General features: G+C 47.3%; 60 protein-coding genes and 1 pseudogene (1 of these 61 only partly in view). 9 read left to right on the top strand and 52 right to left on the bottom strand.

Features of this window, described 5'->3' with window-relative positions; translation table 11 throughout:
• Nucleotides 1-54: 54 nt before the first annotated feature.
• The 6 genes from AC1RRX_RS00615 to AC1RRX_RS00590 all read right to left on the bottom strand — a co-directional run bounded on the left by AC1RRX_RS00615 (nt 55) and on the right by AC1RRX_RS00590 (nt 5682).
• On the bottom strand, nt 55-735 hold the full coding sequence (locus AC1RRX_RS00615) for a VWA domain-containing protein (protein WP_012118657.1): 681 nt from the start codon (nt 733-735) through the stop codon (nt 55-57).
• A gap of 308 nt (nt 736-1043) precedes the next feature.
• Entirely contained in the window at nt 1044-1730 is a 687-nt protein-coding gene (locus tag AC1RRX_RS00610) for a VWA domain-containing protein (protein ID WP_015418411.1), read from the bottom strand.
• 264 nt (nt 1731-1994) lie between these two features.
• Complete coding sequence (gene spoIID, locus AC1RRX_RS00605; RefSeq protein ID WP_144463851.1) at nt 1995-3026, bottom strand: stage II sporulation protein D; 1032 nt, start codon at nt 3024-3026, stop codon at nt 1995-1997.
• Nucleotides 3027-3225: 199 nt separating this feature from the next.
• Entirely contained in the window at nt 3226-4536 is a 1311-nt protein-coding gene (gene murA, locus AC1RRX_RS00600; RefSeq protein WP_007407592.1) for a UDP-N-acetylglucosamine 1-carboxyvinyltransferase, read from the bottom strand.
• Nucleotides 4537-4569: 33 nt separating this feature from the next.
• Complete coding sequence (locus AC1RRX_RS00595) at nt 4570-5310, bottom strand: YwmB family TATA-box binding protein (RefSeq protein WP_144463850.1); 741 nt, start codon at nt 5308-5310, stop codon at nt 4570-4572.
• Between the two features lie 141 nt (nt 5311-5451).
• Entirely contained in the window at nt 5452-5682 is a 231-nt protein-coding gene (locus AC1RRX_RS00590) for a DUF1146 family protein (protein WP_007614366.1), read from the bottom strand.
• A 172-nt stretch (nt 5683-5854) separates the two neighbouring features.
• Between AC1RRX_RS00590 and AC1RRX_RS00585 the strand changes: the two genes are divergently transcribed.
• Nucleotides 5855-6325 (top strand): hypothetical protein, encoded by a 471-nt coding sequence (locus tag AC1RRX_RS00585; RefSeq protein WP_007407595.1) that lies wholly within the window; start codon nt 5855-5857, stop codon nt 6323-6325.
• A gap of 44 nt (nt 6326-6369) precedes the next feature.
• Here AC1RRX_RS00585 and AC1RRX_RS00580 read toward each other — a convergent pair whose 3' ends face one another.
• The 18 genes from AC1RRX_RS00580 to spoIIR form a co-directional block, all read right to left on the bottom strand.
• On the bottom strand, nt 6370-6768 hold the full coding sequence (locus AC1RRX_RS00580) for a F0F1 ATP synthase subunit epsilon (RefSeq protein ID WP_003151176.1): 399 nt from the start codon (nt 6766-6768) through the stop codon (nt 6370-6372).
• A 23-nt stretch (nt 6769-6791) separates the two neighbouring features.
• Nucleotides 6792-8213, bottom strand: coding sequence for a F0F1 ATP synthase subunit beta (gene atpD, locus AC1RRX_RS00575; RefSeq protein ID WP_003151173.1), 1422 nt, complete (start codon nt 8211-8213; stop codon nt 6792-6794).
• Between the two features lie 25 nt (nt 8214-8238).
• The gene (gene atpG, locus AC1RRX_RS00570) at nt 8239-9102 is read right to left on the bottom strand and encodes an ATP synthase F1 subunit gamma (RefSeq protein ID WP_003151172.1); all 864 of its coding nucleotides are present in this window, start codon (nt 9100-9102) and stop codon (nt 8239-8241) included.
• 75 nt (nt 9103-9177) lie between these two features.
• Complete coding sequence (gene atpA, locus AC1RRX_RS00565) at nt 9178-10686, bottom strand: F0F1 ATP synthase subunit alpha (RefSeq protein WP_003151170.1); 1509 nt, start codon at nt 10684-10686, stop codon at nt 9178-9180.
• Between the two features lie 16 nt (nt 10687-10702).
• Nucleotides 10703-11248 (bottom strand): F0F1 ATP synthase subunit delta, encoded by a 546-nt coding sequence (locus tag AC1RRX_RS00560; protein WP_003151169.1) that lies wholly within the window; start codon nt 11246-11248, stop codon nt 10703-10705.
• Nucleotides 11245-11757 carry a F0F1 ATP synthase subunit B gene (gene atpF, locus AC1RRX_RS00555; RefSeq protein WP_003151168.1) on the bottom strand — a complete coding sequence of 171 codons (513 nt, stop codon included), beginning with the start codon at nt 11755-11757 and terminating at the stop codon, nt 11245-11247. The genes AC1RRX_RS00560 and atpF overlap by 4 nt, the downstream gene beginning before the upstream one ends.
• A gap of 142 nt (nt 11758-11899) precedes the next feature.
• Nucleotides 11900-12112, bottom strand: coding sequence for a F0F1 ATP synthase subunit C (gene atpE, locus AC1RRX_RS00550; protein ID WP_003151167.1), 213 nt, complete (start codon nt 12110-12112; stop codon nt 11900-11902).
• Nucleotides 12113-12157: 45 nt separating this feature from the next.
• Nucleotides 12158-12892 carry a F0F1 ATP synthase subunit A gene (atpB, locus tag AC1RRX_RS00545; protein WP_003151158.1) on the bottom strand — a complete coding sequence of 245 codons (735 nt, stop codon included), beginning with the start codon at nt 12890-12892 and terminating at the stop codon, nt 12158-12160.
• Nucleotides 12893-12899: 7 nt separating this feature from the next.
• Entirely contained in the window at nt 12900-13283 is a 384-nt protein-coding gene (gene atpI, locus AC1RRX_RS00540; protein WP_003151155.1) for an ATP synthase subunit I, read from the bottom strand.
• 417 nt (nt 13284-13700) lie between these two features.
• Nucleotides 13701-14330, bottom strand: coding sequence for a uracil phosphoribosyltransferase (gene upp / locus AC1RRX_RS00535; RefSeq protein WP_003151154.1), 630 nt, complete (start codon nt 14328-14330; stop codon nt 13701-13703).
• A gap of 134 nt (nt 14331-14464) precedes the next feature.
• A complete protein-coding gene (glyA, locus tag AC1RRX_RS00530) occupies nt 14465-15712 on the bottom strand; it encodes a serine hydroxymethyltransferase (RefSeq protein ID WP_033574392.1) in 1248 nt (415 codons plus the stop codon).
• A gap of 147 nt (nt 15713-15859) precedes the next feature.
• Entirely contained in the window at nt 15860-16402 is a 543-nt protein-coding gene (locus AC1RRX_RS00525; RefSeq protein WP_144463849.1) for a TIGR01440 family protein, read from the bottom strand.
• A 13-nt stretch (nt 16403-16415) separates the two neighbouring features.
• Nucleotides 16416-16865, bottom strand: coding sequence for a ribose 5-phosphate isomerase B (rpiB, locus tag AC1RRX_RS00520; RefSeq protein WP_003151149.1), 450 nt, complete (start codon nt 16863-16865; stop codon nt 16416-16418).
• 133 nt (nt 16866-16998) lie between these two features.
• Nucleotides 16999-17454 (bottom strand): low molecular weight protein arginine phosphatase, encoded by a 456-nt coding sequence (locus AC1RRX_RS00515; protein ID WP_007407600.1) that lies wholly within the window; start codon nt 17452-17454, stop codon nt 16999-17001.
• A 73-nt stretch (nt 17455-17527) separates the two neighbouring features.
• A complete protein-coding gene (locus AC1RRX_RS00510; protein ID WP_007407601.1) occupies nt 17528-18085 on the bottom strand; it encodes a manganese efflux pump MntP in 558 nt (185 codons plus the stop codon).
• A gap of 68 nt (nt 18086-18153) precedes the next feature.
• Entirely contained in the window at nt 18154-19194 is a 1041-nt protein-coding gene (locus tag AC1RRX_RS00505; protein ID WP_007407602.1) for an L-threonylcarbamoyladenylate synthase, read from the bottom strand.
• 156 nt (nt 19195-19350) lie between these two features.
• Nucleotides 19351-19794, bottom strand: a complete 444-nt coding sequence (locus tag AC1RRX_RS00500; protein ID WP_032869470.1) for a GNAT family N-acetyltransferase — start codon at nt 19792-19794, stop codon at nt 19351-19353.
• Between the two features lie 70 nt (nt 19795-19864).
• Nucleotides 19865-20545 carry a stage II sporulation protein R gene (gene spoIIR / locus AC1RRX_RS00495; protein ID WP_007407604.1) on the bottom strand — a complete coding sequence of 227 codons (681 nt, stop codon included), beginning with the start codon at nt 20543-20545 and terminating at the stop codon, nt 19865-19867.
• A 160-nt stretch (nt 20546-20705) separates the two neighbouring features.
• Between spoIIR and AC1RRX_RS00490 the strand changes: the two genes are divergently transcribed.
• Entirely contained in the window at nt 20706-21080 is a 375-nt protein-coding gene (locus AC1RRX_RS00490) for a UPF0715 family protein (protein WP_003151143.1), read from the top strand.
• Here AC1RRX_RS00490 and AC1RRX_RS00485 read toward each other — a convergent pair.
• The 3 genes from AC1RRX_RS00485 to prfA all read right to left on the bottom strand — a co-directional run bounded on the left by AC1RRX_RS00485 (nt 21067) and on the right by prfA (nt 23348).
• On the bottom strand, nt 21067-21345 hold the full coding sequence (locus AC1RRX_RS00485; protein ID WP_144463848.1) for a DUF5316 family protein: 279 nt from the start codon (nt 21343-21345) through the stop codon (nt 21067-21069). The genes AC1RRX_RS00490 and AC1RRX_RS00485 overlap by 14 nt on opposite strands.
• Before the next feature lie 70 nt (nt 21346-21415).
• On the bottom strand, nt 21416-22276 hold the full coding sequence (prmC, locus tag AC1RRX_RS00480) for a peptide chain release factor N(5)-glutamine methyltransferase (RefSeq protein WP_020956471.1): 861 nt from the start codon (nt 22274-22276) through the stop codon (nt 21416-21418).
• Between the two features lies 1 nt (nt 22277).
• Complete coding sequence (gene prfA, locus AC1RRX_RS00475; RefSeq protein WP_003151139.1) at nt 22278-23348, bottom strand: peptide chain release factor 1; 1071 nt, start codon at nt 23346-23348, stop codon at nt 22278-22280.
• A gap of 111 nt (nt 23349-23459) precedes the next feature.
• Between prfA and gloA2 the strand changes: the two genes are divergently transcribed.
• Both gloA2 and racA read left to right on the top strand, forming a co-directional pair.
• Nucleotides 23460-23843, top strand: a complete 384-nt coding sequence (gloA2, locus tag AC1RRX_RS00470) for an SMU1112c/YaeR family gloxylase I-like metalloprotein (protein ID WP_003151138.1) — start codon at nt 23460-23462, stop codon at nt 23841-23843.
• A 109-nt stretch (nt 23844-23952) separates the two neighbouring features.
• Complete coding sequence (racA, locus tag AC1RRX_RS00465; protein WP_015418422.1) at nt 23953-24516, top strand: chromosome-anchoring protein RacA; 564 nt, start codon at nt 23953-23955, stop codon at nt 24514-24516.
• A gap of 33 nt (nt 24517-24549) precedes the next feature.
• Here racA and AC1RRX_RS00460 read toward each other — a convergent pair whose 3' ends face one another.
• From AC1RRX_RS00460 to spo0F, 11 genes and pseudogenes are all read right to left on the bottom strand, one after another.
• On the bottom strand, nt 24550-25506 hold the full coding sequence (locus AC1RRX_RS00460) for an AEC family transporter (protein ID WP_007407608.1): 957 nt from the start codon (nt 25504-25506) through the stop codon (nt 24550-24552).
• Between the two features lie 86 nt (nt 25507-25592).
• Nucleotides 25593-27290, bottom strand: a complete 1698-nt coding sequence (gene malS / locus AC1RRX_RS00455; protein WP_007407609.1) for an oxaloacetate-decarboxylating malate dehydrogenase — start codon at nt 27288-27290, stop codon at nt 25593-25595.
• 283 nt (nt 27291-27573) lie between these two features.
• Nucleotides 27574-28158: a thymidine kinase gene (locus AC1RRX_RS00450; protein WP_007614390.1), complete on the bottom strand. Its 585-nt coding sequence runs from the start codon at nt 28156-28158 to the stop codon at nt 27574-27576.
• Between the two features lie 84 nt (nt 28159-28242).
• Nucleotides 28243-28443, bottom strand: a complete 201-nt coding sequence (rpmE, locus tag AC1RRX_RS00445) for a 50S ribosomal protein L31 (protein WP_003151132.1) — start codon at nt 28441-28443, stop codon at nt 28243-28245.
• Between the two features lie 121 nt (nt 28444-28564).
• On the bottom strand, nt 28565-29851 hold the full coding sequence (gene rho, locus AC1RRX_RS00440; RefSeq protein WP_003151107.1) for a transcription termination factor Rho: 1287 nt from the start codon (nt 29849-29851) through the stop codon (nt 28565-28567).
• Nucleotides 29848-30056: pseudogene (locus AC1RRX_RS00435) on the bottom strand (hypothetical protein). Before AC1RRX_RS00435 ends, rho begins: the two are co-directional and overlap by 4 nt.
• A gap of 201 nt (nt 30057-30257) precedes the next feature.
• Nucleotides 30258-31223: a class II fructose-bisphosphatase gene (gene glpX / locus AC1RRX_RS00430; RefSeq protein WP_003151105.1), complete on the bottom strand. Its 966-nt coding sequence runs from the start codon at nt 31221-31223 to the stop codon at nt 30258-30260.
• 33 nt (nt 31224-31256) lie between these two features.
• Nucleotides 31257-32546, bottom strand: a complete 1290-nt coding sequence (gene murA, locus AC1RRX_RS00425) for a UDP-N-acetylglucosamine 1-carboxyvinyltransferase (RefSeq protein WP_144463847.1) — start codon at nt 32544-32546, stop codon at nt 31257-31259.
• Between the two features lie 309 nt (nt 32547-32855).
• The gene (gene fsa, locus AC1RRX_RS00420) at nt 32856-33494 is read right to left on the bottom strand and encodes a fructose-6-phosphate aldolase (protein ID WP_007407613.1); all 639 of its coding nucleotides are present in this window, start codon (nt 33492-33494) and stop codon (nt 32856-32858) included.
• A gap of 118 nt (nt 33495-33612) precedes the next feature.
• Nucleotides 33613-34470, bottom strand: coding sequence for a class II fructose-bisphosphate aldolase (locus AC1RRX_RS00415; protein ID WP_003151102.1), 858 nt, complete (start codon nt 34468-34470; stop codon nt 33613-33615).
• 175 nt (nt 34471-34645) lie between these two features.
• Entirely contained in the window at nt 34646-35020 is a 375-nt protein-coding gene (gene spo0F / locus AC1RRX_RS00410) for a sporulation initiation phosphotransferase Spo0F (RefSeq protein WP_144463846.1), read from the bottom strand.
• A 164-nt stretch (nt 35021-35184) separates the two neighbouring features.
• Between spo0F and AC1RRX_RS00405 the strand changes: the two genes are divergently transcribed.
• Nucleotides 35185-35706 (top strand): DUF2529 domain-containing protein, encoded by a 522-nt coding sequence (locus AC1RRX_RS00405; protein ID WP_007407614.1) that lies wholly within the window; start codon nt 35185-35187, stop codon nt 35704-35706.
• 47 nt (nt 35707-35753) lie between these two features.
• Here the strand turns inward: AC1RRX_RS00405 and pyrG are convergent, their stop codons facing one another.
• The 3 genes from pyrG to AC1RRX_RS00390 all read right to left on the bottom strand — a co-directional run bounded on the left by pyrG (nt 35754) and on the right by AC1RRX_RS00390 (nt 40465).
• Entirely contained in the window at nt 35754-37361 is a 1608-nt protein-coding gene (pyrG, locus tag AC1RRX_RS00400) for a glutamine hydrolyzing CTP synthase (protein ID WP_007407615.1), read from the bottom strand.
• Between the two features lie 240 nt (nt 37362-37601).
• Nucleotides 37602-38129 (bottom strand): DNA-directed RNA polymerase subunit delta, encoded by a 528-nt coding sequence (rpoE, locus tag AC1RRX_RS00395; protein ID WP_007407616.1) that lies wholly within the window; start codon nt 38127-38129, stop codon nt 37602-37604.
• 227 nt (nt 38130-38356) lie between these two features.
• Nucleotides 38357-40465: a (Fe-S)-binding protein gene (locus tag AC1RRX_RS00390; RefSeq protein ID WP_144463845.1), complete on the bottom strand. Its 2109-nt coding sequence runs from the start codon at nt 40463-40465 to the stop codon at nt 38357-38359.
• Between the two features lie 138 nt (nt 40466-40603).
• Here AC1RRX_RS00390 and cls (AC1RRX_RS00385) point away from each other — a divergent pair, with 138 nt between their 5' ends.
• From cls (AC1RRX_RS00385) to AC1RRX_RS00375, 3 genes are all read left to right on the top strand, one after another.
• Nucleotides 40604-41803, top strand: a complete 1200-nt coding sequence (cls, locus tag AC1RRX_RS00385; protein ID WP_144463844.1) for a cardiolipin synthase — start codon at nt 40604-40606, stop codon at nt 41801-41803.
• Between the two features lie 12 nt (nt 41804-41815).
• Nucleotides 41816-42778 carry a UV DNA damage repair endonuclease UvsE gene (uvsE, locus tag AC1RRX_RS00380; RefSeq protein ID WP_032867400.1) on the top strand — a complete coding sequence of 321 codons (963 nt, stop codon included), beginning with the start codon at nt 41816-41818 and terminating at the stop codon, nt 42776-42778.
• Nucleotides 42779-42846: 68 nt separating this feature from the next.
• A complete protein-coding gene (locus tag AC1RRX_RS00375) occupies nt 42847-43119 on the top strand; it encodes a hypothetical protein (protein ID WP_007407620.1) in 273 nt (90 codons plus the stop codon).
• 69 nt (nt 43120-43188) lie between these two features.
• Here the strand turns inward: AC1RRX_RS00375 and AC1RRX_RS00370 are convergent, their stop codons facing one another.
• The 8 genes from AC1RRX_RS00370 to AC1RRX_RS00335 form a co-directional block, all read right to left on the bottom strand.
• Nucleotides 43189-44913 carry an ABC transporter ATP-binding protein gene (locus AC1RRX_RS00370; RefSeq protein ID WP_020956475.1) on the bottom strand — a complete coding sequence of 575 codons (1725 nt, stop codon included), beginning with the start codon at nt 44911-44913 and terminating at the stop codon, nt 43189-43191.
• An 80-nt stretch (nt 44914-44993) separates the two neighbouring features.
• A complete protein-coding gene (gene cls / locus AC1RRX_RS00365; protein WP_021494799.1) occupies nt 44994-46496 on the bottom strand; it encodes a cardiolipin synthase in 1503 nt (500 codons plus the stop codon).
• Between the two features lie 95 nt (nt 46497-46591).
• Entirely contained in the window at nt 46592-47221 is a 630-nt protein-coding gene (locus tag AC1RRX_RS00360; protein ID WP_122504243.1) for a YitT family protein, read from the bottom strand.
• A gap of 140 nt (nt 47222-47361) precedes the next feature.
• Nucleotides 47362-48033 carry a respiratory nitrate reductase subunit gamma gene (gene narI, locus AC1RRX_RS00355; RefSeq protein ID WP_136803240.1) on the bottom strand — a complete coding sequence of 224 codons (672 nt, stop codon included), beginning with the start codon at nt 48031-48033 and terminating at the stop codon, nt 47362-47364.
• Nucleotides 48030-48587 (bottom strand): nitrate reductase molybdenum cofactor assembly chaperone, encoded by a 558-nt coding sequence (gene narJ / locus AC1RRX_RS00350; protein ID WP_136803239.1) that lies wholly within the window; start codon nt 48585-48587, stop codon nt 48030-48032. Before narJ ends, narI begins: the two co-directional genes overlap by 4 nt.
• Nucleotides 48588-48612: 25 nt before the next feature.
• Nucleotides 48613-50076, bottom strand: a complete 1464-nt coding sequence (narH, locus tag AC1RRX_RS00345) for a nitrate reductase subunit beta (protein ID WP_136803238.1) — start codon at nt 50074-50076, stop codon at nt 48613-48615.
• Complete coding sequence (locus tag AC1RRX_RS00340; protein WP_144463843.1) at nt 50066-53752, bottom strand: nitrate reductase subunit alpha; 3687 nt, start codon at nt 53750-53752, stop codon at nt 50066-50068. Before AC1RRX_RS00340 ends, narH begins: the two co-directional genes overlap by 11 nt.
• A gap of 178 nt (nt 53753-53930) precedes the next feature.
• Nucleotides 53931-54407 (bottom strand): cyclic nucleotide-binding domain-containing protein, encoded by a 477-nt coding sequence (locus tag AC1RRX_RS00335; protein WP_007407629.1) that lies wholly within the window; start codon nt 54405-54407, stop codon nt 53931-53933.
• A 142-nt stretch (nt 54408-54549) separates the two neighbouring features.
• Here AC1RRX_RS00335 and AC1RRX_RS00330 point away from each other — a divergent pair, with 142 nt between their 5' ends.
• The gene (locus AC1RRX_RS00330; RefSeq protein WP_144463842.1) at nt 54550-55269 is read left to right on the top strand and encodes a YwiC-like family protein; all 720 of its coding nucleotides are present in this window, start codon (nt 54550-54552) and stop codon (nt 55267-55269) included.
• 31 nt (nt 55270-55300) lie between these two features.
• Here AC1RRX_RS00330 and fnr read toward each other — a convergent pair whose 3' ends face one another.
• From fnr to argS, 3 genes are all read right to left on the bottom strand, one after another.
• Nucleotides 55301-56017, bottom strand: a complete 717-nt coding sequence (gene fnr, locus AC1RRX_RS00325) for a fumarate/nitrate reduction transcriptional regulator Fnr (RefSeq protein WP_144463841.1) — start codon at nt 56015-56017, stop codon at nt 55301-55303.
• 97 nt (nt 56018-56114) lie between these two features.
• Nucleotides 56115-57305, bottom strand: a complete 1191-nt coding sequence (gene narK / locus AC1RRX_RS00320; RefSeq protein ID WP_007407632.1) for a nitrate transporter NarK — start codon at nt 57303-57305, stop codon at nt 56115-56117.
• A 132-nt stretch (nt 57306-57437) separates the two neighbouring features.
• Nucleotides 57438-57671 carry the end of an arginine--tRNA ligase gene (gene argS, locus AC1RRX_RS00315; RefSeq protein ID WP_094032563.1) on the bottom strand. It continues 1437 nt past the right edge of the window, so 234 of the gene's 1671 nt are visible here — the last part of the coding sequence; its start codon lies off the right edge, out of view; it ends in the stop codon at nt 57438-57440.

The following is a 57671-nucleotide window of genomic DNA, read 5'->3' as shown; positions in this document are numbered from 1 at the left end:
CCGCGGTTCCGTTTTCTAAACAAAAAAGACGCCGCGCGGGCGTCCTTTTTTAACCTATTCTTTTGCTAAATCCTTTGCAGCGTCTTCCCAAGCCTGTTTGAACTCGTCCGCGCTGTCAGCTGAGACATATGTGCCGCCTCCCGCTTCCGCCGCTTTTTCAAGGCTTTCGCTTCCTTTCATGCCGAAGTTGAAGCCGATGATATTGACGATCGTGTTGACGTTCGCTTTACGGAGCTTTTGAATTTCGGCCTGAGGATTACCGCCGCATGTTTCTTCACCGTCTGTGATCAGATATACGACGTTTTTCCCCGTGGCGCCGGCCCGCTCAAATTCTTCACGCGTATCAGAGAGCGCTTTCGCAATCGGTGTCCAGCCGGTCGGTTTAATCTTGCTGAGTGATTGCTCAAATGGAGTCACGGCGTACGGCTGAAGGCCGTATAACGTTTCTGTCGCATTACATGATACGGCTTTGCCTGAGTTTTTATTATTGCCCTTATGCCCGAATACCCGAAGCATCAGATTCGTGTCTTCAGGAAGAACTTCCGCAAAAGAAGTGACAGACTCTTTCGCAACATCTATTTTACGCTCTCCCCCTGTTTTTTGTATCATGCTTCCGCTTGCATCAAACAGCACGGCAACGTTTGTTTCTTCGTGCTTTTTCTCAGCTGCAAAAACAGGTGATCCGAGTGAAAGCGTCAAAAGTCCGACAATCCCCGCAGTGAACATTTTTTTCATTTCCTTCATTCCTCTCCGTTTGTTTTTGGCCGATGGGCCCCCGGCTCTTCTCTATGCTAGATGAGGAGTATGCAAAAAGATATAGGGCGGGATTCCTTTTGTATAAGCGTCTGTACACCGTTAAAAATGAACAGAATTATGCGCATCATCCTAAAAAGATTGGATAAATGATGACAGATTTAATGCCTTTTTCGCCCTTTTTGTAATATAAGTCCGAAAACTGATTCTTTTTACAGTTTTCTCTTCATCTTTTCTTGAAATTTTTGTTAAATAAAAATAAAAAAAAGGGCCGCTAAACGGCACCTTTCTTATTCCGCTAATGAACTCGCTTCCAGGGTAAAGATGCGGTTCATATCCTTTTGGCTGTGAGCTTCGTAATATTTTCCTCCGCCCGCACCGGCAATTGCGTGAAGCTGTCCGTTGAAGCCTTCTTTAAAGTCAAAGCCGATCACGTTGACTTTAATATGATGTTTGCGAAGTTCTTTCGCTGTCTTAATAGGATCTCCTCCGCATGTCTCCTCACCGTCTGTCAACAGGTAAACGGATTTAAAGCCGAATTTATGAACGCCGTTAAAAGAAGCTTTCGCATCCTCTAATGCTTTTGCAATCGGTGTCCACCCCGTAGGCCCGATTCCGTTCAGAGAGTTGAGGAAGCTCTGTCTGTCAAACCTTTGGAATCCGTATACACCGCGAATGGATTCGCAAGATTGAACTTTTCCGGAGTTTTTATTATTGCCTTCCGAACCGAAAACCGTCATTCTGACCTGTGATGTAGACTTAATTCGATCCGCAAAACGGACAATTTCATCTTTTGCCATATTGTATTTAGAAACGCCGTCAATCCGTTTCGCCATACTGCCGCTCGCATCAAGCAAAATAGCGATATTGTTTTTAAATAAAAATGTCTTCTCGTTTGCATTCTCGGCAGCAAAAGCAGGAGATGCAGCAGTCAGCATCAATCCGAGCATGAGTATGAGTGAAAATGTTTTTTTCATTGCTTTTTCCCCTTTTCAATAGATTTACGTTCAACGCCGAACAATATTTATCGTAAATGAGATGAAAAGGGAAATAAATAGGACGGCGTTCCTCATTATTTTTGCGTATATTCACATAGAAGCGGCATTTTTATCAGTGATTTACACCCGGCGCTCAGCCTTCAATCGACATTTGTCAGCCTTTAGGCTTTCGTTATATGAGTCTGTTGGTTGCTTTACCGTTTATGGAATAGTTTTCAAAAAAACAGACGCTCATGAAAGCGTCTATTTTTTCGCCATATATTTGTTTAAAAATGAATCTGCTTCGGAAATGTCCACTCCCTGATAATAATGCTTGACGATGTCCGCCACTGATTTTCCCTGCTCCGCCATGTAATTGGCCCCGTACTGGCTCATGCCGACGCCGTGGCCGAATCCTTTTGTCGTAATGGTGATGCTGCTGCCGTTTCGTTTCCATTCAAAGTCGGCAGAACGGAGTCCGAGTTTTTCCCGGATGTCTCTTCCCTTCAGCTTTTTGCCGTTGATGACGGCCGTTGCCACTTGATGGCCCGGCGTTCTGGCTGTAATCTGTCCCACCGTGTTTTGTCCTGAGAGCTGTACGCCGAGCTTTTGCTGAAACTCCGGCACACTGAAGGTCTGGGTGGCAAGATATTTCGGCGATTGCTTATCCCACGGACTTTTCACGCTTTTTAAATAAGGAATGGCGCTTGTCCAATAGGCTTCCGCATTTTCCGTATACCCGTTGCTCGTAGAGAAGAAAGATGCCTCAATCGGCTTGTTATCGTACGTTAAAATCTTTCCTTGCGTGCCGGCCACCGCGTTTGTGATTTTCTTGAGGTTGTGTGCGTACTTAGAACCCCATTCTTTTTTCAGCTGGCTTTTGCTTTGATAGACTTGGAACATTTGCGTATCATCCACCAGTGATCCTTTCGGCGCCTGGACGGCTGAGTCAGCGACCATCAGTCTGACGATGAATGTCCGGGCGGCGAGCGCCTGGGCTTTTAAGGCCTCCGGTTTAAAGTTTGCGGGCATTTCGGAAGCCACGACACCGATCACGTACTCTTCAAGCGGAATGTTTTCTACAGAATGATTGGATGTCCGATAAACCGGAATGGATACAGGTGATTCTTTCAATGTTTCTGCTCCTTTTGTTTCTCGTGTGGTGTGTGCTGTTTTGTGTCCGGGTTCTCTGTTTACGGCTGCTCCTTTTTCTGCCTGAAACGGAAGGACGAGAATGGTGGGGACTAGAAGAATAAGTATACACAGCCCGGATAGTAGAAATACAATCGGTTTCATATATCAGCTGCCTCCTGCTTGGGATTCGACTCTACTTCATCTTATGGGCAGGGACAAGCTAATATGACTTCCTTTTGGACAGAATCTTTATTCCATTTTTCACGCGAAAAACGTATTCTTTTTTGGAAATCAGAGCATAATAATGATGATAAACCATAAAAAAACAGTATGCCAGATTGACATACTGTTTTTACAGCCATTATGCGTTTAGGTCAGTTACGACTTCTTTGCTTTCTTGTTCAGCGGCCGTTTCATCAACGACACGCTCGATGTCAGCGCCGAGAGCCGCAAGTTTTTTATGGAAATTCACATAACCGCGATCCAAGTGCTTCAGTTCCGTGACGCGTGTATGACCTTCAGCCACTAATCCCGCAAGAATCAGCGCCGCGCCCGCACGCAGGTCCGTAGCGGCAACTTCTGCGCCTTGCAGCTGTACAGGACCGTTAATGATCACAGAACGTCCTTCAATTTTAATGTCGCCATTCATCCGGCGGAATTCTTCAGCATGCATAAAACGGTTTTCAAACACAGTTTCAGTAATCATGCTTGTTCCGCTCGCACGGAGAAGCAGCGCCATCATTTGCGACTGCATATCAGTCGGGAATCCTGGGTGAGGCATCGTTTTAATGTCGATCGGCTTCAGCTGGGCAGGACCGATGACACGAAGGCCTTCTCCTTCATCCGTAATTTTGACTCCCATTTCTTCCATCTTCGCAATTAAAGACGTAAGATGCTCAGGAACCGCACCTTTCACTAATACATTTCCTTCCGTGATAGCCGCAGCCACCATGAAAGTACCCGCCTCAATACGGTCAGGAATGATGTTGTGTCTTACGCCGTGAAGCTTCTCGACACCTTCAATTTTAATGGTGCCTGTGCCGGCTCCGCGGATTTTTCCGCCCATCGCATTGATATAGTTCGCTAAGTCAACGATTTCAGGCTCTTTTGCCACGTTTTCAAGCGTTGTTGTTCCTTCAGCTAAAGCAGCTGCCATAATCAAGTTTTCTGTCGCACCCACACTTGGGAAATCTAAATAGATTTTTGCGCCCTGCAGACGGCCTTCTACTTCTGCTTCAATAAAGCCGTTGCCTACTTTGATTTTTGCACCCATTGCTTCAAAGCCTTTTAAATGCTGATCAATCGGTCTTGAGCCGATTGCGCAGCCGCCCGGAAGCGCTACTCTTGAATGACCCGTACGGGCTAACAGAGGGCCCATAACAAGCACTGACGCGCGCATTTTGCGCACATATTCAAAAGGTGCTTCTGTTTCTAAAGCGTAAGAAGCGTTTACGGTAACTTCATTATTCTCAAAATGCACATCTGCTCCTAAATGACGCAACACTTCATTAATTGTATATACATCGGAGAGCGTAGGTACATCACATATTACGCTTTTTTCTTCACTTGCTAATAAAGATGCAGCGATAACTGGTAAAACGGCATTTTTTGCTCCTTCAACTTTCACTGTGCCGTTTAACTTCTGACCGCCGCGGACGATGATTTTTTCCAAGGTATTCCCCTCCGCGTCCCTATATTCTCTATATTAATATTCAGTCGTCACGATTGGTGTGCCAACCGTAACGGTATGTTTTTCGCCCATTCCCGCACTTCTAAGCGCAACTTGCACATTCATCTTATGTTTCGATGTCATGATGTAATCTGTCCACTTATATGTAAATGCAGAAACAGAAACGAAATGAGGCTCAACTACATGTTCAACTGGACTTGCTTCAAATTCTTTCATGAGCTGTTCTGCTTTTTTTTGCAAAACAATACTCATATTATCATTTAAATGACCCTTTAGACAAGTAAAAATAAATACTTTATTTTGAAATATGTCATGTGCCTGCCGTTCAAACTGTTCATATGTATCATTCCAGTTTTCCGGTTGCTCCGGGCTCATTTGCTCATATAATAAATACGAAGTTGGGTTCTGGTTTTTGAGGGTAGTGACGAGCTGCAGTTTAAAAGTTGTGTGATTTTTTTTGTCAGAATACGTGCCGACGGTCTTTACGATTTTATCTTCCCGCGCGGATTCCCAATGATATTGCGGATACTGCGTCTTCAGTTCTTTTACCTTGTCATCAAATTCACTCAGTGACAGGTTCAGATTTTCTTTCGCATGAAGCGTCCATTCATCTACAGTGACCTGCTGCCGCTCCATTCCTTCGGCAATCTGGGCAAGCGGAGACAGCTCACTTGCATGAATGGAATGAAATACCGCTATTAAGGCGCTTAAAAAAACAAAAAGTAAGATGATGCGGCCTGCTCTTTTTTTCTTCATATCGATCTCTCCCCCTTACTCCCATTTTTGCCGGAGCCGGGGAAAGCAATACATGGAAAACTTCGTCAAAACTCGCCAAGCGGGTGAAGAAAAATTGGTTTCTCACCCAGCGATTCCCTTCATTTCAACAGACGAAACATCTTAAAATAAGTATGGAAGCTGTTTCGAATAGGTAAGATAATCTAAAAAGAAGTCAGCGACTGCCGTACCGATCGCAATGGTAAGAAGAATGATCAGCAGCCTCGCCTGCACTATTTTTCCTTTTCGGATCAGCGGATCAAAGTTGACGGCCTGAAGCGCCCACCATGTCACCGCAATGCATACCAGGTGAACCAGGATGCTGATTGCGGCCTGCTGCCCCAATACATTCACAAATCCCATCTCCTTTCATTTTTTCCGCCCCTCATATCCTCTCTTATTATATAAGAAGAAGAGAGAAAGATGATCATTTTTACATCAGAATTTTTATCCAAAATTAGGGGCAATCCCCGCTTAAATGTCCGTTCTCCGGCATGATATACTTTTTTGGAAAGGAGATGGGAATATGAATCATTCCTTTTTTCATCCGGAAAAGCAGTATGGAGAAACACTTCCCGTATTTGACCACGAGTGGGAAGCGATAGCATTCTACTATGATTATAGACAGTCTCAAACAGAGGAACTGAAAGAATTATGTCAGTTTTTCAACATTTCTCTTGATTATTCACGCGGCAGCCTGCTGGAAGTGGAAGCTCTTTACTTCCGCAGCATACAAGAGCTGCTTTTGGCGGATTGGAACCTGCCGATTGACGAATTTGAGAAAATGCTCAGTGTGTATGTCATCGATTGCGCCATCAGACACCATGACGATGCCGAATGGGTCGTCAAACCTTATCCGTATACGGACGGCGCCTATACGACGGGTGTGCGGAGAGGAAACAAAACGTGGCACACCGACAACTGCTGCGAACATTTATATCTGCAAAAAGAAGAGGATCATCCGCTTATCGGCGTCTATGAATCTCTTATGCGTTAATATAGAAAAAGAATCCTTCTCAGACAGCCGAGAAGGATTCTTTTTTAGTTTCCTGCAACATCCAATCTGTTTACAGCCCGCTGTAGCGCAAGCTCAGCCCGACGAATGTCAGTATCATCTGATCGTTTGTTCAAACGGTCTTCCGCCCGCTTTTTCGCAGCAAGGGCGCGCTCTTTATCAATGCTTTCCGCTGTTTCAGCGGCTTGTGCAAGGATAGTGACCTGATCAGGACGGACTTCTAAAAATCCGCCGCTGACAGCCGCCAATTCGGTCTGCCCGTCTTTTTTAAGGCGGACAGCGCCGATTTTAAGCGGAGCCACGGTCGGAATATGGCCAGGCAAGATACCGAGATCACCGCTCTCGGCTCTTACACTTACCATTTCAATATCAGCATCATATACTGGGCCGTCGGGAGTAACGATATTGACTTTAACGGTCTTCATGCTTTTACCCTCCTAGGACCAGATTAAACTTCTACACCCATCTCTTTTGCATTCTCAATGACTTCTTCAATGCGTCCCACAAGACGGAATGCATCTTCCGGAAGATGGTCATATTTACCGGAAAGGATTTCTTTAAAGCCTCGTACCGTTTCTTTAACAGGCACGTAAGAACCCTTTTGTCCCGTAAACTGCTCAGCTACGTGGAAGTTTTGAGAAAGGAAGAACTGGATACGGCGTGCGCGGTGAACGACAAGCTTGTCTTCTTCACCTAATTCGTCCATACCGAGAATCGCGATAATATCCTGAAGTTCTTTGTAACGCTGAAGCGTTGACTGGACTTCACGCGCCACCGCATAATGCTCTTCTCCGACAATTTCCGGAGCAAGCGCGCGGGAAGTGGAAGCCAGCGGATCAACCGCAGGGTAGATACCCATTTCAGTTAATTTACGCTCAAGGTTAGTCGTCGCATCCAAGTGAGCGAACGTTGTCGCCGGAGCCGGGTCAGTATAGTCATCGGCAGGCACGTAGATCGCCTGGATAGATGTAACTGAACCAACGTTTGTAGACGTAATACGCTCTTGAAGCTGACCCATTTCTGTCGCAAGCGTCGGCTGATAACCAACCGCAGAAGGCATACGGCCGAGAAGCGCGGAAACCTCTGAACCCGCTTGTGTGAAACGGAAAATGTTATCGATAAAGAACAGTACGTCCTGTCCTTGTTTATCACGGAAATGCTCAGCCATTGTAAGACCCGTCAATGCTACACGCATACGTGCGCCCGGCGGCTCGTTCATTTGTCCGAAGACCATGGCTGTTTTCTTGATAACGCCTGAATCGCTCATTTCGTAGAAAAGGTCGTTCCCTTCACGAGTACGCTCTCCTACACCGGCGAATACGGAAATACCGCCGTGCTCTTGCGCGATGTTGTTGATTAATTCCTGGATTAATACGGTTTTACCTACGCCGGCGCCGCCGAACAATCCGATTTTACCGCCCTTGATGTAAGGAGCGAGCAGGTCAACAACCTTAATTCCCGTTTCAAGAATTTCAACCTCAGTTGAAAGCTCATCGAATGAAGGAGCTGATCTGTGGATCGGGTCCTTTTGAGCATCCGCAGGCAGCGGTTCATTTAAATCAATTTTATCTCCCAGTACGTTAAATACGCGTCCGAGAGTCACATCACCGACAGGAACGGAAATCGGCGCACCTGTATCAACAGCTTCCATTCCGCGCTGAATTCCGTCCGTAGATGCCATGGCAATTGTACGGACTGTATCATCGCCTAAATGAAGAGCAACCTCTAGCGTTAGGTCGATGCCTACTTCATTTTCGCCTGTAGCTGGCTGTGAAACTTTAATCGCATTATAAATCGCAGGCAAGTGGCCGTCCTCGAAACGTACGTCGACAACCGGTCCAAGCACCTGACTTACGCGTCCTTTCTTCATCGCTATCCCTCCTGACAAAATCTTTCTATTCTAAAGCGGCTGCACCGCCGACAATTTCGGTAATTTCTTGTGTAATCGCCGCTTGACGCGCGCGGTTATATGAAAGCGAAAGTGAATCAATGAGTTCTTTCGCATTATCAGTCGCATTTTTCATTGCTGTCATTCTCGCAGCGTGTTCACTTGCTTTACTGTCAAGAAGCGCGCCGTAAATTAAGCTTTCCGCATATTGAGGAAGCAGCACTTCGAGCACCTCTTCTTCATCCGGTTCGAACTCGTAAGAAGCCGTGCGCTTCCCGCCGCTCGTTCCGAAATCCGTTAAAGGCAGCACTTTTTTCTCCGTCACTTCCTGTGAAATCGCACTGACGAAATGGTTATACACCAAATGCAGTTCATCAAAAGCGCCGTCGATAAACATTTGAACCGTCTGACGGGTCAAATCTTTAATCTGAGCAAAAGTGACCTCGTCGCCAAGCCCCACTAACTCAGACAAAATCGGCATTTCCCGTTTTTTGAAGAAATCGCGGCCGACTCTGCCGATTGCAATCACCGTGTATTCATCTTTAGACTGATGGCGTTCTTGAATGGTGCGGTAAGCGTTTCGCAAAACCGAACTGTTAAACGCACCCGCAAGCCCGCGGTCAGACGTAATGACGAGATACGCCGTCTTTTTCACTTCTCTTGAGACAAGCATCGGGTGTTTCGCGTTTTTCGCGCCTTTTCCGACGTTAAACACAACCTCCTGGATCTTATCCATATACGGAGCAAATGACTTCGCGTTGGTTTCCGCACGGTTCAGCTTCGCAGCGGATACCATCTGCATGGCTTTTGTAATCTGGCTTGTTTTTTTCGTTGACGTGATCCTTGACTTAATATCGCGTAATGAGGCCAAAGATTTCACCACCTTTATTCTTCATTTGCGTAAAAAGAGAGAAAAAGAGAACCTTTTTCTCTCATCTTCTAAGGGTTAGTTGCTTGGTGCAAATGTGCGTTTGAAGCCTTCGATTGCAGCTTTGAAGTCTTCATCAGCAGGAAGGTTTCCTGTTTTCGCAATGCCGTCAAGCAGATCTTTATGGTTTTGATCAAGGTACATGTAGTACTCTTCTTCAAAACGTCTGATATCCGCAACCGGAATATCATCAAGATATCCTTTTGTCAGCGCATAAAGAATGGCTACCTGTTTTTCAACCGGAAGCGGTTTATTCAAGTCTTGCTTCAGCACTTCAACTGTACGCGCACCGCGGTTCAGTTTTGCCTGAGTCGCCTGATCAAGATCAGATCCGAATTGGGCGAACGCTTCAAGTTCACGGTATGAAGCCAGGTCAAGACGCAATGTTCCCGCTACCTTTTTCATCGCTTTGATTTGGGCTGATCCGCCGACACGGGATACGGATAATCCGGCATTGATCGCAGGACGCACGCCTGAGAAGAATAGGTCGGATTGAAGGAAAATCTGTCCGTCAGTAATGGAAATGACGTTTGTCGGGATATAAGCGGAGATATCTCCTGCTTGTGTTTCGACGAACGGCAGCGCCGTAATTGATCCTGCACCTTTTGCGTCACTCAGCTTGGCTGCGCGCTCAAGCAGACGGGAGTGAAGATAGAATACATCCCCAGGGAATGCTTCACGGCCCGGCGGACGGCGAAGAAGCAATGACAGCTCACGGTAAGCGGCCGCTTGTTTGGATAAATCATCATATACGACGAGAACGTGCTTGCCGTTGTACATGAATTCTTCACCCATTGTCACCCCTGCATACGGTGCAAGGTACAGAAGCGGAGCCGGCTGTGAAGCGGACGCCGTCACGACAATCGTGTAATCAAGCGCGCCATGCTTACGAAGTGTTTCCACTACGCCGCGCACTGTAGATTCTTTCTGGCCGATCGCTACGTACACACAGATCATGTCTTGATCTTTTTGGTTTAAGATTGTATCAATCGCAACAGATGTTTTACCTGTCTGACGGTCACCGATAATCAGCTCACGCTGTCCGCGGCCGATCGGAATTAACGCGTCGATCGCTTTGATACCCGTTTGCAGCGGCTCATGTACCGATTTACGGTCCATTACGCCTGGAGCCTGGCTTTCGATCGGACGTGTTTTGCTTGTCAGAATCGGACCCAGTCCGTCTACCGGCTGTCCGAGCGGGTTGACGATACGTCCGATTAATTCTTCACCTACAGGAACTTCCATGATGCGGCCCGTTCTTTTGACCTCATCACCTTCACGGATATCTCTGTAAGGTCCTAAGATAACGATACCTACGTTGGATTCTTCAAGGTTTTGAGCCATACCCAAAACGCCGTTTGAAAACTCAACAAGTTCACCGGCCATACAATTGTCAAGGCCGTGCACACGCGCAATACCGTCTCCGACTTGGATGACTGTACCTACGTCATGAACTTCAATTTCAGATTGGTAATTTTGAATTTGCTGCTTTATCAGCGTGCTAATCTCTTCAGCTTTGATGCTCACTTAGGTTTCACCCCTTCTATCGATTTCCTCCGGCAAGTTGACGTTCCATGCGCTCAAGCTTTCCGCTTACGCTTCCGTCATAAATCCGGTTTCCAATGCGGACTTTAATGCCGCCTATTAAATCCGTCTGCACTTCATTTCTGATTCTGAGCGAAGCGATTCCGGCTTTTTTTGCAAACACTTGAGACAATGATAACATTTCCGCTTCTGACAGCGGTTTTACTGAATAAACAACCGCGTCCTCTGTCTGACGGGCCTGATTGGCAAGTTTGATAAACTCGTCTGTGAGATCAGGCACAATCGAAGACCGGCGGCGGTCAATCAGAAGAAAAATCGTATGCAGCACAGACTCAGACAGTGCGCCGAACGATTGCTGAATCAGCTCTTTTTTCTTAGCGGCCGATACCTTCGGATGGCTTAACACTTCCTGTAATCCGGCTTCGTTCCGAAACACTTCTTTTAGCACGGTAAGCTCTTCTTCGATTTCATTGATTTGAGAAGTCTCAACGGCAATGTCGAAAAGCGCTGACGCGTATCGTTTAGAGACAGCAGATCCACTCATCGGCTTTCTCCTACCTCTTTAAGATAGTCCTGAATCAGTTGTTCCTGGGCTTGTTCATCAAGCTCTTTTTCAATCACTTTCGATGCGATTAAGACAGAAAGTGATGCGACTTGCTCGCGAAGTGCGGAAACCGCTTGTTCTTTTTCTTTGACAATTTCGGTTCTCGCCGCTTCTTTCAATCTTTCAGACTCGGCGCGTGCAGCCTGGATAATGTCTTCCTTCTGCTTTTCACCCAGTTTTTTCGCATTTTCAATGAGTGATTGTGATTCCTGTTTCGCTTCTTTTAAAAGAACGCGCTGCTCTTCAATCAGCTTCTGCGCTTCTTTATTTCTTTCTTCAGCGGACGTAATTTCGCCGGCGATATGATCTTCACGCTGTTTCATTATATTTAATAGCGGTCCAAGAGCGAATTTCTTGAGAAGCGCTAATAAAACTAGCATAGCTAACAATTGGAATAGGATATCTCCGCCGTTAAACGACAGTCCTAATTCAAGAGGTAATTGAGACATCTACTACGGCAACTCCCTTCTGCAGGTTTTCTCTGCTGATAAAAAGCCGTTTCGGGACGGCCTGCTTATCAGACATAAAGCAATGGCGAAGGTTCTCTTAGAGTGATCTTCGCCATTTTTAGTTCATATAAGGCTTTTTTGCTTAGCCAAAGAACGCTAAGAACGCGATAACGACAGCGATAATCGGAAGGGCCTCAACCAATGCGATACCCATGAACATAAGAGTTCTAAGTTCTTTTCCTGCTTCCGGCTGACGGGCAATTCCCTCTACCGTACGTGAAACGATCAGACCGTTACCAATACCTGCACCAAGTGCACCTAAACCGATTGCAATTGCAGCTGCTATTAAATTCATGAAAAAGTTCCTCCTTTAAAATGTTATCCGAATGGATATATGATTTTAATGATCATGACTGATTTTGTGTGACATGTACACCATCGTCAGCATCGTAAAGATAAATGCCTGGATGGTACCGATGAACAAGCTGAACGCCTGCCATGCAAGCATCGGAATAATGGCTCCGACTGTGCCGACCAAACCGAGAAAGAAACTGTTTGAGTAGAAATTCGTCGCCAGATTCGCAAGCAGGCCAAGAAGAATTTCCCCGGCGAAAATGTTACCGTAAAGACGAAGTCCGAGTGTCAGCGTATTCGCAAACTCCTCAATGATCTTCATCGGGAACATAAGCGGAACCGGTCTGAGGTAATCCTTAGAGTATTCCTTCAAACCTTTCATCTTCACGCCGTAATAGTGCGTTAACGACACAACCATAACGGCTAGAGTCAGAGTAATAGCCGGATCGGCCGTCGGTGATTTCCACCAAAGCTCGTGTCCGACCGTTACAGAAAACGGCAGCCCCAGCATATTTGATACAAATATGTACATCAGCAAGGTTACACCAAGCGCCAAGAAGTTAGCCCCTGTTTTTAAATCCATTGTACTGCCTATAATATTGCGGACAAAATCAACAATCCATTCCATGAAGTTCTGGGCTTTTCCCGGACGGATGGACAGCGTTCTCGTAGTGAGAATCGCAATCAGCAGCACAATCACACTTGCCACAGTAATCATCAGAATGTTTGTCAGATTAAAAGTAAGACCAAACAAATCAATAGTTCTGTAATCGTGATTCAATGGGTTTTCACCTCTCTTCCATTGATGAACGTTTGAGCTGAATAATGGAATCTATCATAATGACGGGATAAATTGTCATTAATCCAATAATCACACTTGCCACACTGACTTTATCGGGATATTTAAAGGCGACAGCCATCGCAAGTATCGCATTGCACCAACGCGCTGCGCTCCCGAGTGATCGTATGGACTTTCCTTTCGCCACGGCCTTGTCAAAAGCATTCATTCTTCTGGTCAAGAGCCACAAATTAAACAAACTGAAAACAGTTCCCAAAAAGAGGCCTAAAAAAACAGTTTTATACGCCGTAAGACCATATCCCAGCAAATAGATTGCTAAGATTACAAATACATATCTCCGTTGTCTGCTGAATGTAAGATTGGGATCGTCCATCAACTATCTGTCTCCTGATGAAAATGTAATATAATTCCTGGATACGGCAAAACATGCGGTTAACCCTTGCAGAAGGCCTTTTTTGTCCGCAAAACGGCCTGTTCGAAAAAACCACTCATCCTCCTGATGCCACGGGATGCTGTTTCATTCGCTTAGATAAATCCTCATATAACGGGTTTTTTGGAGGATTTAAAATGAGGATGGATACTAGAAATGAAAGGAATGAAAACCTTCTCATAATACCCTCGTTTAGCATACAATAGCCCCTAACATGTGTCAATCTGTTTAAAGTTAAAAAACTTTTTATACCGGAAGCATACACAGAATGTTCACAATTTCACCTATAAATGTATGAACTCTGCCCATTCAGCAAATATCTGGATAAAAAAAGAAAACCCCTGAATGAGGTTTTCCGATTTATTTGGTTCCGTACAGTCTGTCACCCGCGTCACCGAGGCCCGGAACGATATAGCCTTTTTCATTCAGTTTTTCATCAAGGGCGGCGATGTAAATATCAACGTCAGAATGATGTTTCTGCAGTTCTTCCACGCCTTCCGGAGCCGCTACAAGACACATAAAACGAATGTTTCTCGCGCCGCGCTTTTTCAGGCTGTTTATCGCTTCCACCGCAGAACCTCCCGTAGCAAGCATCGGATCCACGACAATAAATTCGCGTTCTTCTACATCAGAAGGAAGCTTGACATAGTATTCCACCGGTTTTAAGGTTTCCGGATCACGGTATAATCCGACATGTCCCACTTTAGCGGCCGGGATTAATTTCAGCATGCCGTCAACCATTCCGAGACCCGCTCTCAGGATCGGCACGATACCGAGTTTCTTCCCTGAAATCACTTTGGATGTCGCTGTTTGAACAGGTGTTTTCACTTCCACTTCTTTAAGAGGAAGATCACGTGTAATTTCAAACGCCATCAGAGACGCGACTTCGTCCACAAGGTCTCTGAAATCCTTTGTGCCTGTATTTTCATTCCGAATATATGTCAGCTTATGCTGGATTAAAGGATGATCAAATACGTAAACCTTTCCCATACTGTGTTCAGCTCCTTTTTTGTTGTCCGAGTGACTTTTTCACACTTCTATTGATTCTACAGAAAAAGACAAACAGTTTCAAGAAAATCATAAAAAAACCCGCCGGATTAAGGTTCCGGCGGGTTTCTTCCTTATTAATAGTCCAGTTCTTTATATAAAGGAAACTTTTCAGTCAAGACAGATACGCGCTGTCTCGCTTCTTCAAGTTTTGCTTCGTCTTCATGATGTTTCAGCGCGAGGCCGATGATGGCGCCGACTTCTTCAAGCGCGTCACCGTCAAAGCCGCGGCTTGTCACAGCTGCCGTACCGAGGCGGATTCCGCTTGTGACGAACGGTTTTTCCGGATCGTAAGGGATCGCGTTTTTATTAGATGTAATGCCGATTTCATCAAGAACGTGTTCAGCGACTTTTCCGGTCAGTCCGAGAGAACGGAGGTCGACAAGCACAAGGTGGTTATCCGTTCCGCCTGATACGAGCTGAATGCCCTCTTTGTTCAGAGACTCAGCCAGGCGCTTCGCGTTCGAGATGACGTTTTGCGCATATGTTTTGAAATCATCTTCAAGCACTTCTCCGAAAGAAACGGCTTTGGCCGCGATGACATGCATAAGCGGTCCGCCTTGGATTCCCGGGAAAATGGATTTATCAATCTTTTTGCCGAACTCTTCACGGCAAAGGATCATTCCTCCGCGGGGTCCGCGAAGTGTTTTGTGAGTCGTTGTCGTTACAAAGTCAGCGTAAGGAACCGGATTCGGATGAAGACCGGCTGCGACAAGACCCGCGATATGCGCCATGTCTACCATGAAGTAAGCGCCGACTTCATCAGCGATTTCGCGGAATTTTTTAAAGTCGATCGTGCGGGGGTACGCGCTCGCTCCGGCAACGATGAGTTTCGGCTTATGCGCCAGCGCTTTTTCACGCACATCTTCATAATCTATATATTGCGTGTCTTTATCGACACCGTATTCTACAAAGTTGTATTGAACGCCGCTGAAATTAACCGGGCTTCCGTGTGTTAAGTGGCCGCCGTGGGAGAGGTTCATCCCGAGCACCGTGTCGCCGTGCTCTAAAATCGTGAAGTAAACAGCCATGTTCGCTTGAGCGCCTGAGTGCGGCTGAACGTTTACATGCTCAGCTCCGAAAATCTCTTTCGCGCGGTCGCGGGCGATGTCCTCGACGACATCAACATGCTCACAGCCGCCGTAGTAGCGTTTGCCGGGGTAGCCTTCAGCATATTTGTTTGTTAAAACAGAGCCTTGCGCTTCCATTACCGCTTCCGTCACGAAGTTTTCAGAAGCAATTAATTCGATCTTAGTCTGTTGACGCTTACGCTCATCTTTGATGGCGTTAAACACTTGTTTGTCTTGTACAGGTAAATGTTTCATCAGCGAGATCCTCTCCTATCCGTTTCCTGTTCTTTATTTTTACCACCCTTATTGTACATGGTTTTTCAGGTGAATGTAACAGCTTATTTAAAAAAATCACAAAATTTAATTAGAAAACACGAACATTATACAGTAAAAGTATTTTCATCATTCGCATTCATAAACGGCGCGAATTCCGCCTATCAGCTTCAGCCTTGTCCGGGCCATCGTCACATGTGCTTCTCCAAGCTCACGGCTTGATATCCGGACAGGGACGGCAACGGGTTTCAGATGCATGCCGATGAACGTATCGCCGATGTCGATCCCGGCGTCAGCCTGAATCGATTCGGCGAGCACGGGAGAACGCATCTGCCGGTATGCATAAGAGGCCATCGCTCCGCCCGCTTTCGGGACGGGGACGGCTGAAACAATGGGGAGCCTGAACCGCTCGGCCGTTTCCGCTTCAATGACAAGCGCCCTGTTTAAATGCTCGCAGCATTGAAAAGCAAGATGCACACCCGTTTTTTCCTTAAACCGGTTAAGTCCGCCGTATATCAATTCAGCCCAATCCCCGCTTCCGGCGGTGCCGATCCGGCTTCCGGCGGCTTCACTTGTACTGCACCCGATCACCAGCAGACTGCCGTCCGTCAGTCCTGCCTGCTCTTGAAACTCAGTCAGCATGTCCGTCCATTTTTGCTTCATCTCTTCCATTGTCCAGCACCTCTTACAGATTTTTTTCTTCGTAATCTGCGATTTTGCCGATCCGCCGTTCGTGGCGGCCGCCCGTAAATTCAGTCGTCAGCCAGACTTTTGCGATTTCGCGCGCCAGCCCCGGGCCGATGACGCGTTCGCCCATTGCAAGAACATTCGTGTCATTGTGTTCACGCGTCGCTTTTGCGCTGAAGGTGTCATGGGCAAGCGCACAGCGTATGCCCTTTACCTTATTTGCGGAGATGCTCATGCCGATGCCTGTGCCGCAAATTAAAATTCCCCTGTCAGCTTCGCCGTTCACCACTTTTTCCGCTACCGGAAAAGCGTAGTCTGAATAATCGACAGAGCCGGCGCCGCATTCACAGCCCATATCAATGTATTCAATCTGCAGTTCATCCAAAAGACTTTTTATTTCTTCGCGGATATGGACGCCGCCGTGATCTGACGCAATAGCTACTTTCATTCATTTACCTCCTAGGTGTGGCTGGGCGAAGACAGCCCAGTGTGCTTGTCCTTTTTATTACGAAATCCGTTGATTTCATTCTACTCTTTCACATTCGTTTTGCAAATGACCTGTTTGCAGATTTTCTGACAGATTACTTGCTTTTTCCGTCAAGCAATTGATCAGCCAAAAGGGTCAGCAGCTCCTCCAGTTCGTCCCGCGTCTGTTTATAAACATCAAGCGGACCGCCGAACGGGTCAGAGATATCGCCGTTTTCCCCCGTTACGTATTCTTTAATGGTAAAGACTTTGCCCTGACTGTTTTGATATCGGCCTTCAATCAGCTGTTTGTGCTGTTCCGTCATCGCCAGCACCAGATCAGCCGTCTCGATATGTTCTTCCGATAAGGGAGATGAACTGTGATTGAGAGCGATCCGTTTTTCAAACAGCGCTTCCACGGCATGGGCTGACGCTTTTCCGTTCGGAGACGCGAATACGCCGGCCGAGCTTACGCTGACGTCCAGCCCTTTCGTTTCTGCAATGGATTTAAAAAGAGCCTCAGCCATAGGACTGCGGCACGTATTGCCTGTACATACAAAGATTATTTTCATGTCCGTCACCTCTTACTGCCTATTATAAATGAAGAAAAAAGAAACGGCATCTTCGTTTCTTTTTTTACGTATCTTATACCGGTAAAAGCAGTTTCAGCCCGAATCCGATCAAAATGGCTCCGCCGAGCGCTTCGCTGTACGAGCCGAGCCACGACTGCACCTTTCTTCCCGCCAAAAGGCCCGCCCATGTTAAAACGGTGCTGAAAACCCCGAACAGCGTAACGGCCAGAAACGGATTGGAACCGTTCATCCCGAGACTGAGCCCGACAGAAAAGCTGTCCAGACTGACACCGACCGCAAACAGCAACAGTCCCGAGCCTGCCGGAGATATGAGCGGCCCGTCTGATTGTTTAAACGCGGCGATGATCATCTGCACCCCTAAAATGAAAAGAAGAGATCCGCCGATGTAAACGGCGAGCATCCCCAGAAAACCGGACAGCAGATGCCCGGCCGCCATTCCCGCAAGCGGCATCATGACATGAAACAGCCCGATGACAACCCCTATATGAAAAATTTGTTTTTTCTTCAGCTGAATCATTCCCATTCCGAGCCCGACGGAAAAGGCATCCGTCCCTAAAGCAAATGCCATGATGCTTAAGGAGACAAGTTCCCCGATGAATAGATTCGACATGAAATAAAAACCCCCTTGGACGTGCCCGCTTGTTTAGCTTATGCATGTCCGATAGGGGGTAGAACAAGTTAATGGATAACGGTGCCGCCTGCGGCTTTCATCAGCCTGTTCATAATGGCAAGCCCCACTCCGGTATCCGGAAAGGACTCAGAAATAATCATGTCCACTTCCGCTTCATCAAAACTGCGGAGCGCATCGTATAAGGCGGACGCCACTGTTTCAAGGTCGGCGCGTCTGCCGCAGACCTTGATATAATCAGCCTGGTAACTATCGGCGTTCTCTTCTGTTGTCAGAATGCCGATTCGTTTCCCCCGGCTTTTATATGCGTCTGCCAGTTCTTGAATTCTCCGGGCGCCGCCGTCGGCAATAGCCATCGGCGCAGAAGGCGCGTAATGTGTATATTTCATACCGGGAGAAATAGGAACCTCATCTTCTTCGGTCAGCCCTTTATCCACAAGAACCGGACCGGCGGCGGATTCAATCTGCTCTTTTGTCACGCCGCCCGGACGAAGCAGCACGGGCTGTTTCCCCGTACAGGACAGAACGGTTGATTCCACTCCGATTCCCGTCGCGCCGCCGTCCACAATACCGGCAATGCGGCCGTTTAAATCATGGGCTACATGCTCGGCCTTCGTCGGGCTCGGTTTTCCTGATAAATTGGCGCTCGGCGCGGCGATCGGCAGTCCGGCCGAGCTGATGAGGGCTAATGCTACCGGATGATCAGGCATTCTGACCGCTACCGTCTCAAGTCCCGCGGTGACACGGGGTGACAGCACACCGGGCTTACACGGCAGAACAAGGGTCAGCGCCCCCGGCCAGAATAGCTTCATAAGCTTTTTCGCCGTCTCAGGAATATGGCTGATAAAACGATCAAGCTGGCTGATATGGGATATATGCACAATCAGCGGGTTATCGCTCGGCCTTCCTTTCGCCTCATATATTTTCGTTACGGCTTCCGTATTTTCAGCGTTAGCGCCCAGTCCGTAAACGGTTTCTGTCGGAAAAGCCACAACCTCATTCTGCCGCAGCAATTCCGCGGCTTGTGTAATCTGGGGATCGGTTGTGGATAATTCTGCGGAACAATCCACAAACCATCTTCTTGTTTTCATGTAGAACCAAACTCCTTATTTTAAAGCGGTAAAACTTTATTTTCTCTCGTGTATTCCTTTTGAAAGTATAAAAGATGTCCTTTAATAAAACAAGTGTTATCCACAAACTGTGGACAACACTTTTTAATAAGTGGATAACCTTGTGTATAAGTTAGATCAGGCAGAGGTTTTCACCATTAAAAACGAACCTTCTGTGCATAACGAGTTGCGGAAATGTTCGGACGTATACAGTTCATCAGGCGCATCGGCGCACGCTTCAAATCCCATCACATTCAGAAACTCAGCAGATGAGGGCTGATTGGCGACTAAGTAGACATCTTGAATCTCATGTTTTTTGCACAGCACATCCATACTTTGAAACAGTGTAACGATATGGCTTTGATTCAGCCTGTCCGACATGACGAGTGAACGGAGAAGCCCTTTTCCGCCGCTGAATTTTTCGATCCCGAGACAGGCGGCAATCATTTTTTCGCTGTCTTCCAGTACGATAAACCGGCTGATCTGCTGATCGATTTCCGCATGTGCCGTATCAGCCTTTTTCAAAAAGGCCTCCAGCGCCTCCGCATCTTGATCTCTTGCCACTCTCAGCTGATAAAACATATATTTCCCTCCGTTTCGATCAACTCTTTCTTCCAATCTATGAATCGAATCCGGATTTATGCCTTTTACTTCAGGAAAATAGATCTGAAATCCAATCGACGAGGAAAAACTTCACTTCGGTATCATCGTCATCTTTATTTTCTTTCTTCGCTTTATCAGCCTTTGCTTTTACGTCATCCAGCACTTTTTTAGTCTGTTTCTGCGTTTCTTCCTGCTTCTGTCCGCCGTCTTCCTGATCTTTCACCGCTTCGCCGTTTGAGAAATCAAGGAAGCACAGCGGCGGAAACAAGACGCACCACCAGTTGGCGCCCTCGCCATTGCCGAGTGTAATTAAAATCGCTTCATATTTTCCGGCCGGATAGACCATATTGCCGTAGAGCTTTGTCGGAAACGAGATTTTATTGAATTGAACTGAAACGGATTGATGCGCACCCTTTTCTTTCATCGTCTGTTTGGCGATTTCTTTAATTTCAGGAAGCTTCGAACGAATGAGCCGCCGCGCTTCTTCAATGGAAGTGATATCTTTCACCCAGTCCGTAATTTGCTTGTTTACAGCATCTCTGATCTGGCGCTTGAGCTTTTGATCCTCATCGTTATCACTGTTGGCCAAAATTCTGAGCCGGATCGCTTCATCCGGTATGACGACGGGCTCATCGGCTGATGCCCGCGCCGTTTCTTCTTTTGTCAAACCCGCAAGCGCTCCTGATAATAAAAGAAAAATATATATGCAGATCATCATTGTCTGTTTCATCGGTCCCCACCGTTCCTCTCCGTGCTTTTTTTATCTAGTCCCATTATGGACATGACGGAAAAGGTTTAAACCAGCGGGAAGAAAAAAATCTAGCAAGCTGATAATCTGCATTGACAGATTCAAAATATGGTACGATATTATTTTGATAGGAGGTTTTCAGATGAAATATAATTACACCGTGCTGCTGTCGGCGGCATGTATGTCTGTCATTTATTCTATTTTGTATGTTCATCAATTCATTATCGCGGCTTTCATTTCGATGGCGTTTTATTTTTTGTTTCCTTATTTGATTTTTGCGCTGCCGCTTCAATACTTTCTGAATAAAAAGCCGAAGAGATTTCATCCGCTGTATTTTCTTTATTATTTAGGGGTGTCATTCATTGCAAACGGGATCATCTTCGGTCTTTTGCAGCCGTCAGGCCAATCTCTGTTTTCTAATTCAGCCTTTTATATCTTTGCGGTTTTAACAGCCGTCGTCTATTGGGTATGGGATTCCGTATTGCTGCAAAGACAAAATCCGGCTACAGAAGCGTAATCAGCAGACAGCCGGCTGAAGGGAGAGCGGAGCAAAAGAAAACGGCGGCCATCTTTAAACGGGCGTGCCGTCCTTCTTCTGTTTCAGAATGATAATTGGCCCGCTGCTCCGCTCCGCTTACGGCCAACCCGGAAACGATGATCGCTGTGACGATAAGAACAGCCGTAACGGCGCCGAAAATGATATCAACGCCAAACGGCAGAACAACCCCCGCCGCATAAGCTGCGGCGGCGAGTATACATCCGAAGGCGAACGCTTTTTTCAAGGCGGATGCCCCTTTCATTTTCTTTCCATTGTAACAAAAGCCCGCCGTGTGCGTCACCGGCGGGCTTTTTTCATGATGTGATGACCGCGGATACGGTTCTGTCTTTTCCGTTGATGTCCTGTACGACTTCCACTTCCGCATTCGGAAAGGAATGACGGAACAGGTCTTTCACGGCTTTCCCCTGATTATATCCGATTTCAAAGACGACAAGCGCTTTATCTTTCATGACAAGAGGCAGCTCCTCCATAAACCGCTTGTAGAATTTCAAACCGTCACCGCCGTCCGTAAGAGCATGAAGCGGCTCATGGAAACGGACGATATCCGACAAATCCGCCATTTCTTCTTCAGAAATATACGGCGGATTGGAAACAATAATATCCGCTTTTTTCCCTGATGAAATAAAAGGAGTTAACAGATCTCCCTGCAAAAAACAGACGTCCGCTCCGAGGTTTTGCGCATTTCTTTCCGCCACCTGCAGCGCTTCTTTTGAAATATCCGAAGCCGATACTGAAAAATGTCCGCATTCAAGGGCGAGCGTCACCGCAATGGCACCGCTCCCCGTACCGATATCAATGACGTTCAGTCGTTCTGCCTCGGAAAATACCCGCTTTTGTCTGTCCAGCAGATGAAAGACGACTTCTTCCGTTTCCGGACGCGGAATGAGAACATCGTCATTCACAAAAAATTCCCTGCCGTAAAACTGTTCTTTCCCGATAATATATTGAATCGGAATACCTTCTTTATGCATCTCCACGTGCCGCCTGAATCGATAAAGCTCGTCCTCGCCGACGGCCTCCTGCAGACTTGCGAGAAGCTTGCTCCGGTCCATTCCGGTATCATTTAACAACAGCAGCTCGGCCGCGTTTTTTTCTCTTCCCGCTTCGGTTAAATAAGAAGAAGCCCAGCTTAGGGCTTCAAAAACGGTCTTCATCTTAATTTTCCGCCTGCTGGAGCTTGCTTGACTGGTCTTCTACGATTAACGCTTCAACCACTTCGTCAAGCTTGCCTTCCAGGATTTGATCCAGCTTTTGAATCGTCAGGCCGATGCGGTGATCCGTCACACGGTTTTGCGGGAAATTGTATGTGCGGATACGCTCGGAACGGTCGCCTGAACCGACGGCTGATTTACGGGTCTGATCATATTCAGCCTGAGCTTCCTGCTGGAATTTGTCATAGATTCTGGCGCGGAGCACCTTCATCGCTTTTTCTTTGTTTTTAATCTGAGATTTTTCATCCTGACAGGAAACGACAACACCAGTCGGTAAATGCGTCAGGCGTACGGCCGACATCGTCGTGTTTACGCTTTGTCCGCCCGGTCCGCTTGATGCGAATGTATCGACGCGGATGTCTTTTTCGTGAATGTCCACTTCTACTTCTTCCGCTTCAGGAAGACACGCCACCGTCGCCGTGGATGTATGAATACGGCCGCCTGATTCCGTTTCCGGAACACGCTGTACGCGGTGCGCGCCATTTTCATACTTCAGCTTAGAGTATGCGCCTTTTCCCGTAATCATAAAGATGATTTCTTTGTAACCGCCCGTTCCGGTAACGTTTGCTTCCATGACTTCAGTCTTCCAGCCTTGGATTTCGGCATAACGGGAGTACATTCTGTAGAGATTTCCCGCAAACAGCGCGGCTTCTTCTCCTCCCGCTGCTCCGCGGATCTCCATGATTACGTTTTTGTCATCGTTCGGGTCTTTCGGGATGAGGAGCACTTTCAAACGCTCTGATAAGGTTTCCGTCTCTCCCTGCAGTTCGGAGATTTCTTCCTTCACCATTTCTCTCATATCGGCATCAAGCTTTTCCTCAAGCATCGCTTTCGCATCGGCAAGCTGTTCTGATGCGTCTCTGTATTGTCTATAGACTTCAACGGTTTCTTGTATATCAGATTGCTCTTTCGAATATTCTCTAAGCTTTTTCGGATCGTTGACCACTTCCGGATCACTTAAAAGCTCATTTAATTTTTCGTATCGTTGTTCAATTGACTGTAAACGGTCTAACACGGTCTTCACCTCTGTTTTCCTGTGCGTAACATTCTCATTATAGTATAGGGCTTATCGCCAGTCAAAAGCAATTCGCCTCTGTTATACTGAAGCAAAAAAGGAGGGGCGGATATGCTGAAATCCATCCACCATATAGCAATCATATGCTCTGATTATGAAAAGTCGAAAGCTTTTTACACCGAGATTCTCGGCTTCGGCATTATAAAAGAAACATACCGAAAGGAACGGGAATCTTATAAACTTGATCTTGCGCTGGACGGCGCGTACGCGATTGAATTGTTTTCCTTTCCCGATCCGCCCGAACGGCCGACCAGACCGGAAGCCGCGGGTCTCCGGCATCTCGCTTTCACCGTAAACGATCTTGAAGCAGCCGTCAGAGAGTTAAAGGAAAAGGGCGTCGGCACAGAACCAATCAGAACCGATCCGCTGACGGGGAAACGGTTTACCTTTTTCTTTGATCCCGACAAGCTTCCGCTTGAATTGTATGAAGCGTAAGTTTTTTGAAGAAATGCCGCTTTCTTTGGCGAATTCCTTCTTGTTTTGTCTAACATGAAGGGAACGCCGCCTCATGGTCGAATACCTAGCAAAAAGGAGGTATGTGATCATGAATACAAACATGGCCGCGAAAGAGCTCGGCGTCTCCGCAAAAACGGTGCAAAGGTGGGTCAAGCAGCTGAATCTTCCGGCTGAACGGAATGAGCTCGGACATTATTCCTTTACACCTGAGGATCTTGATGTGCTGAAATCGGTCAAACGGCAAATTTCTGAAGGCACTGCCCTTCTGGACGTTCAAGTGCCCCGGCAGCCGAAAAAACGGACGGGCTTCATTTTGCAGCGTCCGAAAATCAATGGCGGCGCTGAACAAAGATTGGCAGAGCTGGAGCGCAAACTGGACATTCTCACGAAAGAGAAACAAGGTGAGAACCATCTGCTTTCAAGGATAGAGGAGCTTGAACGCCAGCTGAAACAAAAGGCGGATGAAGGGGTGTCTTATCAGCTTCTTCAGCACAGGCGGGAAATTGACGACCTCAATACCGAATTGCAGACATTGGCCTCCCGCATCCAGGAACTTGCCCAGACAGCTCCCCTCTCAGAAACAGCCGCTTCTTCAGAACATAAGAAACCCAGAAAAAAAACGAGATTTTCGCCTTTTAAATTTCAATTCTAACTAAAAAAGCTCCCTGAAACAGGGAGCTTTTGATTATGCAGTCAGCGCAATGATGATCGGCAGTGAGATGAGAGATAAAATCGCACTGATCACGAACGCGGACGCAGTTTCTTCCTCTTGTTTTTCGAAACGTGTGGCAATCATCGCCGCTACCGCAGATCCAGGGAATGCAACGAGCAATACCGCTTTAGTGATCTGGTCAGCCGGAAGTCCGACTGCAAGAGCGATCAAGTACATCAGCGCAGGCTGAACGGCAACTTTTAACAAAGCGATACCGAAAGCCGGCAGACTGAGCTTAATGTTGCGGATACCGACAGTTACACCGACGGCGAAGAGCGCAACACCTGATGTTGTGCTTCCGAGCTGATCAAGCATTTTTTCTCCCAAGCCAGGGAGTGTTACACCGCAGAGTACCAGAATGATACTGATAAGCGGTGCAGCCGCAAGCGGTTCGGAAAGACCGTGAAGAATAGACTTACCAGTCATTTTCCAGAAGTTCTCGTTTTCAGTGTCTTTTTTCTTAGATGACTCACCGACAGTAGCGATAATGATCGCAAGCGGGTCAAGGATGGCGTTAACCACGATACCCGTAACGGCGATAGGAATCGCTACTTCGCTTGCTCCGAATAAGCTTCCTAGTACGGGAATACCCATAAAAGCAAATGTCGGTTGTGCAGAGTTTAAAGAAAATACAGATGAATTCGTTAAATCATACTTGAAGATAAATTTGCAAACCAACAGAATGACGATAAAGAATCCGACAATCCCAATGATCAAAGCGACCATCAAAGGAACCTGTGATAAAAACGCACTTCTTGAAGTGGTTAAAATACTTGCGATAAAATGCGCCGGAAGCGCGTACTTCGTAACTAAGGTGCTTACCCCTTTTGCTGACTTCGCGTCATAACTTCCGAAGCGACCTGCGAACCATCCCAGCACGATCACGAAAAAGATCGGCGCCAGGAGGATTAAAATATCTAAGAAGCTCAAAATGTTCTCCTCCAAATCCTTAATGTCCGTATACTTTAGCCTTTACATAAAAGCTTTCCCTCGGACTGTAAAATTAATCGTAAAAATTATTTAGCGACAACTTGTTTATATTGCGGTTTCCACATTGCATCAAGAACGGCTTGTTCTACATTTTCAGGAATGCGGTTTGCCACGCCTTCTTTAATGGCAGTTTCCGCTACGGCGATCGCAACTTTAATTGAAACTTCTTGTAAGTCGCTCATGCTCGGCAGAAGGCCTGCACCCGGTGTTTCAAAATCAACGCTTTCTGCGATTGCGTCAGCAGTTGCCGCAAACATTGCAGGAGTAATCACTTTCGCTTCTACAACGATTGAACCGAGACCAAGTCCAGGGAACGCGAATGCGTTGTTAGATTGTCCGATTTCATGAGAAACGCCATTGTACTCTACATTGTCAAACGGGCTTCCTGTCGCCACAAGCACTTTGCCGTCAGTCCATTTGAAAAGATCGCTAGGAACGGCTTCAGCAAGCGGTGTCGGGTTAGACATCGGCATGATGACCGGACGCTCAACGTGTTTTGCCATTTCTTTGACGATTTCTTCACTGAACGCGCCGCTTTGGCCTGATGTACCGATTAAGATTGTCGGTTTCGCTTGACGGATCACTTCAATGAAAGGAATTTGTCCATTTTCATCGCGTTTCCAATCTTTAATTTCTTCAGCTGTGCGCAGGTACGGCTCTTGGAAATCAAGAATGTTTTCCATACCTTCAATTAACAAGCCTCTGTAATCCATTGTGTAGAACGCTTTGTTGGCTTCTTCTTCAGAAAGACCGGCAAGCACCATAGTGTCGCGGATTTGGTCAGCGATTCCGATTCCGGCAGATCCCGCACCGAAGACAACCACACGCTGGTCTTTAATAGACGCGCCTGTTTTCTTCATAGCCGCAAGCACACCTGCAAGCGTAATCGCGCCTGTTCCTTGAATGTCATCGTTGAATGTAAGAATTTCATGGTTGTATTTCTTCATGATATTGCGCGCGTTTTTGTTTCCAAGGTCTTCCCAGTGAAGAAGAGCTTTAGGGAAATATTTAAGCGCAGCTTTTACATAAGCGTCAACGAAAGCTTCGTAACGTTCGCCTTGGATACGTTCATGGCGGTTACCGATGTATAAAGGATCGTTCAGAAGTTTTTCATTGTTCGTACCGACGTCAAGAACGACAGGAATAACGCGGCTTGGGTCAATACCGGCAGCAGCTGTGTATACCGCTAATTTACCGATGGCGATGTTGATACCGCCTACACCCCAGTCACCGATTCCGAGGATGCTTTCTGAGTCTGTCGCAACGATCAGATCAATATCTCCGGCAGTGGCATGAAGGTTTTCAAATGCCTCTTCGATTCCTTCCACGTTATCGATAGAAAGGTAAATCCCTTGAGGTCTTCTGTACTCATGGCTGTATTCTTGAATCGCTTCACCGACAGTCGGTGTGTAAACAACCGGCAGCATTTCACGAAGATGGTTTTGAAGCAATTTAAAGAAAAGAACTTCGTTACGGTTTTGCAAATCATTCAAATACACGTTTTGGCGAAGGCGGTCCGGCTGAGCTTGAAACTGCTCGTATGCGCGTTTTGCCTGCTCATCAAGAGACAGAATTGTCGGAGGAAGCAGCCCGTCTAATCCAAGGCTTTTTCTTTCTTCTGCTGAAAACGCAACACCTTTATTTAAAGTAGGGATAGATAGAACTTCTTTTCCTCTTAAAGTAGTTTCTAAGTTGCCTTCCTTCGTTACTTTAATATTATTCAAGAAAATCTCCTTCTTTCTTCAAATAGTTAACAAAGTTAAGTAATTACCCATTTTGGCTAGTGTGATCGCGATCTGCTATATCTTTTTTTGACAATTATTCGAACAATGTCTCATAACTATTTACATTACTTAGTCATTTTATGCCTGTAAAAATGAAAATTCAAGAGATGAAAATTACTTAATTTTTTCATACTCTTTTTTAAGTTATTTAACTACAATTTTTGAAAAAACGTCAAAAAAACACCGGATTTTTTACCGATGTTTTCATGAAAAGGGTTATTTATCAGTCTGTTTTTTTCGGCACTTCGTGATGATGTCTGCATCTCGCTTCGTATGACTCCGATGCGCCGACTAAAATGACCGGATCATCATAGGAAGCGGGCTTCCCGTCAATCAAACGCTGCGTACGGCTTGCCGGCGACCCGCAAACGGAGCAGACCGCCTGCAGCTTCGTCACAGATTCGGCAACCGCCATCAGATTCGGCACCACGCCGAAAGGCTCTCCCCGGAAATCCATATCAAGTCCGGCCGCGATGACACGATAGCCTTTATCCGCAAGCGAGGATAAGTCGCCGATGATCGATTCGCCGAAAAACTGCACCTCATCTACCGCGATGACGTCCGTGCTTTCACTGATATGATCCCATATTTCAGCCGAAGACGAGATGACGTGGCTTGTCATGGATGTGCCGTTGTGAGAAACGACGGCCTCCTCACTGTAGCGATTATCAATGGCAGGTTTGAATACCTTGACCTCCTGCTTCGCATATGTCGCTCTTTTCACTCTGCGGATCAGCTCTTCTGATTTCCCAGAGAACATGCTGCCGCATATCAGCTCAAGCCATCCGCTTTGCTTCATTATGTACATAGGCTATCCGCTCCCCTTTTTTTCCTGTTTATGGACATAAAAAACAGGCAAGAAGCAATTCTTGCCTGCCTGTAAAATCTATTATTACTTAAGACCGTATTTTTTGTTAAAGCGATCAACACGACCATCAGCAGAAGCGAATTTTTGACGTCCAGTGTAGAATGGGTGGCATTCAGAGCAAATCTCAACGCGTACCTCTTCTTTTACTGAGCCTGTTTCAAATTCATTTCCGCAAGCGCATTTAACTGTTGCTTTTTTGAAATTAGGATGAATTCCTGCTTTCATTGTATCCATCTCCTTCCGCCCTGAATCCCGTGTGGAAACAGAGTTATTATTCCGGAGTAATCCGGAACGCATATGAGAGAATTATATCAGTCATTTACTGCATTTGCAAATACATTTTTTATCAGCGGCGGGCTGATGATGAAAGGTTTGCCTGCTTCCATTCTTGGTTGATCAGATCGAAGAATTCCTGATTCGTTTTTGTTTTTTTCATTTTTCTCATAAACTTCTCTGCGAAGTCCGGAGAATCAGACATCGATTTGCGGATCGCCCATAAACGGTCAAGATGCTCTTTCGGCACGAGCAGCTCTTCCTTCCGTGTGCCGGAGCGGCGGATATCGATCGCCGGGAAAATCCGTCTTTCCGCAAGAGAACGGTCAAGGTGAAGCTCCATGTTGCCCGTTCCTTTAAACTCTTCATAGATGACGTCATCCATCCGGGAGCCCGTGTCTACGAGCGCCGTCGCCAAAATGGTCAGACTGCCGCCCTCTTCAATGTTTCTCGCGGCACCGAAAAAGCGCTTGGGACGATGGAACGCAGCCGGGTCAATCCCGCCGGAAAGCGTACGTCCGCTTGGCGGGATAACGAGGTTGTAGGCCCGTGCCAGGCGGGTAATGCTGTCCATCAGAATGATAACGTCTTTTTTGTGTTCAACGAGACGCATCGCCCGTTCAAGCACAAGCTCCGCTACCTTAATGTGATTTTCCGGCACTTCATCGAACGTCGAGCTGACGACATCGCCCGCTACGGAACGTTCAATATCCGTTACTTCTTCCGGTCTTTCATCAATTAAGAGAACGATCAATTCAGCGTCAGGCTGATTTGTCGTAATGCTGTTAGCGATTTCTTTTAACAGCATGGTTTTACCGGCTTTCGGCGGCGCCACGATCAGACCGCGCTGGCCGAAACCGACGGGAGCCATCATATCGAGAATTCTTGTTGAGAGATAATTCGGTTTCGTCTCAAGCACCATTTGGCGGTCCGGATAAAGCGGAGTCAGCGCAGGAAAATGGACGCGCTCCTTCGCAGATTCCGGATCATCTCCATTTACCGCTTCAACGTGCAAAAGTCCGTAATAGCGTTCGTTTTCTTTCGGCGGACGCACCTTGCCGGATACTTTGTCACCGTTTCTTAAATCAAAGCGGCGGATCTGAGAAGCAGAAATGTAGATGTCTTCTGAGCTTGGCGAGTAATTAATCGGTCTGAGGAAGCCGAATCCTTCCGATTGGATGATTTCGAGCACGCCTTCCATAAACAGAAGATCCTCCTGCTCGGCGTTGGCTTTCAGAATGGCAAAGATTAATTCTTTTTTAGTCAGTTTGCTGTAGTAGGAGATTTTATAATGTCTGGCCAGTTCATATAGTTCTTTTAATTTCATATTTTCCAAAGAGGAAATAGATACGTCTTTCATAAAAACACCACGCTTTTCATAGTCAATGTATTGCTGTTTTCATTCAAATCGGCTGCTTCGCATGATTCCGCCAAAGCACATTCTTTTATAAAACGTTCAGGAACTTCTATCGGTAACACTTCCACCCATGATCGGCGCTTTTTTAAAAAAGGAATGTCTTAATGAGTTTTGAAGGAAGCGAGGACAAAAACTTGAGAAGATCAATATTTATATCGTCTGTATGCGGTAGAATTTGAAAATTTCCCAGTACTCAAAAGAAGGAATGATACAGAAAAATCGCAGCACTCTTTATTTTTACCTCATTTCAAAAAATTATTCAACTTAAATAATGCTTTGACATATAAATGATAGGGTTGACTCTTTATTGCAAAAGAAAAGCGGGACTTTCCGTCCCGCTTTTCTCTATTTATGGCCGGATCACAAGATTTGGTTTTTTCTTCAGGCTGTGTCTTCCGTCAACGAATCGGACCGTTCCTGATTTCGCCCGGATGACCAGACTTTCAGTCGTGCCGACGGAGCCTTTGAACTGAACGCCTTTCAGCAGCTCTCCGTCCGTGACGCCCGTTGCGGCAAAAATGGCGTCATCCCCTCTCACAAGGTCCTCCATCCGGAGCACTTTGGATACATCAAGGCCCATTCGCTCACAGCGGGCCTGCTCTTCCGCACTTTGCGGCAGAAGCCTGCCGATGATTTCGCCGCCGAGCGCTTTTAACGCAACGGCAGACAGCACGCCTTCAGGAGCCCCGCCTGAACCGAAGAGAATGTCTACTCCCGTATGGTCAAAGGCCGTATTGATGGCGCCCGCGACATCACCGTCGTTGATCAGTTTGATTCTGGCGCCCGCCTCACGCAATTCAGAGATGATTTTTTCGTGTCTGTCACGATTTAAAATGGTTGCCACGACATCTTCAATGTCTTTGTTTTTCGCTTTCGCAACGGCTTTTAAGTTATCAATGACAGGCGCTTCAATATCGATGCAGCCTACCGCTTCAGGACCGACCGCGATTTTTTCCATATACATATCCGGGGCGTTCAGCAGTGTTCCATGGTCGGCGACCGCGATCACCGTCAGCGCATTCCAGCCGCCGCTCGCTACGATGTTTGTGCCTTCAAGAGGATCGACGGCGACATCGACGCGAGGGCCGTATCCGTTTCCGAGCTTTTCGCCGATGTAAAGCATCGGCGCTTCATCCATCTCGCCTTCCCCGATCACGACCGTGCCTTTCATCGGCACCGTGTCAAACACGTCACGCATTGCGCTTGTCGCCGCATCATCAGCTTCATCTTTTTTCCCGCGGCCCATCCATCTGGCAGATGCTAAAGCCGCCGCTTCAGTGACTCGAACCAATTCCATCGATAAGCTTCTTTCCATTTCAACACGATCTCCTCTCAAAAGTCCGCATTTCTATGAATTTTGGAGCTGTTCTATCTCTTCGTCCGTCAGCCTTTGCCGCCAGATTGTGGCGCCCAGACCTTCGAGTTTTTTCTCAAGATTGCTGTAGCCGCGGTCTAAATGCTCGAGACCGGTAATTTCGGTTACGCCGTCAGCCATGAGTCCGGCGACGACCAGACAAGCGCCTGCACGCAGATCGCTCGCCTTTACTTTTGCGCCCTGAAGCTCGGCCGGACCGGTGATAATGGCCGACCTGCCTTCCACTTTCATGTTGGCCCCCATCCGTCTCAGCTCATCTATATGTTTAAATCGGGCCGAGTAGATGGTGTCGGTTACGACGCTCGTGCCGCTGGCTCTCGTTAACAGAGATGTCATCGGCTGCTGAAGATCAGTCGGGAATCCCGGGTAAACAAGCGTTTTTACGTCGACCGGTTTTATCTTCTTCTGCCCGCCGAGCATAAGAAGCTGATCGTCACTCGTCTCAATGTGAAAACCCATTTCCCTGAGCTTCGCCGTTAAAGACTCCAGGTGAGTCGGTATGACATTATCAATAATGACTTCTTTCCCCATCGCGGCGCCGGCGATCATAAAGGTGCCCGCCTCAATTCTGTCCGGAATGATCGTATGCCTGCATCCGTGCAGCTCTTTTACGCCGTCGATTCTGATTACATTGGTTCCCGCGCCTTTGATCTTTGCGCCCATGCTGGTGAGCAATGTGGCAACATCAATAATCTCAGGTTCCTTGGCGGCGTTTTCTATCACGGTTTTACCTTCAGCCAGTACAGCGGCAAGCATGATATTGATCGTCGCTCCGACGCTGACGACATCTAAATAAATCCGTGCGCCTCTCAGCCTTTCGGCGCGCAGATAAATCGCGCCTTGTTCATTGGTGACTTCCGCCCCAAGCGCTTCAAACCCTTTGATGTGCTGGTCAATCGGCCGCGGCCCGAGATGGCATCCGCCCGGCAGTCCGATGACAGCCTGTTTGAAGCGGCCCAGCATCGCGCCCATTAAGTAATAGGAAGCGCGGAGTTTTTTCACTTTGCCGTTGGGAAGCGGCATGCTGATCATCGGGGAAGGGTCGACGACCATTTCTCCTTTTTCAAAATGGACGTTTCCGCCGATTTCTTTCAGCAGGTCACGCAGCGTTTCAATATCTGAGATCTCCGGAAGCCCTTCGATCGTTACTTCGGAATTTGCCAGAATGGTTGCGGGTATCAATGCGACGGCGCTGTTTTTCGCGCCGCTGATATGTACGGTTCCGTTTAACGGATCGCCGCCGGCAATATTCAACTTTTCCATGATAGTCTCCTTCCATAAGAAGATAGCTGCGGAGCGTAAATAAAATGGCATTTTATTCTGTCTCTGCAAATAAAGCTCTTGTCCAAAATGTAGCCAATTCGAAGAGAAAGAATACAAGGACATTATAAAATAACAGGAAGAAAATAGCGAAGCTTTGCGGGGCATTTTTAACACAGGATGCACAGAGGCCCGCCGGGTTCACATTCCGGGGAAACACACTCTTCACTTTGATACTGAAGGCCCGCTGCCAAACAGGAAAACATAAGGGTGCGGCAAACGGATGCAACCGGTTTGCCGCCCTTTTCACCCTTATTTATTCCAGTCTGCCAAGAATTGCTCGATGCCTTTATCCGTTAACGGATGTTTCGCCAGCTGGTGAATGACTTTCAGCGGCATCGTACCGATATGCGCACCGCGTAAAGCGGCTTCAGTCACGTGCTGCGCATGACGGATGGAAGCTGCGATGATTTGTGTATCAATGTCATGAATGTCAAAAATCTGTCTTATTTCTGAAATCAGTTCAAGACCGTTATGGCCGATGTCATCCAGACGGCCTAAGAACGGAGATACATAAGTCGCCCCGGCTCTTGCCGCCAAAAGCGCTTGGTTGGCGCTGAAAATGAGCGTTACGTTTGTTTTAATGTTCAGGTCGCTCAGCGCTTTTACGGCTTTTAACCCTTCAGACGTCATCGGGATTTTCACCGTGATATTCGGTGCGATTTTCGCAAGTTCTTTACCTTCTTCAATCATCTCTTCAGCATTCAGGGAAATGACTTCCGCGCTTACTGATCCGCTCACGACTTCCGTAATCTCACGAAGTCTGTCATGGAAAGACACGTCAGCTTCTTTCGCCACTAAACTAGGGTTTGTCGTAACTCCGGCAAGAACGCCAAGTTCATAAGCTTCTTTAATCTCGTCAATGTTTGCTGTATCAATGAAAAATAACATAAGGAAAGCCTCCCCAGTAATAAATTTTCAGAACTGTAAAACATGATTGCGCTTTCTAAAGGTAAGACATAAAACCGCCTGTCAATCCTGTCAGGCGGTTTATGGATGTTACATTGGATTAAGCTTGGTTTGAAGAACCGAACTCACGCATTTTGCCGATAACCGTTTCTTTGATCGCTTCACGAGCAGGTCCAAGATATTTACGAGGATCGTATTCGTTCGGCTTAGCTGCCAATGTTTCGCGGACAGCTTTTGCAGAAGAAATTTGGTTTTCAGTGTTTACGTTGATTTTAGCCGTACCAAGTGAGATTGATTTTTTAATGTCGGCAGTCGGAATTCCTGTACCGCCGTGAAGTACTAACGGAAGGCCGGTTGATTTGCCGATATCTTCCATTTCTTTGAAACCGAGGTTCGGTTCGCCTTTGTAAGGGCCGTGAACAGAACCCAGTGCAGGTGCAAGGCAGTCGATGCCAGTGCGCTCTACAAGTTCTTGACACTCTTTAGGGTCAGCATAGATTACGCCTTCAGCAATCACGTCATCTTCCTGTCCGCCTACAGTTCCAAGCTCAGCTTCAACTGAAACGCCGTGGAAATGAGCAAGCTCAACCACTTTAGCTGTAGTTGCTACGTTTTCCTCAAACGGGTGGTGAGATGCGTCGATCATTACAGAAGTGAAGCCTGCATGAATCGCTTTCGCACAAGATTCAAAGCTTGAACCGTGGTCTAAGTGAATGGCGACAGGAACTGTCACTTTGTATTCTTCCATAAGAGCTTTAACCATGGCAACCACTGTTTTGAAGCCGCCCATGTAGCGTCCCGCGCCTTCTGAAACACCAAGAATAACCGGGGATTTTTCCTCTTCTGCTGCTTGTAAAATAGCTTGAGTGAACTCAAGGTTATTTAAGTTAAATTGTCCAACAGCATATCCTTTTTCTTTAGCTGTATTCAACATTTCCGTCATTGAAACTAAAGGCATGTCGAAAGTCCTCCTTATGTAGCCTGATTTGCTTCTTCTCGAAAAAAGCTTTCCACCTATAGCATGACCATAAAAACCTGTCATATGTAAAACAACAGATCGCTTTTTCTCCATCTCTAGGATACCAACTTTTCGACAAATCGGCAACACAATGACATAATTGTTTCTAATTTTATTAATTCGATTTTAGAGGTAAATATTTTTTCACCGCGTCTCTGATCTCATCAATGTCAAAAGGTTTCGCAAAATGGGTCAGCGCTCCGAGCTCTTTTGATTCCTTAATCATATCGAGTTCTCCGTAAGCGGTCATGATAATGACGCGTATTGATTCGTCGATCATCTTCATGCGCTTGAGAATTTCGATTCCGTCCATGCCGGGGATTTTCATATCTAAAAGCACGAGATCGGGCCGTTCTTTCGTTACGATGTCCAGCACCTGTATGCCGTTGGCGGCCTGAAACGTCTGGTACCCTTCTTTATGAAACACTTCATTGAGCAATATGCGTATACCGTATTGGTCATCTACGATTAAAATCTTTTCATTCATCATTTTACACCCCAATATTATCATTTTCGTCAAAAGGAAGCAGTTGTTTATGTATTCTGTTTGATTTTCACATTTCCTTTAATTATAATAGTCTACTTTCCGACATTTTCTGAGCATTTTCTCTTTTGTTGTATACTGTTCTTGTATGTGTAAAGGAGGTTTCACTCATGTTAAAGATATTTACGACGCAGCTTGCAGGCATTTTTTCCCGCATTCAGGATAAGGAATCCGAAGCAATAGAAGACGGCGCGCGCCTGCTGGCGCAGGCAGCCGTCAGCGGCCATACCATTTATTTATACGGCGCAAATGAGATGCAGGGCATTTTGTGCGAGGCGGAACTCGGCTCAGAACCGATGCCTTCCGTCAAAGCGTTTCCGGATACAGCCGATTCGATTACAGAAAGCGACAGGGTGCTGATGTTTTGTTCAGGTCCGGGCACGGCTGAAGAACAGGCGCTGGCTCAAAAGCTTTATGAAAAAGGGATCGGCCTCGTTGGCGTATCTCCTGTCATCAAAGATCAAACCGGGATTGAGGAATTTTGTGATGTTCATATTGACAGCAAATTAAAAATGCCGCTTCTGCCTGATGAAGACGGGACAAGATACGGCTTTCCTTCATTAATGACAGGCCTGTATGTCTATCACGCACTGTCCTTTACGTTAAAGGAAATGATGCAGGAATATGCCTGATGCAGAAAAAAGACTTGCCGCTTTTAAAGGAGGCAAGTCTTTTTTTATTACTTCTGTTCTGCAGCTTGTACGGAAGCGCCGATAAAGTCTTTGAATAAAGGCTGAGGTCTTGTCGGTCTTGATTTGAACTCAGGGTGGAACTGGCAAGCGACATACCAAGGATGATCTTTCAGCTCGATGATTTCCACAAGACGGCCGTCAGGGCTTGTTCCTGAGAACACAAATCCGTTCTCTTCCATTTGCTGTCTGTATTCGTTGTTGAATTCATAACGGTGGCGGTGGCGTTCGTATACCACTTCATCCGCATACGCTTCGAAGGCTTTCGTGTCTTCCTGAAGCTTACAAGGGTACAGTCCGAGACGAAGCGTTCCTCCGAGATCCTCGACATCTTTTTGTTCTGGCAGAAGGTCGATGATCGGATAAGGAGTGGACGGATCGATCTCCGCAGAGTGAGCCCCTTCCAGACCTAATACGTTTCGCGCATATTCAATGGATGCAATCTGCATACCGAGGCAGATGCCGAAGAACGGAATTTTATTCTCACGCGCATACTTGGCGGCGATGATTTTCCCTTCTACGCCGCGGTCTCCGAAACCGCCGGGCACGATGATTCCGTCTGTGCCGCTAGTCAGCTCTTGAATATTGCTTTCTGTCACTTCTTCGGCGTTAATCCATTTGATCTTCACATCAGCGTCAAACGCATAGCCGGCGTGGCGCAGTGATTCAACGACTGAAATGTAAGCGTCCTGAAGCTCGACGTATTTACCGACGAGGCTGATTGTAATGGTTTTAGACAAGTTTTTCACTTTCGTGACAAGGTCTTTCCATTCCGTCATATCCGGGTCTTTGCATTCTAATTTCATATGATCGCAGACAAGCTTATCGAGTCCCTGCTCCTGAAGGTTAAGCGGGATGGAGTAAAGGTTGTCCGCATCTTCGCACTCGATGACCGCTTTCGTGTCAATATCGCAGAAGAGCGCGATTTTATCTTTCATATCTTGAGAAATCGGCATTTCCGTGCGCACGACGATGATATTAGGCTGAATACCGAGGCTTCTCAGCTCTTTTACGCTGTGCTGCGTCGGTTTTGTTTTCAGCTCGCCCGCCGCTTTGATGTACGGAACAAGCGTACAGTGAATGTACATCACGTTTTCATGGCCGATGTCGCTTTTCATTTGACGGATGGCTTCAAGGAATGGAAGGGATTCGATATCTCCCACTGTTCCGCCGATCTCAGTAATGACTACATCTGCGTTTGTTTCTTTGCCTGCACGGTACACGCGGTCTTTCAGTTCATTTGTGATGTGCGGAATGACCTGAACCGTTCCGCCGAGGTAGTCCCCGCGGCGCTCTTTTTTCAATACGGCAGAATAGATTTTACCGGTCGTCACGTTGCTGAATCTGTTCAGATTAATGTCAATGAACCGCTCATAATGCCCTAAGTCAAGGTCAGTCTCAGCGCCGTCATCGGTAACGAATACCTCACCGTGCTGGTACGGGCTCATCGTTCCCGGGTCAACGTTGATATAAGGGTCAAATTTTTGGATGGTGACGCTCATGCCTCTGTTTTTCAAAAGGCGGCCAAGTGATGCAGCCACAATTCCTTTTCCGAGTGATGATACAACTCCCCCGGTTACAAAAATATATTTCGTCATTTCGTTTGCTCCTCTCTTCGGTCTGCGCTACATTCCTTAAAATGTGCCGTTTTATAGAAAATCATTTCACTAAAAACAAATGATGTGTAAAAGAATTTGGGAGATGAAAATAAGAAAGCTCCCTTTCAATTTCTTGAAAGGGAGCGTAGCACTCTTATGAATTCTCTTCTTTTTGAAGAGCCCAAAATACATACTACATAGTTCGACAATGAAAGTCAAGATCGTTTTGCTGATATAAAATCAGTCTTTGCGATCCTCTTCCTCATCATCATAATCTTCCTCATCTTCTTCAATCATCTCGTCTTCGATCTCAAGCTCGTCGTCATCTTCTTCATCGATATCTTCATCGTCAAAGCTGTCTGCTTCAAGGTCAATATCTTCTTCTATTTCATCGAGATCGATGTCATCTTCGTCAACTTCCTCGAATTCATCAAGGTCGAGATCTTCCTCAACGACTTTTTTCGCTTTTTTCTTTTTCGCTTTTACAGTCGGCTGTGTTTCTTCGTCCAGCTGATCGTACGGATACCAGCTGCGAAGCCCCCACGTCTGGTCTGACAGAGCAATAAAGCGGCCGTCAATGTTCAGGTCTGTATAAAATTGGGCGATACGGTCACCCAGTTCCTCTTTCGTAACACCGAGCAAGGAGATCATTTCATTCAGCAGCTCCTGGAACGGAACCGGTTTTTTATGTTCTGAGAAAATTTCGTGAGCGATTTCAACTAAAGCCATCTGCTTCAGCTGTTCCTGAGAATATTGTTTGATACTCAAGGTCGGACACTCCCTTTCTATTACTTATATGTATCTGTTTCTATCCTATAATAAGAACGAATTTGTATTGTTTTGTTCATAAACCATACCTCTCATTATAAACAAATTAAAACAGAATATGCTACCCTTAACAGCGTAATTTAAGAAATTTTAGAGCCGTCCCTTCATAAATCGGCTGATGTGCGAAAACAAAGCCGCCGGCATATGCGCCGGCGGCCCGCTTCTTTCTATAAAGACTCTTGTTTTTCGGCGCCGAATACAGACATGGCGAGCAATTCACTGACATCATAAGTGCCGATCGCGTCTTCGGCTTCTTTCGCTTTCGTACCGTCACCGAGCATGGTCAGACAGTAAGGACAGCCGGAGCTGATGACCGTCGGACTGACAGAAAGCGCCTGCTCAGTCCGGGCCGTGTTGATTCTCGCTCCCGTTTCTTCTTCCATCCACATGAGCCCTCCTCCGGCGCCGCAGCACATCCCGTTTTCGCGGCTGCGCTCCATTTCCTTCAATTGAACGCCCGGAATGGCTTTTAAGATCGCTCTCGGCGGCTCATACACTTCATTGTATCTTCCTAAATAGCACGAGTCATGGAAGGTAATCGTTTCATTCACCGGGTGAAGCGGTTTTAGTTTCCCCTGTGACACAAGCTCGGCTAATAATTCAGTATGATGATAGACTTCGGCCCGGAATCCGAAATCAGGATATTCATTTTTGAACATATTATAGGCGTGCGGATCAATCGTGACGATTTTTTTGATCCCGTGTTTTTCAAATTCGCCGATGTTGTGTTCCGCCAGCTCTTGGAACAGAAACTCGTTGCCCAAACGGCGCGGCGTATCGCCTGAGTTTTTTTCCTTATTGCCGAGAATCGCAAAGGATACGCCCGCTTCATTAAGCAGCTTTGCAAATGAGACGGCAATCTTTTGGCTCCTGTTATCGTAGGAACCCATTGATCCGACCCAAAACAAATAGTCGAACTCTTTGTCTTGTTTTTTCATTTCTTTCACTGTCGGAATTTCTGTATCAGCCTGCTCCCGCCAGTTCTCCCGCTCTTTCCGGTTTAAGCCCCACGGGTTTCCCTGTCTTTCAATGCTAGTCATGGCCCGCTGCGCGTCGCTGTCCATCTTCCCTTCCGTAAGCACAAGATAACGTCGCAGATCGATAATTTTATCAACGTGTTCATTCATGACCGGACATTGATCTTCACAGTTGCGGCAAGTGGTGCACGCCCAAATCTCCTCTTCCGTGATGACCTCGCCGATTAAGCTCGGGTTGTAATCGATGGCTGCCGCCGCTTCACGCGATCCTCCCCCTGAGGAAGCCGCGGCGAGCTGATTCGCCTTCGTGTGCTGAAAAACGGGCGCGGGCACCCACGGAGATTTTGACGTCACGGCAGCGCCTTTTTCCGTCAAATGGTCTCTGAGCTTTAAAATGAGGTCCATCGGCGAGAGCATCTTGCCCGTACCGGAGGCCGGACACATATTTGTACAGCGGCCGCATTCGACGCAGGCGTAAAGGTCGACAAGCTGAGAGCGGCGGAAGTCTTCAATCTTTCCGACGCCGTAGCTTTCTTTCGACTCATCGGTGAAATCGATTTTTTCCAGCTTTCCTTTTGAATCCAGCCTGCTGAGGAACACATTCGCCGGACCCGCAATTAAGTGCGCATGCTTTGATTGCGGCACGTACACTAAAAAGCTGAGCAAAAACAACAGATGAAGCCACCATGAAACATAAAACACGGCGGCGGCCGCCGGCGCTGAAAGACCGCCGAGCACAAACGCAATGGAGGAAGCGATCGGTTCCGTCCAAGACAGAGAATGATCGTGCCATAAAAGGTTCATGGCGTTCCCGAGAAGCACCGTCACCATCAGTCCGCCGATAAACAGCAGGACAAGCCCCGCTTTAAACCCGCGTTTCAGTCTGACGAGTTTTTCAATGTAGCGCCGGTAAAACGCCCAGACTACGGCGACTAAAATCAGAAACGTGACGATTTCCTGAAAAAAGGTAAACGCCGGATAAAGCGGACCGAACGGCAGATGGCGGTCAGGAAGCAGCCCTTTCAGAATAAAATCAATTGCGCCGAACTGAACGAGTATAAAACCGTAAAAAAACAGAACGTGGATGATGCCGCTCTTTTTATCTTTCAGCAGTTTTTTCTGTCCGAACACATTCACCCATATCTTCTGAAGACGTTCTTTCAGGCGTTTATCAAATTCTTCCCTTTGGCCGAGCTTAATATAAGCGATCCTCGTTCTGATCAGGTAAACGAATAAATAAACGGCGTAAGCGGTTACAGCTGAAAATAGCAGCGCGTTTACCATGAGAAATGCGTTCATCTTGTCTCCCCCTTTGTTCTGATACCCCTCTTCATTGTCATATCTTTACTTTATCATAAATAATGAATGAGTGTTCAGTCAATAATTAAATTCACATTCTCAGGGCACACTACGAATACTTCGGAAAGGAGCGTCGGTATGAAGGTCATTTTTGTGTTGCTTGTCATTTTTATCATATTGATCGCACTTATGCTGCTTGATATGCTGCTTGGCCGGGCGGCGTACAAAAAACAGGCGTATGAGCCCGTTTTTGACCCGAAAAAGAGTGATATCACACTCATTCACTGCGGCAGCGAGCTTGTGCGGCAGATGACGGCTGATATCCGCCAAGCCGTCTCTTCTATTCATATGATGTTTTTTATTATGAAGAACGACCAAGTCAGCCATGAGATGTTTCATTTATTGAAGGAAAAGGCCCAGGCCGGCGTCTCCGTATATCTGCTGCTCGATTGGGCGGGCAGCCGCCAAGTGAAAAAGCCTTCCATTCAAACGTTGAAAAAAGCCGGCGTTCACTTTCATTTTCTAAATAAACCGGCATTTCCGTTTCTATTTTTCAGGCTGCAAAAACGGAATCACCGGAAAGTGACTGTCATTGACGGCAAAATCGGCTATGTCGGCGGTTTTAATATCGCTGAAGAGTACCTCGGCAAAAAAGCGAAGTTCGGAAACTGGGAGGATTATCACCTGCGGATGACCGGAGAAGGCACGGCGGATCTTCAGACTCTTTTTGTAAGCGATCTGAAACGAAACACCGGAAAAGCACCCGGATCACCCGGGGTTTATCCGGCATTATCCGAAGGGAATATCTCTCATAGGACATATGCGTCTGACGGTTTTTCGCTTGAATCGCATTATGAAAACTGCATCCGTAAGGCGGAGAAAAAAATCATTATCGGCACGCCTTATTATGTACCGAGCAAAAAGCTTCAGGAAGCGCTTATTTCAGCCTGCCGAAAAGGCGTCAAAGTCATCTTGATCGTGCCGATGAAGTCAGACCACCCGTTCGTTCGGGAAACAGCTTTTACCTATTATCCCGAGCTTCTGAAGGCCGGCTGCCTCATCTATCGGTATTATCAAGGCTTTTATCATGTCAAAGCTTTCATTATTGATGACCGCATCAGCATTATCGGCACGCCGAATTTTGATAAACGGAGTCTGTTCTGGAATGAAGAGGTGAATGTCATCATTCATGATGAAGCCTTTACAAAGGAAGTGCTTTCAACCATAAAGCAGGACATCGAAAAATCCGAGCTTCTCACATTAGAAAAAGTGAAACAGCGCTCCGTCAGACAGCTTCCTGCAGAATGGCTGGGAAAGGCCATATCTTACTTTTTATAAAGGAGAAACCATATGCTGTTCAGATTCGGATTCGTCGCAAACGCCATGCGCCTTTGGGACGCGTCCCCCGCAAAAACCTTAACATATGCGCGCTATACCAAGCTTTCCCGCAGTGAGCGGAAAGACGCCCTGCTTTCTGTGACAAAAGCAAATCTTACCAATACGCTGCGCACCATCCACTATGTGATCAGCCACGGCATCCCGCTGTACAGGTTCTCAAGCTCGATTGTGCCGCTCGCCACCCATCCGGATGTGCTGTGGGATTTTGTCACGCCGTTTCGCCAGGAGTTTCGTGAGATCGGCGGGCTGGTCAGAAAATATGATCTCAGAACGAGCTTTCATCCGAACCAATTCACGCTTTTTACAAGCCCGAAACAGGAGATTACCGCAAATGCGGTCAAGGATATGGCCTATCATTATGACATGCTGGACGCAATGGGCATCGCGGACCGTTCCGTCATCAACATCCATGTCGGAGGCGCTTACGGTGACAAACAAAGCGCGCTTGGCCGTTTCCGCGTGAATCTGAAAGAACTTCCCGATGTCATCAAACAGCGGATGACTTTAGAAAACGATGATAAAACGTATACGTCCGAGGAAACACTCAGTGTATGTGAACAAGAAGGCATTCCGTTTGTGTTTGATTATCACCATTTTTACGCCAATCCGACCGATGACGCTGATTTAGATGACATTCTTCCGCGGATGATCAAAACATGGCAGCGGATCGGCTTAAAGCCGAAGGTCCATCTCTCCTCGCCAAAATCAGAATCAGCCATACGCAGTCATGCGGACTATGTGGATGCGAATTTTATTCTGCCGGTGCTGGAGCGGTTTCGACAATGGGATACGGACATCGATTTTATGATTGAGGCGAAAGAGAAAGACCGGGCGCTGCTCCGGCTCGTCGAAGAATTAAGCGCCATCCGGGGAGTCAAACGCCTGGCGGGCGGAGTGCTGAGGTGGAAGGCATAACCAGGTTTATCACCCGTTTATATGGGGAATTTCCGAAATAACAGACCATCAGACGGAGGAGAAAACATATGAAAAACATTACATCTTTGAAAATAGCCGCTAAGAAGTTCACTTTAAGAAACATGCTTCAGCTTTATCAGCTTTGCCACACGGGGGGCCACGAGCTGTATATCTACTCTAAAAAAACAATGTGCAAGATCAAAGATATCATTGAGCTGGAAACGTTCAGAATGGCCCATAAAGAACAAGAATATTTAATTGTAGTGGAAGGCAAGAAAGCGGTGCAGCTTATTGACCGTTTCAAACATATCATCGAACCTGCGCAAAAAGAAGCCCATTAAATACAGACTACATAAAAAAGGATAGACAGGAGGCTGCCCGGCCCCCGCTCGTCTATCCTTTTTCTTTTATTAATGAATCAGCTCGCCGAATTGGGCCTGATGAAGTCTCTGGTACATGCCGCCGGATGCCAGCAGTTCCTTATGATGACCTTGTTCAGCGATGCCTTCTTTCGTGACGACGACGATCCTGTCCGCATCCTTAATCGTAGCCAGCCGATGGGCGATCACAAGCGTCGTGCGTCCTTCAGACAGCTCTTGCAGCGATTTTTGAATGGCGGCTTCCGTTTCTGTATCGAGGGCTGATGTAGCCTCGTCTAAAATTAAGATCGACGGGTTTTTCAAAAACATTCTGGCGATGGAAAGCCGCTGCTTCTGCCCGCCTGACAGTTTCACGCCGCGCTCGCCGATCACCGTGTTTAAACCGTCGGGATACCCGTTTACCAAGTCCTCTAAATGCGCCTGGCGGACGGCCTGCCAGATTTCTTCCTCAGACGCGTCGAGCCGCCCGTAAGCAATGTTTTCCCGCAATGTGCCGGAAAACAGAAAGACATCCTGCTGGACGACGCCGATTTGTCCGCGCAATGATGACAGCGTCATGTCCTTAATATCGATTCCGTCAATGGAAATCACGCCTTCAGACGGCTCATAAAAGCGCGGCAGCAGACTTGTCAGCGTTGATTTTCCCGCTCCCGAAGGCCCGACGAATGCGACTGTCTCCCCGGCATGAATGGACAAATTGATTCCCGACAGAACCGGACTGTTTTCTTCGTAACCGAATGACACACCATCATAACGGATATTCCCTTTTAAACCGGACACATGTCTCGCGTTCGGGGCGTCCTTGATATCAGGCTCCGTTTCCAGTATTTCTATAAAGCTTTTAAAACCGGCAATGCCTCTCGGATACATCTCAATAATCGCGTTGATTTTATCAATCGGACGGAACAGAACGTTCGTCAGCAGCACAAAAGCGACGAATTCCCCGTAAGATAACGATCCGCGGATCACGAACCATGTGCCGCACAATAAGACGAACAGCGTGACGAATCTTGTCAGCATGTAACTGATCGAGCCGTTTTTCGCCATGATTTTATAAGACGTCAGCTTTGTTTTGCGGAAACGCTGATTGTTCACGTCAAACCGCTGCGTTTCAAACGCTTCATTGCTGAAAGCCTGAACAAGACGGATGCCGCCGATATTGTTTTCAACTCTCGCGCTGAAGTCCCCGACGTCTTTGTTCAGTTTTGTAAACGCAGAGGTCATTTTTTTATTGAAATACAAAGCAAGCCATATGACGACCGGCATAATGATAAAAGTCAACAGCGCGAGCTGCCAGTTAATAAACAGCATCACACCGAATGCGCCCAAAATCGTCATGATCGCGATAAACAGGTCTTCAGGTCCGTGGTGGGCGGTTTCTCCGATATACATCAAATCATTGGTGAGCTTGGACATTAAACTGCCCGTTTTGTTGTTATCGTAAAATTTGAACGAAAGCTTTTGCAGATGGTCGAAAAGCTTTTTCCGCATATCCGTTTCAATGTTAATGCCGAGCATATGGCCCCAATACGTCACAACATACTGAAGTGCCGAGCTGAGGGCGTAGACCCCGAATAAAGCAGCGGAAGTCAAAATAATCAGACTCCAATCCCGCCCCGGGAGCAATGTATCGATAAAGTAATTGACAATCAGAGGAAAACTCAGCTCCATCAATCCGCCGGCGATGGCAGAAAAGAAGTCGAGAAAAAACAGCTTTTTGTACGGTTTATAATAAGAAAAAAATTGTCGCAGCACGATTCCGTCCTCCTTGTGCCTCGTTCTTAATGATAATATTTCTCAATTATACTATACACAAGGAGTTTTAAAAGCGTTTTTTATAAAACGCCGGAAAATAACCGTGCGAAAGATTCCTTCGTTCTTTCCCATAATGTGCGCTTATAGAAACGGACGGGGCTGATTTTTTCAGACTCCTTCATATCCTCCAGGTAATGCGCTTCAAGATCTTTGATCGCCTCTTGATCCGTAAAAAAGACATTGACTTCAAAGTTCAGCTGAAAGCTTCTCATGTCCATATTCGCCGTCCCGACAGAGGCGAGGTTTCCGTCAGTGATGAGCACCTTTTGATGCATAAAGCCTTTTTGATAAGAATAGACTTCGATTCCTTCGCGAAGAAGCTCGGGGAAATACGATCTCGTCGCGTACTGGGTTAAAAACCCGTCATTGGTTTCCGGCACCATGACACGCACCCGGACGCCTCTGGCAGCAGCCTCCTTTAGCGCTGTGCGGATCGGCTCATTCGGCACGAAATAAGGCGTCGCGATCCATACAGACGATTCGGCCGCCGCTATCATGGCATAATACAGATCGCTCATCCGCTCCTTCATATCGGGGCCTGTCGGAACGACTTGATAGACGCCGCCGCTTTCTGCCGCAACCGGGCGGGTATATGCTTTCTGATCAATCAGCACCTCATCCGAAACGTATTCCCAATCAAGCATAAAAATGCTGTGGAGCGTCTGAACGATTTCTCCTTCGACTTTCATATGTGTGTCCCGCCAAAAGCCGACATCTTGGTCTTTGCCGATATACTCCTTGCCGACATTCAGCCCGCCGACAAAACCGACTTTCCCGTCAACGATGACGATCTTGCGGTGATTTCTGAAATTGAATTTTTGGTTGAAAAAACCGTATTTCAGCGGCAGAAACGGGACGATGTTCACACCCGCGCGTTTCAGTTTTTTAATATCTTTTCCGGCCAGCTTCAGGCTGCCGGCCGCGTCGAACAAAAACCGCACTTCCACACCTTGACGCGCCTTTTCCATCATAATGTCCATCATCTTGTGCCCGAGCATGTCTGATTTGAACATGTAATACTCAATATGTATAAATGACGCGGCCTCCCGGAGCGCCTCAAACAGCTCCGGAAATGTTTCGTCCCCGTTTTTGAGCACCTTCAGCCTGCTTTTTGTATTAATATTCATATGGGACGCCTTGATTGAATATTGAAAGAAACGCTTCTGATTTCCTTTCAGCCCGGACAGGTCGGGAGTTTGTTCCATATCAAATATCGTTCTCAGCTTTTCCCGGTTGTATGTCCGTTTCGACCTGAACAGCTTGCCTTTTTCATAAAGCTGGCCGGAAAAAAGGTAAAATAAGTACCCGGCGATCGGAAAAAACACAAGAATATGAATCCATAACAGCGTGTGCTGCGAGGTGCGGTTTTCAAGAATTAACGAATAGATGCTGAACAAAATAATGCTTGCATAGCAAAGCACCCCTCCGTAAAACTCAAGCCTGGAAACCGGAAAAAACCATATGACATATGCTCCGATAAGCATCATATATAAAAAGCAAAATTCCAGTCTCCTTTTCAGCATCCCGACTCTCTCCCATCTGATCCGATATCTCTGTATACCCTCTGTTTTCCGGCTTGTAAACATATGAAAAAGCCTCTCCGCACGAGCGGAAAGGCTTATGATGAAGCTTCCTGTGATTGGCCGGGTGTGATGTTCTGAAGCAATGCCGGATTGAGCGAGCAGCTGCCTTTGATTTTATTTTTGAAGATGCCGATGATCAGACCGGTGACCGCTATCGACACTAAGGAGAAGAGCCCTTTCAGCAGCCCGACGGAAAAAATGCCGGCCAGCACGACGCCAAAATCGAAGAGGAAATTAACGGCACCCGGATTCCATCCGCAGCGCTTTTGCAGAAATAAAGCGAGGATATTGGCGCCGCCGAGCGATGCCTGATGATAAAACATGAGCGACAGGCCGAACCCGATCAGCACCCCGCCGCAAATCGCCCCGGCAAGCGGTGAAACAGAGACCGGCGGCAGCCAGTGATCCGCGCCGGTAAACAGAGTCAGCACTGTGACTGCAAAAACGGTGGATAGAGTGAATTTGATTCCCATTCTGATGAGAGAAAATATATAAAACGGGATATTGATCAGAAAGAAGATAATCGCAAACGAGGAATGAAACAAGTATGACAGGCTTAGTGACAGTCCCGCTGTGCCGCCGGTTAATACTTGAGAATGTCTGAGTGTCAGGACGCCGGCGCTTGTCATCAGACAGGCGGCTAAAATGAGGAAAATCCGCTTCATTCTTCACTCTCCTTTTGTTGCTGTTATTTCCAAATAAAACATAACAGGAATCCCGCCGCCCAGCCATTACCTTGGCAGAAAATATCTTATGTTTTTATTTTTTCACCATAAAAAATCCCCCTCTCTTGCAGGGGGGATTTTTACGTGCGTTTCCGATAGACAACATAGCTGCGGGTCAAATACTTGAGGGGCAGGCTGAACACGTGAACCAATCTTGTAAACGGCCAAAGGATAAAAACGACGTACCCTATGATGATATGAAACTTAAACCATAGCGGGACACTCTCCATCAAAGAAGCGTCAGGCCGGAACAAAACGATTTTCCTGAACCACGGCCCGACTGTTGCCCTGTAATCAAATCCTTTCGAGTCAATGTTGAGGAACGTGGCCGCAACGCCCGACAGCATCATAAAAAGTATCAGGATGAGCGTCAGGATATCCGATGGCGAGCTGGTTTTGCGGATTCTTTTGTCAAACAGCCTTCTGTACGTCAGGATGACAAGTCCGGCACATGCAGCAATCCCCGCCGGCAGGCCTGCACCGATCGCTATTTTGTGATACATGTGCTCGGAAATGCCAAGAGAAGCATACACGCCTTCCGGGATCAAAATTCCCATGACATGTCCGCCGACAACGCACAGCAGTCCCCAATGAAAAAGTGTGCTGCCAGCGGCAAGTTTTTTCTTTTCTAACAGCTCGCTTGATTTCGCCGTCCAGCCGAATTGGTCATGCTGATAGCGGTAAATATGCCCGCCGATAAAGATCGTCAATACAATGTATGGCATAACGCCCCACAGGATCTGCCCGCTCATGCCTGAACAGCCCCTTCTTCAATGCTTTCACGTACACCGATGTTTTCCAGTGCGGCCTGCAGCACGTGCAGCAGCTCAGCATAGATGCTGTTATTTTTTTCGAGGCGGGAAGCCAGCTCCCTCACATTAGACACGTATTTCTCAAACACGCTTCTCGCCGCTTCAATCTCCGCAACCGCAGCGAATTCCAGCATCAGCGGCAGGTAATCAGGCAGTTCTTTCTCTGTCGGCAGGAAACCGGATTGCTGGTAGGTGTTTTTTAAATGCAGCAATTCAATGCCGCGCTCCCTTTGTTCGCCTGAGTTAAAGTAGGTGACGTACATATTCGTTTTTTTTCCGAAATCGAACGTATACACATAGTGTTCAATCAGCGCTTGCGGAGAAAAGCCGGCCGCCGCCTCTAAAAAGTGCAGCAATTTCTCACGGATTTGCCGGTTGGTGATGTCATGGATAAGAGCCTTCCAATCGGGAATCTCGGCTCTCCACTCTTCATCCGGATAAGAGAGAAGAACGGAAAGAGCGAAGAACGTCATTTGCCGGTCTGTGGTGTTCATGTTATTACACCTCATTTATGAAAAATTAGAAACAAGAGCCCGGGCCGCCTGAAAATGATAAGCCGCAGCTCCCTTGTTCAGCATATAAATCTGACACTTCTTCTCGATGGCTGCTCGGGATCACAAAACGGTCATCATATTTGGCGATTGCCAGCAGCCGATACATGTCTTTAATTTGCTGTTCTGTTAAGCCGACACTGGAGACCAATGCCGGGTCCATGGATTTATTCGTCTGAACCGCCCTCATATACTGGCGCATGACAGACATTTTCTTTAACGTGGATCGAATATGATCCGTATCCCCCGCCGTTAACAGCTGCGCCAAATAGTCAATCGGAATTCTCATTTGGTCGATAGCCGGAAAAATCGCTTCCGCCGTTTGCCGGCTGCCTTTTCCTTCAAAGAAATTCATAATCGGGCTGAGCGGCGGAATGTACCAAACCATCGGCAGCGTACGGTACTCAGGGTGAAGCGGAAGCGCAATCTTCCAGTCAATGATCATTTTATAGATCGGCGATTGCTGCGCCGCTTCTATCCATTCAGCCGGGATGCCTTGTTCTTTTGCCAGTTTGGCAATCTCAGGATCATTCGGATCAAGAAAAACGTCCAGTTGGGAATGGTAGAGATCCTTTTCATTTTCAACAGAGGCCGCTTCCTCCACTTTGTCCGCATCATACAGCATGACGCCGAGATAGCGGATTCTGCCCACACACGTTTCAGAGCAAATAGTCGGCAGCCCCGCCTCCAAACGCGGAAAGCAGAGTGTGCATTTTTCCGCTTTGTTCGTTTGCCAGTTAAAATAGACTTTTTTATAAGGACACGATGAGACGCAATATCTCCATGAACGGCATGCATTTTGATCAACAAGCACAATGCCGTCCTCCTCACGTTTGTACATGGCGCCGGACGGGCAGGAGGACACGCACGCCGGATTGATGCAGTGTTCGCAAATACGCGGCAGATACATCATAAAGACTTCATCGAATTCTGTTTTGATCGATTCCTCCATTTTTTGCACGTTTGGATCTTCAAGCCCTGTAATATGGCCGCCCGCGAGATCATCCTCCCAGTTCGGACCCCATTCGATATTCATAAAATCCCCCGTCAAGGACGATTTCGGGCGCGCCACCGGCTGGTGCTTTTTTTGCGGGCTGTTTGTTAATGTTTCATAATCATAGTTCCAAGGTTCATAGTAGTCATCAATCGTCGGCTGGTTCGGGTTATAGAAAAGGCCTGCGAGCCGATTCGTTTTCGGGCCTGATTTCAGTTCAAGCTTTCCTTTTTTCAACGTCCAGCCGCCTTTATATTTGTCCTGGTCCTCCCATTGCTTCGGGTAGCCGATGCCGGGCTTTGTTTCTACATTATTGAAGTACATATATTCCGCACCGGAACGGTTTGTCCATGTGTTTTTGCAGGTGACGCTGCACGTGTGGCAGCCGATGCATTTATCCAAGTTCATGACCATCCCGATCTGCGCTTTAATCTTCAAGCCAATCGACCTCCTTCAGCTTGCGGATGACGACATTCAGGTCGCGCTGATTCCCCGTCGGACCGTAATAGTTAAAGCCGTAACTCAGCTGTGCATAGCCCCCGATCATCTGGGTCGGCTTGACGTGAATCCTTGTCGGGCTGTTATGGGTGCCTCCGCGGTTATTCGTCAGTTTTGTGCCGGGCACATTGATGTGGCGGTCCTGGGCATGGTGCATAAACGCCATTCCTTTAGGAATCCGGTGAGACAAAACCGCTCTCGCGACGACAACGCCGTTTCGGTTGAAGCATTCAATCCAATCGTTGTCTTTGATATCCGTGTCCTCTGCGTCATCTTTATTCATCCACACGGTCGGCCCGCCGCGGAACAGCGTCAGCATCGGCAGAGAATCAAAATACATGCTGTGGACGGACCATTTATTATGCGGCGTCAAATAATTAAGAACGATTTCTTTGCCCTCTTGATCAGGCCGCTTGCTTAGGAACGGACGGTGCTGGAGGATCGGTTTAAATGTCGCCATCGCTTCACCGAATTCCATCATCAGTTCATGATCGACATAATAGGATTGTCTGCCGGTCAGCGTCCGCCACGGAATTAATTTTTCCACATTCGTAGTAAACGGCGAGTACCTGCGCCCTCCTTTTTCTGAACCGGTAAAGGCCGGAGAGGTGATGACCGTTTTCGGCTGGGCTGTAATTTGCTCGAACGTAAAGCATTCTTCCTCGCGCTCTTCCGCCAGGTCTTTCAGCTCCAGATCGGTAATGTTTTCAAGCGATTCCCATGCTTTCACGGCGACTTTTCCATTGGAGGTGGACGACAGGGTTAAAATCGCTTCCGCCGCCTGCTTCGCTTCACTTATATTCGGGCATCCTTTGGCAACGCTGTTTGAATTAGTTTCTCCCAGTCTCTGTTTGAGTGATTCATATTCATCCGCAATCGACCAGCTCATCCCTTTTGTTCCGCTCGGTTTTAAAGCCGTATGAGGGCCGAGCGCGGTCATTTTATGAAAAATGTGTTTGTAATCCCGTTCAACGACATGGATGTTCGGCATCGTTTTTCCCGGAATGGCTTCACATTCACCCTTGCTCCAGTCATTGATTTTGCCGAACGGCTGGGCCAATTCCTGCATCGTGTCGTGGAGAAGCGGCGTTGCGACTACCTCATTTACCGGCTCCATATCGACTTCTTCCGCCAGATCGGAAACGGCTTTTGACAGCGCCTTAAAAATATCCCAGTCTGACTTCGATTCCCACGGCGCCGAGATGGCCGGAGCAAATGGATGAATAAACGGATGCATATCCGTACTGCTGAGATCGTGTTTTTCATACCATGTCGCCGCCGGCAGCACGATATCGGAATACAGCGCCGTACCCGCCATTCGAAAATCAAGATTGATTAACAAGTCGAGCTTGCCTTCCGGCGCCTGCTCCCGCCATTTGATTTCTTCAGGGCGGATGCTGTCGCTGTCGTCATTCATCAGACCGTTCGTCGTCCCCAGCAGATGCTTGAGAAAATATTCATGCCCTTTCCCTGAGCTTGAGATCAGATTTGCCCGCCATACGAAGAGATTTCTTGGGAAATTCACTTCATTGTCAGGGTCTTCAATCGCGAATTTCAGTTTTTTTTCTTGAAGCCGTGAGGCCACGTACGCACCTACGTCTTCAGGTGTCGCCGCCCCCGCTTTCTCAGCTTCTTTGTACAGATCAATGCCGTTTTGATTGAATGTCGGGTAAGACGGAAGCCACCCTAATCGCGCCGCCAGCACATTGTAATCGGCGTGATGCTTGTAGCGGGATGACGCGGCGATCGGTGAAGCCAAGTCACTGATCGGCTGGTCTTCATAACGCCACTGGTCTGTCGCAAAGTAAAAAAATGAGGTGCCGTTTTGCAGTTTAGGCACGCCTTCCCAGTCCTTTGCGGTGGCAATCGTCTGCCACCCTTCAGCCGGACGGAGCTTTTCCTGCCCCACGTAATGGGCCCAGCCTCCGCCGTTTACGCCTTGGGCGCCTACGAGTAAAACAAGATTTAACACCGCACGGTAAATCGTGTCGGAGTTGAACCAGTGGTTAATGCCCGCCCCTACGATAATCATGGATCTGCCGTCTGTATCGATCGCATTTTGGGCAAACTCCCTGGCAATCTGTATAACGGCTTCTCTTTTAATTCCCGTAATCTTTTCCTGCCAGGCAGGTGTGAACGGACGGGGATCATCATAGGATGCGGCTGATTGTCCGCCGATGCCCCGGTTCACGCCGTAGTTGGCCAATATCAAGTCAAACACGGTCGTGACGTACGTCTCTTCACCGTTCAGGTCCAGTTTTTTAATAGGAAGATTCCGCTCAAGCACTTTGTTTCCGTCATCTGAAAAATACGGAATGCGCACTGAGCCGATTTCGTCCTCTATTCCGAGCACGGAGAGACGGGGCTCAATCTGTTCCCCGGTGTCTTCGTCGATCATGTGCAGATTCCATTTCTGCTGCCCGTCCCAGCGGGAGCCCATTGTGCCTTGCGGTATGGCAAACGCACCTGTCTGTTCATTCCAGACCGCCGGCTTCCACTGATCATTTTTTGTCTGCCGCCCGATGTCTTTTGCATGCAGAAACCGTCCCGCTGTATACACGCCGTTCTCTTTTGAAAGAGTGACGAAGAATGGAAAATCGGTGTATTGCTTCGCGTACTCAATAAAACGTTCAGTTTCTTGGTTCACGTAAAATTCCTGCAAAATGACGTGACCCATCGCCATCGCAAGCGCCCCGTCAGTCCCCTGGCGGATACTCAGCCAGTCATCCGCAAACTTTGAGGATTCCGCAAAATCGGGACTGATCGAAATGACTTTAGCGCCTTTATAGCGGGCTTCCGCCAGAAAATGCGCATCAGGCGTTCTCGTTAACGGCACGTTGGAGCCCCATGTGATGATATAGCCTGAATTGTACCAATCACTGCTTTCCGGAACGTCCGTCTGGTCGCCCCAAATTTGCGGGGACGCCGGCGGAAGATCCGCATACCAGTCATAAAAACTGAGCATTGGGCCGCCGATTAAAGACATGAATCGCGAACCTGATGCGTGGCTGATCATGGACATCGCCGGGATCGGAGAAAAACCGACATTCCGGTCAGGCCCGTATTTCATCACTGTATACAGCAGAGAGGCCGAAATCAGCTTCAGCACCTCCGGCCATTCCGCGCGGACAAAGCCGCCTTTCCCTCTTGCCTGTTTATAGGACTTCGCTTTTTCAGGGTTTTCGACGATCGATTTCCAGGCATCCAGCGGATTTTGATGCGTCTGCAATGCTTCCCGCCACAAATTGATCAGCACACCTCGCACATATGGATATTTCACACGGAGCGGGCTGTAGATGTACCAAGAAAAACTGGCCCCCCGCGGGCAGCCTCTCGGTTCGAAATCAGGCATATCCGGGCCTGTTGATGGATAATTCAAGTTTTGTCCTTCCCACGTGACAATTCCGTTTTTCACATAAATATTCCAGCTGCAAGAACCCGTGCAGTTGACGCCGTGGGTGGAGCGAACGACTTTGTCGTACTGCCATCTGTTTCTGTATACATTCTCCCAATCACGATCTTCGCTTGTCGTTTGGCTATGGTTATTTGAATGATGTTCGGTAGGAGAAAAATAGTTTAATCTCCTGAGCAACGGACTCATTTTCTTTTTCTTCATGATCGTTCACTCCTTCCGAGTCAGGTAATGCTATGTACACTATAAACAGAGACGGCGCATCACCTTGTGAACTATGTCACACACTCTGCTTTTTTCACAAAACGTTCACACAGAGCAGCAGGAAGGATTTTCAAACGATATGGGGACGCCCGGCGTCATCAAAAAAAACCGGTTCTGTTTAAGAACCGGGTTCGGCGTTTTCATCCCGTGATGTATGCAGATACCGCAAAAACAACTGATAGGAACAGAAGACATTTTGCTGAAGCATCGCCAAAAAGTTCATTTGCAGCCGCGGATGGTAAGACATCATTTGCTTAAATACGGAATATGGAATATGGAGTACCAGAATATCCGGTGAGGCATTGACTGAGATAAAAGGCGATAAAGAGAGCCCGCCTTTTTCATCAATCGGAAACACATCGCCTTTTTCCCACAGCGCAACGGTTTGCGACCCTTCAGGGAGCCTGCTGTCCGTAAAACGGATATTGCCTTTTAATACAATATAAACGGATTGTGAATGAAGAAAGGATGGAGATTGGTCAGATGAGCCGCGGATAAACGTCCCGTTTTTCAGCAAGGTTTCGACAATGGACAGAGGCACTTCATTAAACATAGGAAGTTGTTTCAGAAATAATAAATAGTCACACTGATTCATAGGAAAGCCTCCTGTGCTAAGGATAGCTTTAGTGTAGCCCGATTGAGCCCGCGCGGCAGTGATGTATTTCACAGCTTGTATGATAAAAGTCACTTATCAGGAGAGTGTTTGTACTTATAATGAAATAAAAAGGAGGGTTTCGATGAAGGCGATGATTCCGAAGCAGCACGGCGCATGGGCGATGCTGCTGATTCCATTTTTACTCGGCATGGTCAAGGGAGGCCCGGTTTTCTGGCATATTCCGCTCTTTCTGGGCTGGCTGTTCCTTTACTTAGCGGTTTATCCCGTTTCGCTCGCTTTGAAAAAAAAACAGCTTCAGCCCTATCAAAAGTGGATATGGTATTACGGTTTTCCGGCCTGCTGCTTTTTGATCATTTCTGTCTATCATAGGCCGCAGCTCGTCTGGATCGGCGTTTTTTTATTGCCGCTGTTTCTCATACATACGCATTATGCCCGCCGAAAAAACGAACGGGCGCTCACGAATGATATTGCGGGTGTTCTGTTCTTTTGTTCAGGCGGGCTTGCGAGCTGCTGGCTGGGAACGGGAACCCTTGACAGCTGGGCTTGGTTTCTATTCTTGCAATCCGCTTTATTTTTTGTCGGGAGTTCTTTTTATGTGAAATCGGTCATACGGGAGAGAAAAAACAGAAGGTTTGCATACTGGTCGTGGGGATATCACCTCTTGCTCCCCTTTTTATCGGCTCTTCTCGGGGCAGGATGGGCGTTTCTCGCTTTTATCCCAAGCAGTCTGCGGGCCTGGTTTTTTCACGGAAGAGACTGGCCGGTGAAAACGATCGGCATTCTGGAAATCGTAAATGCCGGCTTCTTTTTCGCCGTCATGTGTATATGTATCACAAGCTGAAAAACAAGGACACCGGCTGCCCTTGTTTTTTTCAGTCAATATTGCAGATCTCCAGCGGACAATTTTCACACTCGATCTCGAATCGTAAATAGTCCCGCTTGTGCAAAATAATTTTTCCGGTTTCGTCTATCGAAATAACCCCTTGTTTGCGGAGGTCTCCCAGCATGCGGTTGACACTCTCCCTTGCCGCCGCGCAAAACTTAGCCAAATCCTGATTTGTCAGCACAATGTTAATCAGAATCCCGTCGTTTCGCACTACCCCGTAGCTGTTTGATAAGCGGATAAGAGTAGAATAGAGCGCCCCCTTTTTGCCGTGAAGAAGCAGGTCCCTGATCTTGGACTGGATTTTTCGAAGATGGGTGCTCATCCATTTCATAAATTCAAACGTCAAAACACCGTTTTGGATCAATTCCTTTTCCAGCTTGTTTTTATTAATGACGAGCACCTCGCCATCCTCTAACACTTTCGCACTGAGCATATATCTCGGCTCATCTGTGAATAGCGTCAATTCCCCGACAATATCGTTTTTTTGGCAGATTCTAAGCGTCAGGTCTTTTCCGTCAGACGTCAGTTTGCCGATTTCAATGAGTCCTGACTGAATCAGATAAAGCTCTTTTGCATCCATTCCTTCTTGAAACAAATAAGTATGTTTTTTCATTTTCCTTTTCGTACTGATCGATTCCAGCAATTCATGCAGTTCGCGGGAAAGAAGTTCTTTATCAGATTTTCGGACAGAGAGAATATTCATGAGCTCACCTCGAAGAAAGTCACGTTGCGTATGTATATTGTAACGTGACTTGATTTGCACTCACCCAGAAAAAACTAACAATCTTGTGAATGGATCATTATGAATTGAGGCTCTGACTGTTTCTCTCCGTATGTGTTTTCATTCTTTCCTGCCAATACATCCAGATCACAAGGACAAAGCTGGCTAACGCGACCTCTGAAAGCGCCATAAACCCGATCGCGTATTGGCCTGTTGCCTGAAATACACTTGCCAGAATCAGCGGAGGGAAAAAACCGCCCAGTCCGCCCATGGCAGACACAATTCCGTTGGCAATCCCCGCTTGCTTCGAAAAATAGAAAGGCACCAGTTTAAATACCGTCCCGTTTCCAATCCCTGAGCAGACTGCCACCGTCAGCGATCCGAACGCATAAAGGCCGATCGTCGGGGAGAATGACAGCATGACCCCTGACAGCGTAAGCCCTGCGAAAACGAACATCAGAATGCGGAGCGGGCTCAGTTTATCTGCAAGAAACCCTCCCACAGGCCTGAGCAGTGTAGAGACCGCAATAAAGCCGGCCGTCCGCAGACCGGCGTCCGCAGGGCTCAGCCCAAAATGCTCAACCAAAAAATTCGGAAGATAGATGGTAAAGGCGACAAAGGCGCCGAACGTAATAAAATAAAACAGGCTCAACATCCACAGCACATGATTTCGGTAAACGGCTTTCATTTGTGTCTTTATGGAAACTTTGACTTTCTTCTCATGCCGGTCGCCGAACAAAACGTGCAATAATGCGAAAACAGCCAGCAAAACAAGATACATCTGCACGGTTGCTTTCCATCCCGCGGCTTGAGCGATAACCGGCGCCGCAAAGGTAGTAACGGCGGTCCCGATGTTTCCGGCACCGTAAATCCCATTGACGACACCGTGCTTTTCTTTCGGATAATATTTCGGGAGGGACGTCACTCCGATGGAGAATACCGCTCCCCCGATCCCTAAGAAAAAGCCGCCCGCGATTAAATCAAATAAAGAATCCGCGATACTGATCCAAAATACAGGAAACAAAAGCAGGATGAAGCTGATCATAAACATCAGCCGCGCCCCATACCTGTTCGTTAAATATCCTAAAGGAATACGGAGAAGCGATCCGAGAATAACGGGAATCGCCGTCACCAATGAAATCTCGCCTTTGCTTAAATGAATATCTGATGTCATTTGAGAAATGAGCGATGAAATCAGCACCCACACCATAAACCCTGCCACTAAGCTTAATGACTGCAACGATAATTGAATATGTTGACGATTGATCATTCGGCTTGCCCCTTTCACTGATTCAATATCAGTCTTATCATACAAAAACTCAGTGTGCGGGATTGTGAATTACATCACACGCTTTATATACAAAAAAGAACAAAGCCCGAAGACTTTGTCCTTTGATCATCATTACATTTTTTCCGGAGCGGATACGCCGATCAGCTGAAGCGCATTGTTCAGCGTAATTTGCGTCGCCTTCATTAAAGCGAGACGCGCGCGGCTCTTCTCTTTATTTTCCGGATCGATGACTTTCTCCGCATTGTAGAAGCTGTGCAGAGCGGAAGCCAGATCATAAATATAGTTTGTGACACGGTGAGGAATGCGTTTTTCCGCCGCTTCTGCCACTGCCTCAGGGAAGCCGCC

The organism is Bacillus sp. GW821-FHT11D08, assembly GCF_058808515.1.
This window is presented reverse-complemented; position numbering and strand designations above follow the sequence as displayed.

Bases quoted from the DNA above. Each gene is read 5' to 3' on its own strand.
- AC1RRX_RS00615 (WP_012118657.1), bottom strand. From the start codon at position 735: ATGAAAAAAATGTTCACTGCGGGGATTGTCGGACTTTTGACGCTTTCA.
- AC1RRX_RS00610 (WP_015418411.1), bottom strand. From the start codon at position 1,730: ATGAAAAAAACATTTTCACTCATACTCATGCTCGGATTGATGCTGACT.
- spoIID (WP_144463851.1), bottom strand. From the start codon at position 3,026: ATGAAACCGATTGTATTTCTACTATCCGGGCTGTGTATACTTATTCTT.
- AC1RRX_RS00595 (WP_144463850.1), bottom strand. From the start codon at position 5,310: ATGAAGAAAAAAAGAGCAGGCCGCATCATCTTACTTTTTGTTTTTTTA.
- AC1RRX_RS00585 (WP_007407595.1), top strand. From the start codon at position 5,855: ATGAATCATTCCTTTTTTCATCCGGAAAAGCAGTATGGAGAAACACTT.
- AC1RRX_RS00580 (WP_003151176.1), bottom strand. From the start codon at position 6,768: ATGAAGACCGTTAAAGTCAATATCGTTACTCCCGACGGCCCAGTATAT.
- atpD (WP_003151173.1), bottom strand. From the start codon at position 8,213: ATGAAGAAAGGACGCGTAAGTCAGGTGCTTGGACCGGTTGTCGACGTA.
- AC1RRX_RS00560 (WP_003151169.1), bottom strand. From the start codon at position 11,248: ATGAGTGGATCTGCTGTCTCTAAACGATACGCGTCAGCGCTTTTCGAC.
- atpF (WP_003151168.1), bottom strand. From the start codon at position 11,757: ATGTCTCAATTACCTCTTGAATTAGGACTGTCGTTTAACGGCGGAGAT.
- atpE (WP_003151167.1), bottom strand. From the start codon at position 12,112: ATGAATTTAATAGCAGCTGCAATTGCAATCGGTTTAGGTGCACTTGGT.
- atpI (WP_003151155.1), bottom strand. From the start codon at position 13,283: ATGGACGATCCCAATCTTACATTCAGCAGACAACGGAGATATGTATTT.
- upp (WP_003151154.1), bottom strand. From the start codon at position 14,330: ATGGGAAAGGTTTACGTATTTGATCATCCTTTAATCCAGCATAAGCTG.
- glyA (WP_033574392.1), bottom strand. From the start codon at position 15,712: ATGAAACATTTACCTGTACAAGACAAACAAGTGTTTAACGCCATCAAA.
- AC1RRX_RS00525 (WP_144463849.1), bottom strand. From the start codon at position 16,402: ATGGAAGAGATGAAGCAAAAATGGACGGACATGCTGACTGAGTTTCAA.
- rpiB (WP_003151149.1), bottom strand. From the start codon at position 16,865: ATGAAAGTAGCTATTGCGTCAGATCACGGCGGCGTCCATATCCGCGAA.
- AC1RRX_RS00515 (WP_007407600.1), bottom strand. From the start codon at position 17,454: ATGAAAATAATCTTTGTATGTACAGGCAATACGTGCCGCAGTCCTATG.
- AC1RRX_RS00510 (WP_007407601.1), bottom strand. From the start codon at position 18,085: ATGTCGAATCTATTCATCGGGGAACTTGTCTCCTTAAGCATCATGGCA.
- AC1RRX_RS00505 (WP_007407602.1), bottom strand. From the start codon at position 19,194: ATGAAAACAAGAAGATGGTTTGTGGATTGTTCCGCAGAATTATCCACA.
- AC1RRX_RS00500 (WP_032869470.1), bottom strand. From the start codon at position 19,794: ATGTTTTATCAGCTGAGAGTGGCAAGAGATCAAGATGCGGAGGCGCTG.
- spoIIR (WP_007407604.1), bottom strand. From the start codon at position 20,545: ATGAAACAGACAATGATGATCTGCATATATATTTTTCTTTTATTATCA.
- AC1RRX_RS00490 (WP_003151143.1), top strand. From the start codon at position 20,706: ATGAAATATAATTACACCGTGCTGCTGTCGGCGGCATGTATGTCTGTC.
- prmC (WP_020956471.1), bottom strand. From the start codon at position 22,276: ATGAAGACCGTTTTTGAAGCCCTAAGCTGGGCTTCTTCTTATTTAACC.
- gloA2 (WP_003151138.1), top strand. From the start codon at position 23,460: ATGCTGAAATCCATCCACCATATAGCAATCATATGCTCTGATTATGAA.
- racA (WP_015418422.1), top strand. From the start codon at position 23,953: ATGAATACAAACATGGCCGCGAAAGAGCTCGGCGTCTCCGCAAAAACG.
- AC1RRX_RS00450 (WP_007614390.1), bottom strand. From the start codon at position 28,158: ATGTACATAATGAAGCAAAGCGGATGGCTTGAGCTGATATGCGGCAGC.
- rpmE (WP_003151132.1), bottom strand. From the start codon at position 28,443: ATGAAAGCAGGAATTCATCCTAATTTCAAAAAAGCAACAGTTAAATGC.
- rho (WP_003151107.1), bottom strand. From the start codon at position 29,851: ATGAAAGACGTATCTATTTCCTCTTTGGAAAATATGAAATTAAAAGAA.
- glpX (WP_003151105.1), bottom strand. From the start codon at position 31,223: ATGGAAAGAAGCTTATCGATGGAATTGGTTCGAGTCACTGAAGCGGCG.
- murA (WP_144463847.1), bottom strand. From the start codon at position 32,546: ATGGAAAAGTTGAATATTGCCGGCGGCGATCCGTTAAACGGAACCGTA.
- fsa (WP_007407613.1), bottom strand. From the start codon at position 33,494: ATGTTATTTTTCATTGATACAGCAAACATTGACGAGATTAAAGAAGCT.
- AC1RRX_RS00415 (WP_003151102.1), bottom strand. From the start codon at position 34,470: ATGCCTTTAGTTTCAATGACGGAAATGTTGAATACAGCTAAAGAAAAA.
- spo0F (WP_144463846.1), bottom strand. From the start codon at position 35,020: ATGATGAATGAAAAGATTTTAATCGTAGATGACCAATACGGTATACGC.
- AC1RRX_RS00405 (WP_007407614.1), top strand. From the start codon at position 35,185: ATGTTAAAGATATTTACGACGCAGCTTGCAGGCATTTTTTCCCGCATT.
- pyrG (WP_007407615.1), bottom strand. From the start codon at position 37,361: ATGACGAAATATATTTTTGTAACCGGGGGAGTTGTATCATCACTCGGA.
- AC1RRX_RS00390 (WP_144463845.1), bottom strand. From the start codon at position 40,465: ATGAACGCATTTCTCATGGTAAACGCGCTGCTATTTTCAGCTGTAACC.
- cls (WP_144463844.1), top strand. From the start codon at position 40,604: ATGAAGGTCATTTTTGTGTTGCTTGTCATTTTTATCATATTGATCGCA.
- uvsE (WP_032867400.1), top strand. From the start codon at position 41,816: ATGCTGTTCAGATTCGGATTCGTCGCAAACGCCATGCGCCTTTGGGAC.
- AC1RRX_RS00375 (WP_007407620.1), top strand. From the start codon at position 42,847: ATGAAAAACATTACATCTTTGAAAATAGCCGCTAAGAAGTTCACTTTA.
- cls (WP_021494799.1), bottom strand. From the start codon at position 46,496: ATGCTGAAAAGGAGACTGGAATTTTGCTTTTTATATATGATGCTTATC.
- AC1RRX_RS00360 (WP_122504243.1), bottom strand. From the start codon at position 47,221: ATGAAGCGGATTTTCCTCATTTTAGCCGCCTGTCTGATGACAAGCGCC.
- narI (WP_136803240.1), bottom strand. From the start codon at position 48,033: ATGAGCGGGCAGATCCTGTGGGGCGTTATGCCATACATTGTATTGACG.
- narJ (WP_136803239.1), bottom strand. From the start codon at position 48,587: ATGAACACCACAGACCGGCAAATGACGTTCTTCGCTCTTTCCGTTCTT.
- AC1RRX_RS00340 (WP_144463843.1), bottom strand. From the start codon at position 53,752: ATGAAGAAAAAGAAAATGAGTCCGTTGCTCAGGAGATTAAACTATTTT.
- AC1RRX_RS00335 (WP_007407629.1), bottom strand. From the start codon at position 54,407: ATGAATCAGTGTGACTATTTATTATTTCTGAAACAACTTCCTATGTTT.
- AC1RRX_RS00330 (WP_144463842.1), top strand. From the start codon at position 54,550: ATGAAGGCGATGATTCCGAAGCAGCACGGCGCATGGGCGATGCTGCTG.
- fnr (WP_144463841.1), bottom strand. From the start codon at position 56,017: ATGAATATTCTCTCTGTCCGAAAATCTGATAAAGAACTTCTTTCCCGC.
- narK (WP_007407632.1), bottom strand. From the start codon at position 57,305: ATGATCAATCGTCAACATATTCAATTATCGTTGCAGTCATTAAGCTTA.